The sequence below is a fragment of the Sediminispirochaeta bajacaliforniensis DSM 16054 genome (assembly GCF_000378205.1).
Taxonomy (GTDB): Bacteria; Spirochaetota; Spirochaetia; order DSM-16054; family Sediminispirochaetaceae; genus Sediminispirochaeta; species Sediminispirochaeta bajacaliforniensis.
Window position 1 is genome coordinate 47983 of the sequence record NZ_KB899416.1, and the last position, 57671, is coordinate 105653.

Sequence of the window (57671 nt, forward strand, 5' to 3'; positions counted from 1 at the left end):
CGTCGCACCCCTCGCGGGTGCGTGGATTGAAACATGCGGGCCGGGAAGAACAAGGCCATGAGGGAGAGTCGCACCCCTCGCGGGTGCGTGGATTGAAACCTTGATATACTCGCCTCTGAGCTCTTCCCATTGGTCGCACCCCTCGCGGGTGCGTGGATTGAAACACTTTTGAAGGAGAAAAACAGCCCGCCGTATTCCAGTCGCACCCCTCGCGGGTGCGTGGATTGAAACTGTCCGAAGGGTCGGAGAGGCCTCCGAGGTATCGTCGCACCCCTCGCGGGTGCGTGGATTGAAACTCAAGATGAGGTAAATAGCTTTCAGAAAGAAGCGGGTCGCACCCCTCGCGGGTGCGTGGATTGAAACCCCATTATTGTAATAATAATTGCTGTATGAGCTTGTCGCACCCCTCGCGGGTGCGTGGATTGAAACTATGCTTAATCCTAATACCTTACGAGAGGGATTAGGTCGCACCCCTCGCGGGTGCGTGGATTGAAACGTGAAGTCCCCAGCCACAGCGAGGAAGGAATCCTTGGTCGCACCCCTCGCGGGTGCGTGGATTGAAACACTCAGTGTGAGCTCAAAAGGTCCAGTGACACGTTGTCGCACCCCTCGCGGGTGCGTGGATTGAAACCCCGTCTGGGGTTGTCCATTGGCGGTATGATCTATGTCGCACCCCTCGCGGGTGCGTGGATTGAAACAAGGAAACGATCGAACGACTATCGAGAGCCAGGAGTCGCACCCCTCGCGGGTGCGTGGATTGAAACCGTGTAATCCGCTCTGACCTCCACCATCCAACGGGTCGCACCCCTCGCGGGTGCGTGGATTGAAACCCATAGCCTTGAGTAGGTCGTTAAAGCCGTCGTGGTCGCACCCCTCGCGGGTGCGTGGATTGAAACTACTATATGGCAAACGAATAATAATCCTATCTTTAAGTCGCACCCCTCGCGGGTGCGTGGATTGAAACCCATCTCGGCAGCATCTGGAAGGCATCAGTCGGGAGTCGCACCCCTCGCGGGTGCGTGGATTGAAACATCTGCCACGGCAATAAGTCCCTTGTCTACGGCCGTCGCACCCCTCGCGGGTGCGTGGATTGAAACATCTGCTTGTATGCCGACAGCTCGTGTCATGTTCGTCGCACCCCTCGCGGGTGCGTGGATTGAAACCGCACCTAAAAGGACTTGGCTCGCTATGACGCCAAGTCGCACCCCTCGCGGGTGCGTGGATTGAAACAATGCATCCTCTGGCCATGAAGTCGACATAGTAGCTGTCGCACCCCTCGCGGGTGCGTGGATTGAAACCCAATATTGTCGGGGAATCCATCAACCTCGGTGATGTCGCACCCCTCGCGGGTGCGTGGATTGAAACGACTCCCTGCTTCGTGGAGATAAGAAAAGCAGGGGTCGCACCCCTCGCGGGTGCGTGGATTGAAACACTCGGGGTAATCTCTGAAGGGGCCCAGTCATACGTCGCACCCCTCGCGGGTGCGTGGATTGAAACGTGACTGAAGAGAACAGAGCGTTTGCAAGTTCGGGTCGCACCCCTCGCGGGTGCGTGGATTGAAACTTAACCGTATCACGGAGTATGTTGGCCCTGGTGGTCGCACCCCTCGCGGGTGCGTGGATTGAAACTTGGGATCGAATGTCGTCATCCGCTTTTTCTTCAGTCGCACCCCTCGCGGGTGCGTGGATTGAAACAACCTCCACACACAAACAAACATAGCATCTGCGAGTCGCACCCCTCGCGGGTGCGTGGATTGAAACTGGTAGTGCTATTGTTACTAATCCGTTTACTGGTGTCGCACCCCTCGCGGGTGCGTGGATTGAAACCTATAGGCGGCCTCTGCCGTTTCTATGATCTCGATGTCGCACCCCTCGCGGGTGCGTGGGGTGAAATAAAACTGGAACTGAAAGAGGATGTACGCCTTACATCACTTCCTCGAGTTGAGGAAGATGATAAGAGAATTGGGAAGGAGAATTAAACGGCATCGGGACAGTGAGAGCTCACTTAGAAGATTACAGCAATTAATATTTCCCCATCATCGTTGCATGATGATTGTCTGAGAACTGTACTGGATGCGTTGTATGACTCGGTATAACTGAGCTCTGTTATCATGGAAATACTTAGGCGATCTTTGAATTGATTACTCTTTGTCTACCTTGAGTTCCACCACTATCGGTTTCAGGAGCCTCCACTATGAAGTGAGGGAAGAAGATGGTCTTGATAGCGTTACCATCACCAGGAAGGCGGGTACGGGGAAGTTGATAGAAGCGAGAAAAGTGCTTGACGGAGTTGATATTGAATCTATAACTCCTTGTCTAAACTGGAATTATTGCTACATTTGCCGGGAGAGCGAATATGGCAATGTCAAACAGTACACGTACGAGAAAGAGTTCTGGTTCCTGAAAGCCCCGATGTTCTATGCCGAAAGCCTCTATTTCAATTCTCCGAGGCGCATTATGGCTTTGATAATGGTGATGGTGGGCTCTTCTTGTGTTCTTTCTTATAGAGAAAAAGACTTTTCAATAGAAAACAAAGTCAAAAAAAGTCAAAAGCAGATCGACCACCCAATGATATGTTGTAAAAACCGTATTTTTAGCTTAAGGGGAGCGGAGAATAGGATGTATATCCCCCTGCCATTTCCCCAAATTTTGTATAACAATCTGTGCCTGCGGCAGCGTTAGGTGATATAATAAAAAGATAAGAGGCTTTCTGCGTTGTGGATTCTGGCCGATGCATATCGACCACCACAATAAAGAAGGTCTTTTTTGTATCAATACGCTCGACAACTCCAAAAGGTGTGGTTGAAGCGTGCACAATCACCTTACATCATTCTCATATCTGTTTAACCTTCCCTTCATGAAATCTCCGTATGCTCAGGAAAATTATGTCTGATACTATAGGAGTTTCTATGAAAAAAGCATGTTCTCTTGGACTGGCCGCGGTCCTTTTGATGTCGCTTGCGGCGTGCACGAGTGTTGATGTTTCAAAGGTTCCGGCGGCGGGAAGCAGGCTGCCGTATACGGTTTTGACGATTCTGCCTAATGGTACCGAGGTTCGTAACGGCGGATATGGATCGGCCATGACAGGACATCCGACAAAAGCGGGTCGGTTCTATGCCATTACCGACCGAGGCCCGAACTCCAGTTATACCGGAAACGCCGGCACGGGCAAGAAATTTCCGGTACCCGATTACACCCCTCGCATCGGAGAGTTCAAGCTGAACGCCGATGGTTCTGTTTCGATGATCAGAAAGATCCTTTTGAAAGATCCCCAGGGAAATCCGATCTCCGGACGGCCGAACCCCGAGGGGCTTGGGGCCACCGGCGAGGTTGCATATGATAACGATGGTAATGCCTTGGCGGCCGATCCCTACGGTTTGGATAGTGAAGGGCTGGTCGCCTTATCCGACGGGACCTTCTGGATCAGTGATGAGTATGGTCCCCATATTGTTCATTACTCCGCCGATGGCGTGGAGCTGGAGCGGATCAGTCCCATGGGGATTGATACCAACGGCAGGAAGCTTCCCAGGGTGTTTGCCCGGCGCAGGGCAAATCGCGGTATGGAGGGGCTGGCCGTTACTCCCGACGAAAGGACCCTGGTCGGTATCATGCAATCGACTCTGTATAACCCCTCCAAAAAGGCTGCAACTAATACGACGCTTGCACGAATTGTCACCTTCAATCTTGAAACGGGCGAAACCCATCAGTATCTCTACCGCCAGGAAAAAAACAACAACTCCGATTCCGAACTTGCCGCATTAACGGCCACCACGTTTTTGGTGGATGAGCGGGACGGGGCATTCTCGGGTGAAGGCGATGCCCAGAAAACTCTCTACAAAATCGATCTTTCCGGTGCCACCGATGTCTCCGGCGATATGGATGAGACCGGCGGTATGCGTATCGATGGCCGTACCCTGGAAGAGATGAGCTGGGATGAGATCGATGCCGCCGGTATCAAGCCGGTGAAGAAGGAACTTGTGGCGGATGTCGTGGCTATGCTGCCCAACCGCTATCCCCACGACAAACTTGAGGGCTTGTGGGTTATTGATGCCAGCACCGTCGGCATATTGAACGACGATGATTTTGCCGTAACTCCCCAGGGGGATGATGTGGTACAGAAGATTCTTCCCGGAACGACTAACGAGGTCGACGGAGACATCCTTTATATTCTCCATCTTGCAAAGCCGCTTTTTTAGATCAAAATAATTCGGCACTTGTGGCTCGTCTCGGAGATTATTCCGGACGGGCCCTTTTTTATCCCATTGGATTGGCTGGTTCTTCTTTTGCCTGCTCCGGCGGGGAGTAGGGGCCCCGTACAAGTTGTATGCCTGTGTACATTTTGCCGGCGGCTGTTTATGATGTCTGGCAGTATGAACACCTATCTGGATCTGTTTTTTACCTTCGCCCGAATCGGCGGGCTCACCTTTGGTGGTGGTTACGCCATGCTTCCCATCCTTCAGCGGGAGGTGGTGGAAAAGCGGCGCTGGGTTACCGATGAAGAGCTGATGGACTACTATGCAGTGGGCCAGTGCACTCCGGGAATCATTGCCATCAACACCGCGACCTTTATCGGCAACCGGCAGAAAGGCGCTCCTGGCGGGATCGTCGCCACCTTGGGAATGATCTTCCCTTCCCTGATTATTATCACCCTGATTGCGGCTTTTATCAGCAATTTTGCCGATTTGCCGCTGGTTAAGAATGCCTTTGCAGGGATCAGAGTCTGTGTCTTTGTGCTCATTCTCCAGGCCGTTTGGAAATTACAAAAACAGGCCCTGATAGATCGGGTTACGGGGATCATCTTTGCCTTAGTCTTTCTAATGTCGGTGTTCACCGGCCTTTCACCGATTCTCTTTGTTCTTCTGTCGGGCCTTGCAGGAGTCATCATTCAGGGCAAAAAGGTAGGGGGCGAACGGTGATCTTTCTTCAGCTTTTCTTCGAATACTTTAAAGTTGGCCTTTTTGCCGTCGGTGGAGGTCTTGCAACCCTTCCTTTTCTGTATGCCATGTCCGATAGCACCGGCTGGTTCACCCACACCCAGCTGGCGGATATGCTTGCCGTTTCGGAATCGACCCCGGGGCCCATCGGCGTTAACATGGCAACCTACGTGGGTTTTACTACTGCCGGGATTCCGGGGAGCATAGCGGCAACTTTGGGGCTGGTGACTCCTTCGGTTATCATTATTATTGTGGTGGCCCGTTTTTTGAAGGCCTTTAGCGGAAATAGTCTGGTGCAGGGTGCTTTCTACGGGCTTCGTCCGGCATCGGTGGGGCTTATTGCCGCTGCAGGTTGGGTTGTGCTCAAAATCTCTCTACTGGATATTCCCCTTTTCCGTGAAAGTGGTGAGCTGTTTCGCCTCTTCCGCTGGAAGGGGCTTGTCCTCGCGTTGGTGGTCTTTGCCATTCTCAAATTATGGAAGATCCATCCGGTCTTTGTTATCGCCCTTTCCGCCGTGGTCGGCGCCGTGTTTCGTTTCGCAGGAGCATAGCCATTTGGGAGAGTGCTATATTTGTTTTCATGATTCTTGGGAAGCAATAAACCGGGCTGATGCTGTGTTTTTCACTGTTCTAATGCAAGAATTCGTCGAAAAGCGTCTGCTCGAAAACCATTGATGCAGCTCCTGAAATAACAGGGTATGAGCCTGTTGGGGGTGTTACAGAGATCGGACCAAGATCTGAGGGAAGTGTTTCAAAGAGTTCGGATAAGCGATCATAGAGTGTCGGGTGCAATTTTTGCGGAATGATGCCGGATAAAATGAATTTTTTTACATCTAAGATTGCGACCAGATTAAAAATCACCGTGCTTATAAAAGGTACCAGATACCTAACGATGTCGCCGACTGTTTTTTCCGGGATCGTACAATTTTCTTCTATTGCAATATTGAAGCGTTTATTTATGGCACCGATGTTGATTTGATCTTCCAAATTATGGATGCCGGGAAGATGTTTTGCATCACTTTCAATTGGGTGAACAAGGAGATTTCCTATTTCTCCTGCACGAAGGCTTTCTCCTCGCCAGAGATTACCTTCTATGATGATACCTGAACCTAAACCTGTCCCGAGCGAGATATAGACAATACTACTGTCGGCATTGTCACCGGTGATAAGATTCTCGCCGGCACATGCCAAATTGACGTCATTGTCGATGAAGAAGGGGAGCTTGAGTTTTGCCTCTATCAACGGGATCAAAGAGTAAAAGCTGATAGGCTCTGTTATATGCAGGGGGTCATAACTGATGATTTCATTTGTCTGGGGATTTATATTTGCAGGAAAACCAATCCCCACTCCTAGCACAGGAACCGATGTCTTTGTCATCATGTCCCCAATGATGTCAACGATATGGTGAAAATAGCTTAAGTCATGGAGGTTTTTTATCACGACCGTTTTACATTCTTGAACCTCCCCTTCCAAATTGACTTTCCCAATCGTTGCTATTTGTCCCTCTATTTCAACTCCAAAGGCGTTGTAGGCGTTCGGGTTGAATTGTAACAATTTACTTCTTCTACCAGGGCCTTCGATGATATCAAGTTCCCCAACATCATGAACCACTTCCTTTGAAATGAGAAAATCAACTACTTTCATTGCTGTGGGGAAGCTCATGTTTGTCAGTTTTGTAATTTGTGATCGCGAGAGCTTTTCGTATTTCTTAAATAAGTCAAAAACCAGTTTTCGATTTTTTGATTTTAAATAGATTGGTTGATATGATCCCACGGTCCCTAAAACCTCATTTCTTTTATTAAAGTTTAGTATATATTAAGGCGTTGCCTTCGTATAGGTCAAGGTTGAAGACAATGGTGTTGGGGATCGGGTTGGCTATTGTAATGTAACATAGGGACGATTCGCTATTCTCCGATATCGTAGTTTATTGTGTAAGGTGAACATTATCCCTTTGTTATATATGAATGACCATAATGCCGCTTAATTCCCTCGTATTTGTGGAGCGGCTGCTTAACTGGCCATCGGCATCATGCTGTTTGGTTTTATATTGACGGGTGGGAGAAACTATGGTACAGTATTTATTAAATAAACTTTAATAAATAAATAGTGGTAATGCACTATTTATTGGAGGTCATTAGTATGAAGAAAACCTTGCTGATGCTTTTCTTACCGCTGTTGGTATGTTCGATGGCTTTTGCTAACGGCAATGCTGAGAAAGAGACGAACGGAAAAACAACGATAGTCTTTTCAACAGGTATGCCAGATCAGGCATGGAAAAACACTTTGGAGCATATGATAGCTGAAGCTAATAAAACATTGGACACTGTTGAAATTGTGCCTGAGTACTATCCGTCTGAAGAAGAGATGTGGAAGATGTTACCTGCACAAATTGTGTCCGGTGCGGCTCCTGATCTCATCGGACTGAATAATGAAGGTGTTCTTGAGTTAATTGTTAACGGGACACTAACACCTCTTGATGATTTAATCGAAAAATCGGGTTTTCCAATATCTGAACTTGATGCAAGCAATGTCAACGGCTGGAGATATAAAGGCGATCTATTCTCAATACCATATACCACGACCGTTAGCGGTCTTGCCGTCAATATGACATTACTTAAGAAAGCAGGTATCGAAAATCCGCCTTCAACCATGGATGAACTGGTAAAGGCTGCTGTTGCCGTTACTGATAAGGAGAAGGGCGTATACGGTGTATGCGTTAATCTGCATGAGTATCATATTACCCAGTATGTTCATGCACAGGGCGGTAGTTGGAATTACGGTAACCACATGCTCAATGGGAATAATGAAGCCGGTTTGAACTTCATTGTTGATCTTTTCGACAAATACCAAGTAGCCGCAACCCCTGCCCAGCTGGGATATAAAGGGGATACCGATGCCTTCGCGTCCGGGAAGTTCGCAATGACGACTGCAGGACCATGGTATATCCCCGCGTTGCGGGAGATGAACCTTGATTTCGAATGGGTTGTTGTCCCGATACCTGCCGGAACCGTACAGCGATCTACTGTCTATGGCTGGGGCCTCTGTATCCTTGATTCCTGTAAACATAAAGAGGCGGCAATGCAGGCGGTTAGTGCCATGCTAAGTGATGAATCATATAAGTATTTAGCCGAGGTACGTGGTGATATACCGGCAATGACGAAATTTGTTCCTCGATATGAGGAGTTATACCCGGAAATGAAAGTTGTGATGCAAACCGCCAAAGACGGCATTGGCTTTGAATATCCGGCGGCTGCAAATAGGTTCAAATCCGATCTTGTCACCGGAATGGAAGCAATCATTTTCCATCGTGGTAATCAGACCGTCGAAAATTTATTACAGAAAATGGAAGACGACGGTTATAAGAAATAGGCAGTAGCTGTCTGCAAAAAGATCTACAGCTCTTGTGACATAAAACGAAAAGGGCTGTAGATCAGAAAGGGGTTTATTTGATGCTTCTGAAACGGAAACGGCTGACGTTGGAACAACAAGACTATATTGCTGGTTATGTATTCGTTCTTCCAATTTTGATAATGATGTCAATCTGGTTTTATTTTCCTGCAGTAAAATCTTTGATATTCAGTTTTCAAGAGGTGAATTTTTTTTCTTTGAATCATCCGACTTTCATCGGTTTGAATAATTTTAAAGAACTCTTTCGTGACCCGAATTTCATTCAGGCCACAGGAAACACCATTTTCATAACCGTTATCAGCGTGCCTGTTTTATTAATATCCGGTTTCCTTATTGCCTACAATATAGAAAACATAGTTTCCGGTAGAGCATTATACAGAACATTGTTCTTTATACCTGCAGTAACCTCTGCTGTCGCCTTGACGATGGCCTTGATGTATCTGTTTGTATCAGGGGCTTTTATCCCTGTATTACTTAATAGATTATTCGGAATTCCGGATGTTACATGGCCGGCTGATCCGAGAACTGCGCTGGCGTTTGTCGCAATATTAGTGATATGGAAAAATCTCGGTATTTTTGTGGTGTTGTATATCAATGCACTGAATACCATTCCCAAAGAGATTTTTGAAGCAGCTGAATTGGATGGTGCAAAGGGGTTGAAGAAACTACGGTTTATCACCATCCCTCTCGTCAAACCGACTACTGTTTTGTCATTGCTGTTATGCGTTACATGGTGTATGCAGACCTTCGATGAGCCATTTACCTTGGCGAGGTCAGGGAATGTTGTCGGATCTCCTGCAGGAACAACAAGTACATTAATTACATTCTTTTACTCTCAGAATTTTAGATTTTTCAGACCCGGATATGCTAGTTCTGCTGCTTTTTTTCTGTTCTTAATCCTTTTACTTTTTTCACTTGGTCAGAACGCTATCGAAAAGAGACAAGAGAGAAGGGATACCTAAGGTGAAATCTGATACGAGGAAAATACGCTTGCTGCGTTACGCTATTTTGTCACTGCTGTCGCTATTGTACCTGATACCATTTCTTTACGCGATCTATACTTCGTTTCTCGGAAAAGCCGATATCGGGAAAATTGTTTTACCGACGAGATGGGTGCTTGAGAATTACAAGGATGTTTTTAATGCCGGTCTGGTGACGTGGTATAAAAATAGTTTGATTATGACTTCCGGTATTATTCTCGGCAATATTTTTTTTAATACCCTTGCCGGTTATGCACTGGCACGAATCAGGTTCCCGGGGAGAAATGTAATATTCTTTATTATTATTGGAACAATGATGATCTCTGGGCAAATAACAATTGTACCAATTTATATTATGTGTGTGAACCTTGGATGGATTAATACCTACAAGGCCCTCATTATTCCCTTTTTAACGAATGGAATGTTGACATTCTTTATGCGTCAATATTTTCTTTCTATTCCTGTTGAGCTGGAAGAATCTGCACGTATCGATGGCCTGGGGCGTTTCGGAACTTTTGCCAGAATAGTACTTCCAATTTCGACCATGTCATTGGCAACTCAAATTATATTTCTTTTTCGGGATTGGTGGAACCAGCTATTATGGCCGGTAACCCTTACGAATCGGTTAAATATGTTTGTTGTTACCGCAGGATTGAATTCACTGAAGGGCCAGTATTACGAATGGACAAATCTTTCCATGGCGGGAGTCGTGTGCGCAATACTCCCCATTATCATTATTTTTATCTTCATGCAGAAGCAATTTGCTGAAAGTATTGCAGTTGTCGGGATAAAGGGATAATAGAAATTTTACGCAACAAAATTTTTCACTTCAGGAGGAAACATGTATCAGAACGAGTATGCTCTTTTAGAAAAACAGTTAGGCGCTATAAAAGCCGCCTTCTCGGAGAAGCGGATAACAAGCATTTATTTTGTCGCATGTGGTGGTTCCTTGGCGACAATAGCGCCTGGAAAATACCTTGTTGACCGATTAGCCTGCAACGTGAAGACCGGCTTATATACTGCAGGAGAATTTTATGCAGATCCACCCGTTGATATTTCTGGTGAGACGTTAATAATTCTGAATTCTCAGAGTGGTAATACACAGGAAACCTGTGATGCCGCCGGTATTGCGAAGGAAAAAGGTGCTCTGCTTTTGGCGTTTACGACAAATTCTGATTCCAGGATCACTGCATTGGCCGACTATACCGTGCTGTATTATGATACTATATTATACCCTTATCCCTTGGCCCTTTCTATATTTCCGTGCGTCTGGCGAACCATCTTCACCATCATAGATGTCTTGGAGCAGAAAACGTATAGCAAAGATGTTTTTCATGCTATGGAGCATTTGGAAGAAATTTGTGATGCTGCTTACACCGAGCATAAGCAAGAAGCAAAAAAGTTTGCCTCAATGATGCGGAATGAGAAAAATATCTACACCATCGGTGCCGGTATCGATCACTACATATCCTATGTCCTTTCGAATTGTCTTTTTATGGAGTCGCTTTGGCTTAATTCTTCGGCTGTTCATGCTGGTGAATTCTTTCATGGGGCCTTTGAGGCCTTTGACAACCGGACAGCGGTATTTGTTTTCTTGGGCTTGGGCAATACAAGATCCCTGGAACAGCGTGCGGTGATTTTTCTGCAAAGAAAGACAGAAAAACTTACGGTGCTCGATGCGAAGAGGCTTTCGCTTGACCCGGTAGCTTTTTGGTTGCGGCCATATGTAGCTCCGCTTGTTCTTAACTTTCTGGCAGCAAAATATTGTGACGAGTTGTCGTATGCAAAGGGGCATCCGATTTCATCAAGACGATACATGGGAATAGAGAAATACTGAGCTTATGAACATCATTGGAGTAGGCGACAGCGTATTAGATGAATATGTCGATTTTGATATTATGTATCCCGGTGGGAACTCGGTCAATGTTCCGGTCTTGGCGAAGCGATGCGGAGCTGTTCAATCTGCATATATCGGAATACTAGGAAATGATTATCCCGGAACCTGTTTTCGTGAAAGCCTGACAAACGAGGGGATTGATATCTCAAGACTTAGGGTTGTGTACGGTCAAACGGCAAGAAATAAAGTCCATATCGACGGTAATGGCGACAGAAAATTTATCGGGAACAATGGGTGCGACGTTGCCCAAAAGATGCTTACGCTAACGTTAAATGATAACGATATAACGTGTATACGTGCCTATGATATTTTGCATACAAGTTTTCATAGCGAGATCGATGAAATCTTGCATAAAGTTGTTGGAAAGGTAAGAGTTTCACTCGATTTCTCAGATGCATATGATGAGCAGGCTTTATCTGCATATTGTGGCATGGTCGACTTTGCCTTTTTATCGGCCGGGAAGTATAGTGAACGGGAAGCGGAGCACTATGCTGGTTATGCGTTAGAATGCGGAGCGAAAACAGTTGTCTTGACAAAAGGAATACGGGGATCGTTAATCCTGACAAGAAATCAAAAACATTCCGAACATGCCGTTCCTGTCGAGCCGAAGGATACGCTTGGGGCCGGCGATGCATATATTGCTTCGTTTCTTCGTCATTTTTTTGATAGTAGCGGAAATATTGAGTTAGCGGCTCAGCAAGCCAGTAAATTTGCTTCTTTATCGTGTTTGTCGTCCGGAGCCTTTGGGTATCCAATCAACCTGACGAAAACTATGGGATAATCAAATGGTCTATTGCAATGCGTTTTCACCTTTGAAAGAACATTTTTACGGGGGTCCGGGGCGAAGCCCCGGAGAAGGGGGTGCGGCGAGATCACCGGGGACGAAGGACCCGGAAGCTCGCCGCAGGGGGAAGGCTTTCCCCCACCAGAAAAGAAAGGGGAAAAATTCTTTCTGAGTGTGTTACCGCCACCGGGAACGGGTGGTTTTTAGCTATGGTATCTACATCATCCCATATGTGGAAAGGAGAAAACCATGCTAAAACGAATTGCGACACTTCTACTTATCCTGGGAATTGGCGTCATGCCGGTGGCCGCCTACGAGGGGCTATCGGTATCAACTGCGTTTCCGTCGATTCATATTTCCGATACCGGAATGATCACCTTCGATCTGAAGGTCCACAACTATGGACTTTCACCGCAGCGGGTCAATTTGTCGGTAACACGTATGCCAAAGGGGTGGGATCACCTTTTTGTCGGTGGCGGCGGTATTGTGGATGCGGTGTTTACGGAACCGGATCAGAGTACCCAGGTTCAGTTATGGGTGACCCCTCCTGCGGATGTTGCAGCGGGAAACTACGATATCGTTGTCCGGGCCCAGGGGCGTGATGGAAGTTTTTCTCTGCCCCTGACGATCCGCACCGGCGGCGTTCTTCCCGAGCGTCTCTCCCTTGACGCCGATCTTCCTTCGGTCAAGGGCACTCCCAAGGCGGAGTTTTCGTATGAAGTGGAATTGAAAAATAATAGTGCGGGCCAGGTCCTGGTGAATCTCGATGCTGCTGCTCCAAAGGGGTTTCAGGTTGTGTTTACCGAAAACTACGGCGACAAGGAGCTTTCGACGATTCCGATAGAGGGGGGCAAGAGTAAGAAGATAAAAGTGAAGGTGAAGCCGCCTCAGGGGGTTGCCGAGGGCAGCTACGAGATTAACGTGGTTGCCAAGTCCCAGAGTGCCGAGGCTGAGACAACGCTTTCGATGGAGATCAAGGGGCAGCCCGAACTGAATATTGCTGGTCCGGAAGGAAGGCTTTCGGGGTCGGCGGTTGCTGGCCGGGATACGGTCTTTGATCTGACATTGAAAAATAGCGGAAGTGCTGCGGCAAAGAATATCAAGCTTTCGGGCTCCGGCCCAAGGAGTTGGAATGTCAAGTTCTCTCCGGAGACGGTGGATGAAGTGGCGGCTGGAGAGAGTGTGAATGTAAAGGCAACGGTCCGTCCCTCTTCGGAGGCGATTAGCGGGGATTACAATGTGAGCTTGCGTGGATCCAGCGATGTGGGCAGTTTTTCCGAGACGTTCCGCATTACCGTTCGGACCTCGACCTTGTGGGGGATTGTCGCCATTCTTATTATTGCCGCGGCGGCGGTGGTGCTGGTAACTGCAGTCCGGAAATTCGGGCGTCGTTAGGGGGCGTGCCGATGGACGATAGTAGTGTATTAACGATACGGCAGGCGCGGAAACAGTACGGCAACGGTTGTGTGGCGGTCGATGACCTTTCCCTCTCCCTCGGCAGGGGAGAGGTGTTTGGCTTACTCGGGCCAAATGGTTCGGGAAAGACGACCACGATTTTGATGCTCCTCGGCCTGACCGAACCGACGAGCGGCAGCGTCGATATGTTGGGGTTTGATCCCCTGCGTTCTCCTCTGGAGATTAAGCGGCGGGTGGCCTATATGCCCGATACCATCGGATTCTACGATGAGCTTAGCGCTTTTGAGAACCTCGATTATACGGCCCGATTCCTTGGCCTTGATGCCGACGCGCGTCGCGGCAGGATCGAGGAGAGTATCAAGAAGATGCATCTTGAAGAGCGCATGTACGACAAGGTGAGTACCTTTTCCCACGGCATGCGTCGTCGCCTGGGGCTTGCGGAGGTGCTTGTCAAAAAGCCGGAGATTGCGGTGCTTGATGAACCAACTCAGGGCCTGGATCCCGAGAGCGCCGCGGAATTTCTTGATTTGATTCTGGAACTAAAGCAACGTGAGGGTATTACCATCCTTCTCTCTTCCCACCTGCTCAACCAGGTCCAGGCGGTCTGCGACCGCGTCGGACTCTTTTCCGCAGGGAGGCTCCTGGTCTGTGGTGCGGTAGATGAGCTTGCGGCAGGGATTTTCGGAGGGAGCGTAAGCACCTTCCTGAAGGCCGGTCCGGATGACCTGAGCGAGACCCTCCGCAGGGTTGAGGGGGTGAGCAGTGTGGAGCGCCATGCCGACGGTTCCTACCGCATCGAGAGCAGCGGCGAGGTTCGCCCCGCATTGGCCGAGGCCGTTGTGGCGGGGGGAGGAAAGATCTATGAGCTCTCCAGCAGCGAGCATGACCTCGACTCGATTTACCGGGCATATTATAAGGAGGTCTCCCATGCGGCGGCGTGAAGGTTCTGCTTTGACAGGGCTCAGGGTGGTCTTTACCAAGGAGCTGGAAGATTATACCGGGAGCATTCGTATGATCATCCTCATTGCGCTGATTCTGCTTACCGCAACGGCAAGCCTCTACAGCGCAACCCGGACCATCAGATCGCTGGTGGGAGAGGATCCTTTTCTGCTTCTCCGTCTATTCACCATCTCCTCGAATCCGATTCCCTCTTTTGCGGCCTTTCTTGGCTTCTTGGTGCCTCTCGTTGGTATTGCCCTTGGCTTCGATGCCGTCAACAGTGAATTTCAGAAGAAGACCCTGGGACGAATTTTGTCCCAGCCTATATACCGGGATGCCTTGCTTTTCGGAAAGGCTTTGGGGGCTTTGACTGCCTTGGCCATTGTGCTGCTTGCATTGTGGCTTTTGGTGATCGGCAGTGCGATGCTCTTTCTTGGAATTCCTCCCTCTGCCGAGCAGGTGGCCCGGGCGTTATCGTTTTATGTGCTGACGCTTTTATATGCGGCGGTGTGGTTTGTTCTGGCCATGCTCTTTTCCGTTCTCTTTCGCCAACCCGCGACATCGGCACTGGTTTCCATCGCCTTCTGGCTGCTTTTTACCGTTTTCTGGCCGCTGATTACGAGTATCGTTACTCAAGCCATGGCCGGTGGACTCGATCAGCTGCATCTTGCCAGGCTTCAGCAGGGAATTTCACGTGTATCCCCAAACACGCTTTACGGGGAGGCAACCCTTGCCTTGCTCAATCCGTCGACGCGGGCTCTGGGGCCGGTGATGTTCTCCCAGCTGGAGGGGGCGGTGATGGGATCGCCGCTTCCTTTCGGACAGAGTCTTTTGTTGCTCTGGCCCCAGGTGTCGGCATTGATCGCCGCCAGCCTTCTGGTGTTTACCGGCGCTTATGTCGGTTTTCAGAGACGGGAGATTCGGACCTGATGGTGTAAGAACAAGTTGCAATGCCTCCTCTCCCGTTTGTTATGTATGGGAGAGGAGGCCCTCCTGCCCCAAAATAAACCTGGACATAAATCTGCTTTTTTCCTATAACTATCCTGTTGTCCGTTACGCTTGCCATTCGAAAATGTTCTTGAATGCGGATCGCCTTTATTTCTTTCACACATGTACTGAGGAGAAAAATCATGATTGGATTAGTTGCTGTCGCGGTTATTGCCGCGCTCTCTTTTGCCCTGGTGAATTTCTATGCAGTAAAGAAAAAGGATCCGGGCACCGAAGCAATGAAGGAAATTGCCGGTGCCATCCAGGAGGGGGCCGATGCCTTCCTGAAACATGAATATAAAGTGATTTTTCTAATTGTCTTATTAATTGCCGCCACGCTTCTTTTGGTGGTTTCCTGGCAGTCCGGGCTTGCCTTCTTGTTAGGAGCAACTATGAGCGGTACCGCCGGTTGGGTCGGTATGCGTATCGCCACGATCGCCAATGTCAGGGTTTCCAACAAGGCGCGGGAGACCCGCAATCTCGGTGCTACCCTGAAGATCGCCTTTCAGGGCGGAAGTGTCATGGGCCTCTGCGTCGGCGGTTTTGCTCTTCTGGGCCTTCTGATCGTCTATATCGTTTTCGGAAAGGTGATGGGGCAGGCACATGCCGATTCTCTGGTAATTCATAAAAACTGGCTTGGAATCAGCGACATTCCCTTTACCATGACCGTTTCCTGTTATGCCCTCGGCTGTTCGATCATTGCGATGTTCAACAGGGTAGGGGGAGGCATCTACACCAAGGCGGCCGATATGGGAGCCGATCTGGTCGGAAAGACAGAAGCCGGTATTCCCGAGGACGATCCCCGTAACCCGGCGACCATCGCCGATAATGTGGGGGACAATGTCGGCGATGTTGCAGGTTTGGGATCGGACCTGTTGGAGAGTTTTATCGGAGCGCTTATCTCCAGCATCGTACTGGCCGCATACATGTATTACACGGGGTTGAAGACCGGCGACGTCATCGATTTCCACCTGGTTTCCAGGATGATGGAGTATCCGATTCTTGTCGCTGCGGTGGGACTGCTTTCCTGTGTTATCGGGATTTTGATGCTTGTGGTGAAAAAGCCCTCCGACAATCCGCACCGGGAATTGAATGCAACTACCTGGATCTCTGCCGTTCTTACCATCCTCTCCAGCGGCTTCGTGACCTGGTTGCTGTTCCGGGGAGAAGATGTTGCTCAGGTCGGTTTTCGTGCCGGGTTCATGTCGCCCTGGATTGCCGCGATTTTTGGAATCATCAGCGGCATCATCATCGGACAGATGGCCGAGTACTATACCAGTTACGATTATAAGCCCACCCAGGGCATCGCTGCGGCATCCCGTGAGGGAACGGCTCTGACCATCACCGAGGGGATGGCCGTGGGAATGGGCTCTGTTTTCTTTCCTGTGCTGATTCTTGCCGTTGCGACGATTGCCGCAAATACCGTGGCCGGACTCTACGGAGTGGCCATGGCTGCTATCGGTATGCTCTCCTTTGTGGCCGCTACGGTATCGGTGGATACCTACGGTCCCATTGCGGACAACGCCGGAGGGATCAGTGAGATGGCGAAGCTTGATCCTGAAGTTCGTGAGATTACAGACAAACTTGACTCGGTAGGCAATACCACGGCTGCCATCGGCAAGGGGTTTGCCATCGGCAGCGCCGCCTTTGCCGCCTTGAGCCTCTTTGCCTCTTTTCTCTACGCCCAAGGGGGAGAAAATATTACAAAGGATTTTTCCCTTGTCCTCAACATGATCAATACCCTGACCCTTGCCGGGGCCATCGTAGGCGCGGCCCTGCCCTGGCTTTTTTCCGGTATCCTCATCGAGGCTGTTGCAAAGGCTGCAAGTGCCATGGTTACGGAGGTCCGCAGACAGTTCCACGAGATCCCCGGTATTCTCAGCGGTGAGGCAAAACCCGATTATCGTCAGTGTATTTCGATCTCTTCGGCCGGAGCTCTTCGGGAAATGAAGAAACCGGCTCTGATCGCCGTAACCATGCCCTTAATCTGCGGCTTTATCTTCGGCCCTGAATTCGTCGGCGGGCTGCTTATCGGCACGACCCTTTCGTCGATCATGCTGGCTCTTTACACCGCTAATGCCGGTGGTGCCTGGGACAATGGGAAAAAGTACATTGAGAACGGACATCACGGTGGAAAGGGCTCGGAGGCACACAAGGCCGCGGTCGTCGGCGATACCGTGGGAGATCCTCTGAAGGATACCGTCGGCCCCTCTCTCGATATCCTTATCAAGATCATGTCGGTGGTTTCTTTGATTTTTGTATCGATCTTCGGAAAATACAATCTTTTTGGTCTTTTTTAGACCGTTTTGTTGCTATCAGGCGTACGGAAAAGGGTCGGCCGTTTTGGGGCCGGCCCTTTTTTGCCATATCTATGATGAAATTTCAATTTCCTCATGAAGATATCGCGTATATAATGATGATAGAAAGTATTTCTTTCGCATCCCCGAGTAGAGGAGGAGCGTATGGCTAATTACTATTATCTGACAGTGTATCCTATGGAAGCTCTTATTGTCTCTGAGCTTGATCCCGAGCAGTTTGCCTCATACATGGCAAACGGTACGAGAAAGGGTTCGGCAGAGGATCTGATGTTCATCGAGGTTCGGGAGAACTTCAGTGATGTATTCGACTGGGAGTATGCGCGGCAGCGTTGCGTACCCCATAGCGACGGTAGAGCGAAGAATTCGGTATATCTCGGGGTATACAGAATTCTCGAACATGCCTCTCTGGATGTGCTGGGTGATTTGTACCTGGTAACCCGTGACGGCAGATCCTTGCGGATAGCTAAAGAGGCCTACACAGAGCCCAAACTCTGGAAGGGATTTGCCCTCTACAAGGAGCTGTGCCCTGTATCGCCCCTTGTTGTCAGCGCCCTCAATCCAAAGCACTTCGGTCAATATATGACAAGTCCGAAAAATAAGGTCATGATTCCCACTTTGGTATATGCCTCCCTGAAGGTGATCGATCTGGAAGATCGTGAAAATACCGGGAATGTCGGCGGGCTTTACGATCACAACATCGAACATCTGAAGTCTTGTATCAACGACCTTACATCCGGGAAAGGAAAGATGACCAAGGTGGTGGACCGTTCCTATTCCGCCGTCTTCAGCTATCAGGTCATTAGAGAAGGGATCTATGTCGCTTCGAATGAAGAGGTGGTTTTTTATCCCATGCCGGACCGTGAAACCCTCAAACAGCAGCACTATGACTGGGCACGTTCGGCTTTGATATTCTAGTCGGTTTCCATCGCTCTAAGGCTGGTGAACAAAATCCCTGCTGTTGCCCAACAGCAGGGATTCTATTTCATGAACCTTTCCTGTCTTGGTGAAATCGACTTTCCATATCTCGCCATTATTCGGAAATGTGGCCGGATAGTGGGGCAGTGTATGTTTCAGGACGGCATGAATGAGCCTGAGGGCAACGGCGTGGGTCACGATAAGGACCTTCTGATTCGCCGGGAGCTCTTCCACGGAGTGGAGAAAATCTTTTACCCTGGCGGCTATCATGGCATAGGATTCTCCCCCTTCGGGACACCAATCCCATCGATTAAGCGGATCGCTTTCGTATGATTCGATGGTCTTTACCTCGTCATACCCTTTTCCCGAAAAAATCCCAAGGTCGTATTCCGATAATCGATCGTCGGTTTCGATAGGGAGTGAGAAGGCTTTGCCGAAGGATTCTGCCGTTTCGACCGCCCGTACAAGCGGCGACGAGATGATCCTGTCCAGAGAGGTCTCCCGTTTCAATTCCGATGCTATCAAATCTGCATCGTGTTTTCCCTCGGCGGTGAGGTGATACGGAAGCCTGCTCGCCAGGATGCGTTTCTTATTTGCAACACTCTCCGCATGGCGGATAAAATAGAGTATCATTGGTATTCCTCCGTTGTTTTTTCTACATGTCGGCGATGGTAAGCTCGACGCCTGCCGATGCAAGCTGCAAACGAAATTCCGGGGCTAAACCCGGATCGGTAAAAAGTTTGTTTACATCGGAAATCGGCGCTATGACGGCCGGGGCTACCCTGCCTACCTTGCTGTGATCGGTGACGACCCAAACGCTTTTTGCCTGGGTTACATAAAGCGATGCTGTATGGGCTTCCTGCATAGTATACGTCGAAATTCCTCGATTGATGTCTATGCCGTCTACGCCGATGATCGCAATATCGAGATTCAGCTCCGACAGCGTCCGGTCCGCCACGTGTCCGACTAATTCATAGGATCTTGATCGCAGGGATCCTCCCGTCACGATTACCTGGGCCTTTTGCGAAGGGGCGAGTTCCATGGCAATATTGATGGCGTTCGTTATAATGGTGACCTCTTTCCCTTTTAAGTGTTTCACTACGGACATAAGGGTGGTCCCGCCGGTACAACCGATGACGCTTCCTTCCGGGATTGCTTCGGCTGTGGCAATTCCAATGGCCCGTTTTTCCCGGGCATAGGCTAATAGTTTTGAATGAAAGGGCAGCTCTTCGTCGGAATCCACCAGACGTGCTCCTCCATGGGTCCGCTGCAAGGAGCCTCTCTCCTCCAGCACATCCAGGTCGCGTCGTATCGTTGCTCTCGAAACCCCGAGCAGTACCGCTAATTCATCTCCATCGACGATTTCCCGTTTCCCTAATTCACTTAGAATAAGTTCGAATCGTTTTTCCCGAATCATGTTTCCTCTCTCTTCAAAAGCATAACCGAAATCTTGATTTGATACAATATGTGCTCATTGATAAGTTAAAACGATCAAAAACGATTAAAAATTGTGTAATTTTTATTGACAAATGATCGTTTGCTCCGTAGTATATCAAATAACAACGAAAAAAGAGGAGCATATGGCAATTCCTATTAATACGCTGACAAAGCATCTCGATGAGTATCATCGCGAACTATACGGGTGTGTTCATACCGCAACAGAAATTACGGCTCAGCCTGCGCTATGGCGGCAGACCGGAGCCTTAATAGAGAAGCTCCTTCCCAAGCTTGTTTCTTTTTGGGGTACGAGCTCGAACCTCCTTTTCTCCGGGGCCGGAAGTTCTCACTATGTCGGAATGTCGATCACCCCGGCATTGAAAAGAGTTTTTTCAACGGTAGAAGCTATTTCATCGACCGAAATTGTGATGGATCCCGAATCCTCCTTTCCCCGAGAAGAATTTGTCCTTATCTCTTTTGCACGTTCGGGAGAAAGCCCTGAAACCAATGCCGTCATAGCGTTGGCCGAGAAGCTGCGTCCCGGCTCTGTTAAGCACGTGGCTATCACCTGTAATCCCGATGGCACATTGGCACACATTGTCGATGGCTTGGGAGAAAGAGGATTTGTCATAGCCCTGCCGGAAGGAACAAATGATAAGGGGCTGGCGATGACCTCTTCCTTTACCTCAATGGCTGTGGCTGGTTTCATGCTGCCTGCCGTGGTGCATGGTGATGTCGGCAGGTACCGGGAAAAGGTCGATGCTTTGGCGAACATAGGGGAACGGTTTCTGAATGATTTTCCTGAACTGGCATCGCGTATGGTGCGGGAAGGTTTCCAGAGAATCTTTTTTGTGGCGTCCAGGCCTTGTTTCGGGGGAGCCTTGGAGGCCCACCTAAAAGTTCAGGAGCTCTCCGGGGGGGAGGTCATGGCAAAAGCCGAGGATACGTTAGGATTTCGTCACGGTTTTATGGCAGCCGTCGATTCGGAAAGCTTACTTGTTCTTCTCTTTTCATCCGACCCCTATCGGCGATTGTATGAAATTGATTTGGCAAAAGAACTACACAGAAAAAAGATGGGAAAAAAGATAGTGGCAATCTGTAATAAGAGGGAGGATGTAGAGGGCCTTGCCGATTATATCTTTCAGACCGATTCAGCCATTGATTCCGATGATGATAACCGTGCCATGGTGATAACCCTGGCAGGCCAGATCATCGGATTTTTTGTTGCATTATCATTGGGCCTCAACCCCGATGCCCCTTCGCCGGAAGGGGTGATACATCGAGTGGTGAGCGGCGTTACGATCTATCCCTATTCAGATGTCTGTGAGAATAAAGCGTAATGCGTGACATTTTTGAAGAACTCATAGCGGCCCGAGAAACCGATGATCCTTTTAGCCTCTATTCGGTATGCTCGGCAAATCAACTTGTTCTTGAAACTGCGGTACGTCGTTCCGTACGTAGCGGACTGCCGCTCCTTATCGAGGCTACGGCCAACCAGGTAAACCAGGAAGGCGGTTATACGGGTATGCAACCTTCCGATTTTGTCGCAAGGCTCCAGGGGCTATGCGACCGTTACGGAGCAGACCGGGAAAGCATCGTTTTCGGCGGCGACCACCTGGGACCTTATCCCTGGAGGAAACTGGCAGCGGAAAAAGCCATGCAATCGGCTGAGACACTTGTGCGGGCCTTTGTTGCTGCGGGGGCCCGTAAAATACACCTCGACGCAAGTATGCATTTGGGAGGGGATACCACCGCAGTTCCTGATCCGAGAATCGCTGCGTCGCGGGCGGCACAGCTTTGCAGGGCCGCGGAAGATGAATATGAAAAGGCAACCACAAAGGGCAAGCCTTTTCTTCCTCCCGTCTATGTTATAGGAACGGAGGTGCCCGTTCCCGGGGGGACCCTGGATGACGACTCGGAACCCGGGGCGGGGCCTGCCCCTACAAGCTATGCATCGCTGCTTTCCACCCTTGAGCTTCATGAAGAGGCCTTTTACTCGTTTGGGCTTCATGATGCCTGGAAGCGGGTCATCGGGGTTGTTGTGCAGCCCGGATTGGAGTTCGGCTCGGAGATCGTCCATCCGTACGAAAGAAAGCATGCCGAAGAGCTCAAGCAAATTTTCTCGATAAAAGCACATCTCTTTTTCGAGGCACACTCTACCGATTACCAGAGCAGTGAGGCGCTGCGCTCTCTGACCCGTGATGGGTTTGCTTTTTTAAAGGTTGGTCCGGCCCTGACCTTTGCGTATCGTGAAGCTCTTGTCGGTCTTGCCTATATCGAACAACGACTTCATGGAAGAAGCAAAAATCGAATTCTCGAATCCTTGTCCCATATCATGCGCCGTGACGACAGATACTGGCGTGACTACTACGCCAAAGGGGATGATACCGAACTCATCTTTTCCTTATCGGACCGGGTCCGATACTACTGGGACGATCCTTCGTTGGTGCAGGAGGTCGAACAGCTTTTTCAATCCATTGATGCTCACGAAAGAGTTACACCGGGGCTATTTTCGCAATATCTACCCCGTTTTTCCGGTCCTCACACTACATCAATGTTTCTTTCTTCGGGCCTTCATGATCCCCGTGAATTCGTTATGTACGCCATTGATGCCGAATTATCACGCTATGAACAGGCGTGCTTTTCGAACAGAGGATGTGTTCATGCCAAATAAGCTCGTTTCTTCCGACTTTTTCGAAAGGGAATCAGTCCTTGCCGCCATCCTTTTAACTCCCGCTTTGCTGATTGTTTTGGGGGTACTTATATTTCCAATGGTTACTTCTCTGGGCCTAAGCTTTACCGATTTGAAGCTCACGAAACCGGGAAGCGGACTTTTTATCGGCTTTAAAAATTATGTTGCGGCCCTCAAAGCTCCTCTGTTTTGGGCTTCGATGTTGCGTACGACTATCTTTGGTGTTTCGACTGTTCTAACGGAAACCTGCTTGGGAGTGGCAATCGCCATGCTGCTTAATCAGAAATTTCTGGGGCGGGGATTCGTACGGGGGCTTGTCATTCTTCCCTGGGCATTGCCCTATGTGGTAAACGGCATCATGTGGAAGTGGATTTTTGATGCGAATTACGGAGCTTTCAATGCAGCATTGACCCAGCTTGGTCTTATCGATACATACAAAATCTGGTTGGGCAATCCCAAGGCCGCGATGGTCATCGTCATTTGCGCAAATATATGGAAGGAGACCCCTGTTGCCGTTATTCTCATACTTGCCGCTTTGCAGTCTATACCGGCAGAACTCTATGAAGCCGCAGCTATTGACGGGGCAAGAAGCATAAGACGTTTTTTTCGAATAACATTTCCTTTGCTCAAACCGATCATTATTACCTTGATCATTATAAAAACAGTATGGGCACTTAAAGAATTTGATCTTATCTATATCATCACAAAGGGCGGACCGGCAAATGGTACCAACATGTTTTCGTACTACATATATCAGAATACCTTTCAGTTCCTTAATTTCGGTTATGGCTCTGCCCTTGCGTATTTACTCACAATCCTGACGATAGGACTCTCCATGCTTTACATGAAAAGTTTGAAAGGAGGCTTGGATGTCGAAGGGTAAGCACAAACCCTGCCCCGGCACGGAACAGAACGGGGAGGTAAATGATGGTTGGCGAACATAAAAAGGGCGGCCGGGTGTTGCTCTATGCTGCGGTGTTGTTTGTCTGTTTAAGCATATTGATTCCATATCTCTGGCTTGTCATCAGTAGTGTCTCCCATCGGGTGGAGTTAACCTCCATACCGCTAAAATGGATACCCGATTCGTTAAATCTGGAGAATTACCGCCAGATTGCGGCCGGTAGCAGCGGGATCAATGCTTCGCTGAAATATGGATTACTCAACAGCCTGATCATCGCGGGGGTTGCTACCTTGTTTTGCCTTTTTGCGGGCTCCCTGGCAGCTTATGCCTTTTCACGGTTGCGCTTTCGGGGAAAGAATGTCGTCTTTTCTTTTATCCTTGTAACACAGGTCATGCCGATGATCGTGCTGATCATTCCGATCTATATCATCATGAGCAAGATCGGATTGCTGAATACCATACCGGCCCTTATTATAGCGGACTGTGCGTTTATTCTCCCCCTTGTGATTTGGCTGATGCGCAGCTTTTTTGAGTCTATTCCCAGAAGTCTGGAAGAGATGGCGTGCATCGATGGTTGCTCACGTTTCGGAACAATTTTTAGGATTGTTATGCCCCTCTCTACGCCGGGGCTGGCGGCAAGCGGAATATTTGCCTTTATCATTGCCTGGAATGAGTTTTTCTCCGCTCTTATTCTTAGTTCCACAATCAAGTCGAAAACCATCAGCGTGATTATTTCCGAATACTCAAGCAAAGTCGGCGTAGATTATGTTGCGATGGCCGCGGCAGGTGTTGTCGCCAGCATTCCTCCCGTCATTTTGGCCTTATTGTTTCAAAAGTATATTGTTCAAGGTTTAACTGCAGGATCTGTAAAGGGATAGTCTTTTCGACTTTCTAAAAACAATACCCGTGAAGGGAAAGGAGTGTTTAGTATGAAAAGGAAGGTAATTGCTTTTCTTCTGGCCTTTATGCTGGTTGGCGGAGCGCTTTTCGCATCTGGGGATGCCGAGAGTGCGGAAAAGATCACGGTGATCATGCCCCGACATGAGATGGACTTGGTGGGCATTTGGGAGCGACAGACAAGAGAGTTCGAGGAGTCCACGGGAATTCAGGTGGAGTTTATTCAGATGTCATGGGATGAGGTCCAGACCAAGGTTATGACCGATCTTGCGGCAGGCGGCAATTCCTATGACGTGATTGAATTCGACAATGGCTGGATTGAGAAATTCGCGGCTGCCGGTTGGGTGGAACCGCTGAACGATTACGGTGACAGCAATTATTTTAGCACCCTTTTGCCCGGCTTACTGAATACCTTTACGGTAGACGGGAAAATTCTCGGTGTCAGCTGGAATAACGATACCCGATTTTTCTTCTACAACAAAGCAATGTTGGAAAAGGCAGGAATTGCTGCTCCTCCCAGAACATGGGCGGATGTTGTGGTACAGTCCGAGAAGGTGAAACGCGCAGGACTTACCGATTACCCGATAGCCGAATACTGGAACCAGGAATGGGCCCTTGCAAACTCTTTGGCTTTTTATCTTTACAGCTTTGGGGCGAACTACTTTGATAAGGATGGAAACATCACGATTAATAAGCCGGAGGCTGTGGAGGCCCTTCAGTTTATGTACGACATGCTGTATAAACAGAAGATTGTCAATCCTTCCAGCATTACCCTCTCTCAGGAGGCCGCAGCCGACCTCTTCTACCGCGGTTCGTCGGCATTCTTCTTTCAGGGACCTCCCAGTACATTCAGCTATGCCAATGACCCCACGAAGTCACAAGTCGTCGGAGATGTAGAGGTGTCCGAATGGCTTCCTGCAAAGGCCGTTGGTCTGCAGGCTACCCTGACCCTTCCCGAGGCCTTTGCCATTCCAAAGGCGAGCAATAATAAAGAGGCTGCATGGAAGTATATTCGCTATATGATCTCTCCAGAGCGCGATAAAGAGCGGGCCATGGAGATCGGAAGTCTGCCGCTGTTTAAGAGTTCCTACAATGATCCTGATCTGCTTGAAAAGTACCCGTACTGGGTTCAGTTTGGAAAGCAGTCCGCCGTTGCTCAAGCTCTTCCGCTCGTGGACTGGTATGATGAACTTGTACAAAAAACAATTGTTGCGGTGCAGCAGATGTTCCAGGGAACAAAGAGTGCACAGGCTGTTGGGGACGAAATCGCCGAATTTCTAAAAGGCAGAGAATACAACGGCATGACCCTGCATGAGTAGCGTATAATTTCGGTCGTGGGGGGAGCCTTAGGGATAAGGCTCCTCTGAATATTTCCGTAGAAAGAAATTACGTTCCTTCAATCACCAGGATTCGGAACAGTAGGTAAGGAGATCCCTGTGCCAGAAAAAGTGCTTTTCGCCGGTGATGCAAACATTGATTTCATTTTTTCCGATCTCGATACCCCGCCTCAGGAGGATAGGGAGGTCTTCTGCAAAGGATATACAGCCGCGCTCGGCGGTTCCGGTACCATAACCGCTGCCGCATATGCCCGTCTGGGAGGATCGTGTGATTTCTGCGGCCTGTTGGGAGATGACGCGAACGGCCGTCAGGTCATGGAGTATCTCCGGACTGCGGGTGTCGGGCTTACGCTCCTGCGCCGCATAGAAAGCGTAGAGACAGGTATCACGGTAAGCATGATACATGGCTCGACTCGCACCCAGGTGACCTATCGTGGAAACCTTGATGTAGTGGATGAAACAGAGACCCTCAAGCAGGAAATGCACTGCTACGGCCATCTCCACCTCTCCGGGATATACGGGACAACGCAATTTCTTCCGAATGTCACCCAGGTTCTGCAAGCCGCACATGATGGGGGATTGACGACTTCTCTTGATACACAGTGGGATCCTTCCCAAACATGGCCGTTTGCCGACCAATGGCTGCCGTATATCACGTGGTTATTTGTCAACGAATCGGAAGCGATATCCCTTGCAGTCAGGCACTGCGGGATATCGGATAGAAAGCCTGATTGGAAAATGGCATGGGAGGCACTTGTTAAGCAGACTCCTTGTCCAATCATTAAACTGGGACCAAAGGGAAGCTATATGGGGGGGGAACTCTACCCTCCCGTGGATATCGATCACGTATACGATCCTACAGGTGCCGGAGACAGCTTTGCCGCGGCGTTTCTGTATGCAACGATCGAAGCGGGACAGGATGCCTGTCGGGCAATTCACCTTGCTCAGGCAGCAGGGGCCCTGGCCTGTACCTTTCCCGGCGGTAATTCCGAAAGCTTTACCCGTGAGAAACTCTATTCGATGGTGGCCCCCCCCCTCCTTTAAACTTTCCGCATACAATTTTCTCTATGCCTATGGTATCATAGAGAGGCGAGGGATCATCATAGATGAGATCGACAAGGTCTCCCTCTTCCTCTCATTATGATTGGAGTGCTGTATGACGGAAAATCTTCAACTCCTTGAACTGGTTGAAAAGGACCAGCTGGACGAAGTGCTGCGCGGTTTTACCCAGATCACGGGGGTTTCGAGTTTCATCATCAGTCCCGAAGGCGAACCAATCAGTGAACAGTACAATTGGACGCATCTGTGTAGTGACTATTGTCGGTCCACGGAGAAGGGAAAGCAGCTCTGTTATAAAAGCGATCGCTACGGGGCAGAGATGTCGGCGAAGCTGAAAAAGCGTGTCAGTTATACCTGCCTGAATGCAGGATTGATCGATTGTACCTCGCCTATCATTGTTGGAAACTATCATATCGCCAGTTTTATGTGCGGCCAAATCCTCTATAAGCCCATCGATGAGGATTGTGCCCGGCGGCATGCCTGTGCGATAGGAATCAAAGATCTTGATGGCTATCTTCAGGCCGTCGGCAGTATTCCGATTATCAGCCCCGAACGGATGGATGCCATTGTCGATTTCCTGCAGGTGATAACCCGGACGATAAGTGAGCTTGCTTGGAATACGTATGTGCATTCCAAACAGACGCGGCGTTACCTGGATCGGATCATCAATATGGTTAGTGATGGAATTGTCTCGATTGATACGCACGGACGAATTTCCATGGCAAATGATGCCGTCGGTTACATGACGGGCTTTAACAAGCATGAGATCATTGGTCAGGACTTTTCCGAATTTCTCGGTGATGATGATTCCCTGTCGACCTATGAAAAGATGCTTTCCACCGTCAGGGAAAAAGGACATGGCAGGGCGGCAATACAACTTGCCACTGCCTCAGATAAAAAAATCCCCGTCCAGGTCTCCTTTGATAAGGATAAAGAGCAGCAGGCCCACCTTGCCTGTGTGGCGGTATTACGGGATGTTTCTCAGGAGTTTGCCATTGAGCAGTTGAAGGAAGATCTCATCGGTATGATGACGCATGACCTGAAAAACCCTGTTTTTTCCATCCAGAAGGCGATGCAGCTTTTATCCTCCGGTGTTCTCGGGACCCTGAATCCCGAACAGGATGAGGTGGTAAGGCTTTCTCTTGGTACGACACAACAGCTTTCGCGAATGGTCATGGATTATCTTGATATCTATCAGCATGAAAACGGCGAACTGCGGCTTCGTAAGGAGATCTTGGATATGCGAACGATACTCAGGCAGAGTATCGATCAGATCGAATTAATTGCGCAGGAGAAGGAAGTCGCTATTGTGTACAATCCGCCGACGGGGGCGTTAAATTTTATGGGCGACCGTTTGCGTCTTATTCGCATATGTCTGAACCTATTGGAAAATGCCATAAAATTCAGTCCTTTCGGCGGAACGATTCACATAGAGACTCGCTATGTTTCTCTCCGTGATTGTCCCTATCTTTCGGAATGCCTGCTTGATCGGAAAAAGGATGAACAACACTACGTCTTGACGGAAATTAGCGACCAGGGGCCCGGTATTAAAAAGGGTGCCGAATACGCCATTTTTGATAAATTTTCTACTTCCAGATGCCGGGATTCCTGCATCCCGGGAGGGGGGGGGCTTGGGCTTGCCTTCTGCAAACTGGCGGTAACGGCACATCATGGTGTGATCGGGGTTGCTTCGCCTGTCTGTTCGGATCGGAAAGGAGAGCTCTACGGAAGCCGTTTCTACTTTCTTCTCCCTGCCGATACGAAGATCAAATTTCAAACGGCGGGTATCGAACTATAGCAGGACAATAAGAGGCGTATCAGAAAGGGGAAGGGTATGGAAGGAGAAAATCAATCAACAATTTTTATCTGCGATGACCATCCTCTCTTTCGTTGCGGTCTGCGTTTAAGTCTGAAGCAGCTGTCGAATTTTGAGGTCGTCGGTGAGGCGGAGAACGGCTTTGACGCGGTGGAACGTATCATTGCTTGTAAGCCGGATATGGCATTGGTCGATGTCGATATGCCGGGGCTCTCCGGAATCAGTGCCATCAAGGTTCTTCGCAAGGCCCTGCCGAAGTTGAGAATTCTTGTATTGTCGGCACTCGAGGATGATCACTATGTCCGTGATGCCATGGCTGCCGGTGCCGACGGCTACCTCCTTAAGTGTGTTGATATCGATGCCTTGGTTCAGATTATCGGCAGCCTCTGTAAAGGGATTCCCGCGGTTTCTCCCTACTTACTGAATCTGACCATTGATGATCTTTCTGGTGCAAAGGATTCCGCTTCTTCTCTGACCACAAGAGAGAAGGATGTTTTACGATGTATACTGGAAGGAAAAGAGAATAAAGAGATAGCGGATGAGCTTTTCATCAGCTGCGAGACGGTGAAGAGTCATATAAAACACATTTTCAGCAAGTTGGAGGTGACCAACCGGGTCCAGGCCGTTCAGGTTGCCGCAGAAAAAAAGATTCTTAACTCTTAGTATAGTCAATTAATTACTGCAGAGACCATATCCTCTTAAAATCCCCCTTTTGGGGGATAATCTTCCCCCCTTTTGCGCGATTTACCGCTGTTAGTACCCCATCTATAGTGTAGACAGATATGTAGGGAAACAAGGGAGGTGCGGAAATTATGGTTAAGGTCGACGAAGAGGGCGGCGCCAGAAGGATAACGCTTCACATAAACGATGATGAGCACCATTTGGTCGTCGAACCCCAAGAGACCCTGCGTGAGGTTTTGCACGACAGGATCGGCTTAACAGGAACGAAGGAGATGTGCGATAGAGGTGCCTGCGGCTCCTGTACCGTAATCATGGACGGCAGACCGGTGCTTTCCTGCATGACGCTGGCGATTGAATGCGAGGGACACCGGATTGAAACCATCGAACAGATCAACAAAATGGGGCACCCGTTGGTACAGGCGTATGCCGACAACCATGCAATGCAGTGCGGCTATTGTACGCCGGGTTTTGTGGTAACGGCGAAGGCCTTGTTGGACCGAAATGCAAATCCGTCGAAGGAAGAGATTATTTCGGCTCTGGAGGGCAACATCTGCAGATGCGGAACATATCCGGCACATGTAAGAGCGGTGCAGGACGCAGCCAAAAGATTACAGGAGAAGGAGGCAGTCTGAAATGTCCGACGAACCGAAAATCATGGAATATGAGCCCCAGGTTCATGACAGATACATCCCGGAATCCTTTGAGTTTCTTGGAAAACGGGGCATAGCGCGAATGGACGGCAGGGAAAAAGCGGGCGGTACGGCTCAATACACCCGTGATGTGAGCCTGCCCGGCATGCTCTATTGCAAGATCATGATGTCGCCTTATGCGAATGCCGTTATCAAGAGTCTCGATACATCAAAGGCTGAGGCCTTGCCCGGAGTACGTGCGATCTTACGTTTCGATGACCCGGAATTGCAGAACAAGGCGCTGCTCGGGACGAATACGAAGTTTAATGCGGGCCACCTCGCTTCTGACGGGCAGGCCTTTTACAAAGGCAAGGAAGAACTTGCCGTTACCCAGGAACAGTGGATGCAGGGGGGGGGCCGGGTCCTTGACGGCTTTGCATGGTGGGAAGGTGCCCATTCGGGTGTCGCCGTCGCCGCCGAAAGCCTTCAAATAGCAGAAGAGGCTATCAATCTGGTGGAGGTTGAATGGGAAGAGCGGGATGTGGTTCTCAATCCCATAGAGGCCCTTAAACCCGGTGCTCCTCCCGCTGCTCCGGAGCTGAACGACAAAAACAACATCCTCAGAAAGGTACGCATCGAGCACGGGGATGTGGAGAAAGGCTTCCAGGAAGCGGATAAAGTTATCGAATTCAGCATCAAGCGGAACCCCTATTCGGTAGCCGACGCCGAACCCATGAGTGATGTCATCCTCTGGAGGGGAGACAACATGGAGATTTGGGCCCATCAGCAGCAAGCCTATGACGGGAAGTGCCTGCTGAGCGCGGTAACGGGCGTTCCTCTCAATAAGATAAAACTCCATGTCCCGTATCAGGGCTGCCACTTCGGCGGAGGCGGAAACCCCATGATGCACCATACCCACGGGGTGCATGTGGTCAGCGCCATCCTGTCGAAGCGCACAGGGCGGCCGGTCAAAACCCTCTACAATCGACGGGACAATTTTTATTCCCTTTCTCAGGATGCGGATTCCAATGCCCACTTCAAGGTCGGTTTTACGAATGACGGAACCATCACTGCGGTCAAGATCGATAATATTGTGGCGAAGATGGGACAGTACGGTATCGATCATTTTGAAGACAACACCCGTATTCCTAACCTGCTTCTTAACTACGTAGAGGCCCAAACAAATGTTGCACCGGCCTGGTGGTTCCGCTGCGAGCAGAACCACAACTGTTTCTGCTTTAGTGCGGTCTTCGCTCACGTTGCTGAAGCAACGGGCCTGGATCCGACGGTCGTTGCCCTGAAGAACGATGGTGTAGGCGGCAAGGACATGAAGTATCTTTCCAAATTCAAGAAAGAACACGGATTTCCGGATCGGGACAGCCTCGCCGAAATCATTAAGAAGGGTAAAGCGGCCATAGAGTGGGACAAGAAGTGGCATGAACCTGGAAACAAGATGCTGCCGAATGGAAAGCTGCACGGCATCGGTTTTACCTGGGACCATGAATGGGACGATAACAGAGGATCTGCAAGTGCCGGCCTCATCATGCATTGTGACGGTACGGTGGACATTCTGGCACAAAAGTCGGACGACGGCGTCAATCCCATGACTACCCACTGTGAGATCGTTGCAGAGGAGCTCGGGCTGAAACTGGAAGATGTGAACTGGCGCTTTTTTGAAGAGACCGGTTTCCAGATGATGACCCCGGACGGTTCCTGCAACTTGTGTACCGACGCATATGTGAGCTGCAACATGGCAAGGAAAGCCAAGAAGAAACTCCTCGAATATGCCACAACGCCCATCAAACTTATTGAAATTGAATATCCACCTGCGTTTCCCAACCGAAAACCGGAAGAACTTGACGTCAAGGACAGTATGGTTTTTGTAAAGGCTGATCCGAGTATCAGTGTACCTGTAGCGGAAGTGGTCAAACGGACCGTATTGAATCAGGCCGGTAGTCGGGCTCCGCTCTTTGAGTGGGCCTATCACCGCCAGGGCCGCTATGGTTGTGAAGAGGGACGGCACCGCCTATGTCGGCAGGGATATTTTTCAGAGGTTGAGGTCGATCCAGAAACGGGTGAAGTGGATATCAAGAAAATCGTCAATATCAACGACGTAGGCAAGGCCCTAAGTCCCGACACCTGCGAAGGCCAGCAATACGGTGGTGCATATATGGGAGCAGGTCGAGGCATGGCGGAAGAGGTTGTGTACGACCCGAAGACCGGTGTCAAACTGAATGGTAATTTGATCGACTACAAGGTTTGGACATTTCGCGATATCGAAGCCACGGAAAACATTCTTGTAGAGACCGGAATGGGCTACGGCCCCTATGGATTGGTCGGTATAGGAGAGGATTGTGCTACTGTCGTTCCTTTTGTAATCGGGAATGCGATCCATAACGCTATTGGGGAATGGGTCGATGAACATCCGATGACGCCGAATAAGGTCATCAAAGCAATCCAAAAAGCCAAAGAAAAGGGGGTCTTCTAACATGGTACGGTTCAAACATTTTGACGCTTCAACAGTAGAAGAAGCGGTTGAGCTCCTCTACAGGTTCGAAGGCAAGGCAAAAGTGATAGCAGGCGGTACGGATATCGTCGGCTTTTACAAAGACAATATCCTACCGACACCCTACGAGGCGTTGATCAATATCAAGACCATTCCGGGGCTCGAGGAGATAAAGGAAGAGGATGGGTTTTTACGAATCGGAACTCTGGTTAGGCTTGAAGATATCGCACACAATACAGCGATCCAGGAGAACTATACCGCGCTGGCTCTTGCCGCACGGCATGCGGCCTCTCCCCACATCCGAGAGATGGGGACTATCGGCGGAAATGTCTGCCAGAATTCGCGGTGCTGGTATTTCAGAACCCCGAATAACCGTTTTTCCTGTGCCAGAAAGGGTGGAGATGAGTGCTTTGCTTCAGAAGGAGATAATCGCTATCACTCGATTTTTGGCGATGTAAAGGATTGTCTGGCGGTGAATCCGAGCGATACGCTTCCTGCACTGATTGCCCTCGGGACAAAGATCGTAACCTCCAAGCGGACCCTTGATATCACAGAGATGTTCCCGGAAAAGGATCCGACGAGAATGCATATTCTCGATCCGGATGAGATTATTACCGAATTTCAGATTCCGGCCCCTGCTGCCGGAATGAAGAGTTCATGGAAAAAGTTTGCTATTCGTAAGTCCATCGATTTCCCGATTGTCAACTGTGCAGCCGCCGTTACCATAGCGGACGGCAAGGTTGAGGATGCGATGCTTTGCCTTAATGCTGTTTACTACAAACCCTACGTTCCTGCGAGGGCAGTTGCCTATCTTAAGGGAAAGGTCCTGGACGAAGAAGTCGCCGAAACAACGGGAGAGGCGGCCGTTTGGGGGGCAAAGCCTCTGGCCATGAACGAGTACAAAATTCAGATTGCAAAAGGTCTTATTAAACAGACCCTGTTGGCCTGCAGATAGCCGGTTCATGAGGTCCGGCCGGTGTCGGCCGGGCCGTTTCGATGTAATAACGCCCAAGGAGGAAGCCCTGTGTCGACATTGTGGAATACCCGGTATGAAGAATTAACTGAATTTATAAAAGAAAAGCCGCAGGTCGTTATAAAGGAGGACAGCGTCAGCATCGATGAGGCTGTACGGCAGGATTTTTATAAAAAGTTCAACAACACGCGGAGCTCCTTCCTCGCCGAATACTATTCAGATTGGTTGGATGAGGCCCAGTTTCTCAGCACAAAATATAGCAGGGTCGAAGGAGTGCTACGGCAACGACTTCAGCTGGAATCTATTCTCATGCCTGTTTCTTTACGACGATTTCTTTCCGACCCGATAAACGAGGTTACCAGGGAGCTGTTTGATCCTCTTTTTGAATTACTTCAGGAAAAAATCGAACCGGAGGAGTTCGAGATAGAGGCGCATGAAAATCTTCGTGACTCTTTTCGTAAGCTGTATCAGACAGGGTATATCAATTGGTTTGTTCTCTCGCTTATGGAAAAAATCGAGCCTGAAACCCTTTTTTTCGTGCCCCTTCCCGAGCCTTCATCCAAGCAGATTATTAAACATCGTGATGAGGTCAGAGAGCACGTGCCTACGCCTTCTCCTACACGGACATTGGGATTTGGGGTGGAGCGTCGGGAGATTGTTTCGGTTCCCGATTTCATTGTCCATAGTGCACGTCTCGGTAAGTATGTTGCATTTCGGACAAAACTTGGAAAGGCAATCTGGAAGGCATCATACTACAGCGAAAATCGAAACTGGTTTTCCATCGCCGACATGATTGACTCCTACGGAGTCTCAGAGTTACAGCCGGATCTTTTACTCTACACAGGTGACGATCTTGAGGACCTCTCTCTTGTAGCTGATGCCGAGAAATTTTGTCGCCCGGATATGGCGATTTTCTTTACCGATCAACTGACTGGAGAGAGGTATCGCATAAACAAAAAAATGGATGATGTAAGAATCGACCATAAAATTCTCAAACCAGCTAAAGGGAGTGTTGTCATTGCAAAAGATCATTTGCCTCCTGAGACAATAAAGGATCTGGACCGGCATACGGAAGTAATCCATTTCGGCTTTAATAATCTAAAGTGGGAGACAATGCTGCACCTGCTTGAAGTATGAGAAATCACGGAGGAAACCATGTCTCTTAACATCGTTGTATGTATAAAACAGGTCCCAAACCCCGACTATTTTTCAAAGATCACCCTGGATCCGGAAACCGGGGCGATTAGTCGGAAAAATATTCCCACGATACTGAACCCGGTAGATGAAAACGCCATAGAAGAAGCGCTCAGGCTTCGCGAGCAGTTTTCGGGTAAGGTGACGGCTCTCAGCATGGGGCCGCCCCAGGCAAAGGAGGTCCTCGATTGGGCGTTGACATTGGGAGCCGATGAATCGGTGCTCCTTTGTGATCGGGCCTTTGCCGCAGCCGATTCGCTTGCCACCGCCTATGTTCTGGCCGCAGGTATCAGAAAGATCGGTAATGTCGACATCGTCTTGTGCGGAAACGAATCGGTAGATGGTGCCACCGAGCAGGTGGGACCCCAGGTTGCCGAGTTACTGGATATTCCCCACATCTGTAATGCGACGGATATCTCTTTGCCGAATGGCAGGCAGGCTGTGGTCAGGCGGAATATCGAGTATGGCCATCTGACAATTGAAGGGCGATTGCCGCTCCTTATCACCGTGTCGAGGGAAATAAACCAACCGAGAACGGCCACGGCCGAAGGTATCCTTACCTTGATGGATAAAGTGTCGCGAACATGGGGGCTAAGGGTCATTGAGGTGGACAAAGAGGCCATCGGTCTCTCTGGTTCTCCGACGCGGGTAGGAAAGAGCTATGAGCAGAAACTCGAACGGGAGCGAATGATTCTTACTGGTTCCGTGGATGAGATGGTCGCAGCCGCCATCAAAAAGCTCAAGGCCGAGGCGCTTGTTTAGAAAAGGGAGCGAAAGCATGAATGCAATACACGAGGTGTGGATCTGGGCGGAACAACGAGATGGAAGGCTGATGGAAGTTTCTCTTGAGATTCTTGGAAAGGCCTCCGAGCTTGCAGAAGCGATAGGAGGGGGTACTGCCGCGATACTCATTGGTGACGAGCTTTCGCCCTTGGCCCGGGAGTTGCTCGCCTATGGTGCGGATAAAGTCTATCTTTTCAGCGATCCCCGACTTACCTATTATCAAAGCGATGCATACACAAGGCTCATTAGCGATCTCCTTGAGAAACAGCGGCCGGAAATCTTGCTTTTGGGTGGTACCACCATTGGGATGGATCTGGCTCCCAGCGTTGCGGCAAGGATAAAGACCGGTTTAACAGCCCATAGCTGCAAACTCGAGATTGATAAAAGCGGAGACAAACCGCTATTGATGGCGGCCGTCCCCGGTTGGGGCGGCGGGATGATTGTCAATATCGCCTGTCCGGAACATCGGCCTCAAATGGTTACGGTGCGGCAGGGCGTGATGGAGAAACCTCCGCGGGATGACCATCATTCCGGAGAACTCATCCCCATGGAGGTACAACTCAACGAACGTGATTTTCGGGTGAAGTGCATCGAAATGGTTGAAACCATTCCGAAGGGGCCGCAAATCGATACCTCGGATGTTGTGGTCGCCGTGGGATACGGCATGAAATGCCAGGGCTCCTTACTGCTCCTGGAGGAGCTGACTGATCTGCTCCACGGTGCCTTAGGCGGTACGCGTCCGGCCCTGGACGAGGGTTGGATCCCCGAATGCAGCATGATCGGGGTAAACGGGAAGGCTATAGGCCCAAAGTTGTTGATTACCGTCGGAACATCGGGTGCAAATCATTATACAGCCGGATTTGTCAAAGCAGGTACGGTAGTGGCCATAAACAGCGATCCGGATGCGCCGATATTCGATGTCTGCGATATCGGTATTGTCGGAGACGCTTTGGAGGTGATTCCTGCGATGGTAAAGGCCTTGAAGGCCCTGTAGCCAAGAAGGCGATTACCGCCTGGGAGGATAGGTTTTCAGATGAAACAAGATGCCATTTTGATTACAAGTCTGGATAATGTTGCCACCGCTTTGCGGGATATGGAAGCGGGGCAGGCCTGCCATTTCCTGAAAGGAGAACAGGCGGTGAGTGTGGTTGTACAAGATGCCATTGTCTATGGCCATAAATTTGCCGTTGTGGATATTCTCAAGGGAGCCGACATCATAAAGTACGGCGAGGTAATGGGGCGGGCCACCGCAGACATTCCCCGGGGAGCCCATGCTCATGTCCAGAATATCGAAAGCCTTCGCGGTCGCGGTGATCTGAAACATAAGGGAGGTACATGAGATGGATTTCCTCGGATATGCACGAAAGGATGGCGGCGTGGGAACTCGAAACGATGTAGGAATCCTTTCAACGGTGATTTGTGCGAATGAGGTGGCGGAAAGAATCGCTCGGCAGGTCTCCGGAACAACATCCTTTTTGCATCATCAGGGATGCTGCCAGACCCCCGTTGATATTAATAGAGTCACCGATGTCCTTATCGGATTGGGGAAGAACCCCAATCTGGCGGCAGTTTTGTTGGTCAGTCTTGGTTGCGAAAGTACAAACGTCGGCCGGGTTGCAAAGTCCATTGCGGCAACGGGCAAGCCTGTTGAAATCGTTACAATCCAGGAAGGGGGCGGGGCAGCCAAGGCTGTCGCAAAAGGAATTCTACTGGCCCAAGCTATGGTAACGGCGGCAAGCGAGCTAAAACGGGAACTCTTTCCCATCTGTAAACTGGTGCTTGGTCTCAAATGCGGCAGTTCCGATACCACATCGGGGCTCTCTTCAAACCCGGTTGTTGGAATCCTTTCCGATCTCATTGTAAAAGCAGGAGGCACATCCATTTTGGGCGAGGTAACCGAATTTATCGGTGCCGAACACCTTTTGGCGCGTCATGCAAAGGATCAAGAGACTGCCGATGCAATTTTCTCCCTGGTGAACCAGATGGAAAACCGTGCCATGCAGATGGGCTTTGATATCCGGGGAGGTCAGCCAACCGGTGGAAATATCAAGGGTGGGCTCACGACCATCGAAGAAAAGTCTTTGGGAGCCATCGCCAAGGCGGGATCTGCAAAAATTCAGGCGGTGTATGAATATGGTGTTCGTCCCGATGTCGAAGGTTTGGTCGTCATGAACTCTCCCGGACGGGAACCGGAACTTCTCACCGGTTTGGCGGCGGCGGGAGCTACCCTTATCACATTTACAACGGGACGGGGGGCACCTCAGGGGTTTCCCTTCGTCCCTGTGATCAAGGTGACCGGAAACGAAAAGACCTGGGATAACCTGAAAGACCACATGGATTTCAACGTCTCCTCGGTGATAGACGGCAGCGAGAGCCTTGCGGATGCAGGAAACCGCCTCCTTGATGAGGTGGTTCGGGTCGCTTCCGGCAAGAAGACAAAGGCGGAAATATCGGGTTACACTAGTTCCATGGACATTTATATGGTGGGGCCGGTTATATAGCCGAACCTCCTTTTATCCGACGAGACGCTTCGCCATGTTCACCCAGTCGGTTATGTTGGATGGATTCCCTCCGAGGGTATGGTTGTCTTTCATGATGATCTCGACAACGTTGTTGTCCCGCGATATTTCCAGCTTCCTTTTGAGTTCTTTTTCTGCCGATTCCATGTCCATCTCAGACTGGGCCAAAGGGGTGGGTGAGGGTTTCATGGAATAGATGTACTTTTTCTGTAAAAGCTCACTCATTTTTTCCGGATCGGCCCAGGGAGAAACCGAAACGCGTCTGAGATTTCTTGCGGCCTTAACAATATGGAATCGGGGGTCCATGCCTTCACAGCACCCGTAGCAGGTAAGCCCGAAGCGCTCCATGATCTCTTTCTGATACGGGAAGATAAACTCGGCGAACATATCCGGAGAGATCCCTACGGTGATCTGACTCTCTGCCAATCCCCACATCGTAGAGAGTTTCGCCGGTTCAATGGACGGCAGTTCATCGGTATATCCGAGTCCGCCGGAACCGATAAATGTATAATTATTATTGGGATAGAGGAGCCCCCCCTGCTCCAGGAATTCCAGTTTTTTGAGTGTCCCCTGCTGTAGTCGTTTCATTAAGGCGTGAATAGCGTCCGGCCGATCAAAGAAATCAAGCATCATCTTGTCCATTCCCCGCAGCTGAGCGAACTCGTCGGTCATGCCAAAGGACCAGAACCATACGGTTCTGTTTTGTATTTTCAGAAAGGCGCCCATGATCTTTTCGGCAAGCTCCAGTAGCCTTTCCGTGGTGCCGTAATCCACGACGATTTCCGGATCCAAGAGGTTATCGATTTCATCATAGGAATCCATGATGGATTCGATGTGGTAGGCTCCCCCGTCCAGTTGCGTGGTAAAGGCATGACTCTTTTCTTCCTTGCCGCGGATTCTCCAGGGTGTTTCCGTATACACGTGGGGAAGATCAAAGACCGGTTCGACAACATAATCGTCGTTCATCTCGTCTCCCCAGAAGATTTGCTTTCGTAACGTAAGCTCCCAATGCCGAGCAATATCGTTTCGGCAGACCAGGCTTTCCTCCGGAATGATCTCATGCCAGCCGTTTTCAGGATCGGCAAAAATCATGGGGCGTTCATTATCCAAGCGGTTATGTCGGCTCCAGAGCCTCTTCCTCTCTTCCATTTCCGGCCTTTCCGCAATCTCCCTGACCCGTACCGCAAGGTGAGCCAGACACTCCTTGTCCTGAGTGCTCATATGTAAATCACTGTAATCGCAGTCCGTATAATCGACACGCACATTTAAGATGACGATACATGATCTTCTCCTTATCGTGTTTGTATTATTTTACACTTATAAATAATTTTTATCGTGTACGTACACGATACGGTATCATAGTTTATGAAAAAGTCAAGAGATGTGCGGAAGATCTTTTATTGATATGTGACAACATCATGATATCATGGCAATGATGTTCCTATGAGAAGAGGATTCCATTGAAGAAGCTAACAGTTAAGGATATTGCCCGACTATGTGGTGTTTCTATCGGTAGTGTCGACCGGGCATTGCATAATCGAAGCGGTATAAACGCAGATACACGGGCACGTATCCTGCAGGTTTGTGAACAACAGGGATTTCGGATAAACCGTTTTGCCCAATCGCTTTCCCGGCAGCAGTATCGGCTGGCGGCTATCATCCCAGAGAAGGGGGATGAATTCTATCGGATCGTTGAACAGGGGCTTCGAACTGCGGCGGAAGAGCTGAAAGATCTTAATGTTCACCTTGAGATCACAAAGACGAAAAAACTGGGCTATGAGGAAGAGAATGCATGGATGGAAACCTATCTTGCAGAAGGGTTCCATGGTGTTGCCGTCTGTGCCGGGCACATAAGTCGCCTTAATGTGGTTATTGATAAATTAGTGAGTTCAGGCGTTCCTGTCGTCACCATGGCTACCGATGCTCCGGAAAGTAAGCGGACCGCGACGGTTGCTGTTCCTCCGCAGAAGACCGGAGCAATTGTAGCATCCTACATGGGGCGATTCATTCACACTCCCGGAACAGTATGTGTCCTGACCGGAAGCAATCAGATAATGGACCATGCGTACAAGGCCGAAGGCTTTAAAGCTGCAATTAACCGTTACTGGCCACAGCTCAGGCTGGGAGAAATCCTGGAGACCGATGAAGATCCCTGCAGATTGAAGGCTGCGGTGAAAACACTCTGGGAGCGATATCCTGATTTGAAGGGTTTGTATTTGGTGACCTACGGCGGCCACTTTTGCGGAGAGGCAATGGAAGAGCTTGGAATTCAGAAGAAGGTCACCTTTATCGCAACCGACATCTATCGTCGTCTATGGCCCTATCTGGAGCGGGGAACTATCGACATGCTGGTTCATCAGAATCCTTTTCGGCAGGGCTATGAAGCCGTACAGCTTCTTTTTGACGGTCTTACCGGTAAGGAACAAGATCGAAAAGCATATAGGGTTTTTCCCGAATTCGTTATCAAAGAAACCCTGGAATTCTATCAATAAGCTTTTTACATCGTATAAAATTTATCGACTCCGAGGATTGCCGCACCCTTGAGGGTAGGAACGGATTGTCCGTCGCTGAATAGCAAAGCTGTTTGACGTGTTAGGCGGGGAAGGGAGAGTTCCCATACTCGCTTATCGATTCCCTTTTCCATGTAGCGACATTTTGAGGCGTATTCGCCCTCGATCAAGATGATTTCGGGATCGAAGAACATAATAATATTGGAGATTGCAATCGCAAACCAATTAATAACCTCGTCCAAAACGATTCTGGCCAGAGAATCACCTTCGTCGGCAGCATCGAAAACGGAAAGCAGACCCAACCCTTTACCTTCTTTAGCCAATGTGGAGCCCGGGTAATGCTCCAGCAAAGTGCGTACCCTGGTGAGTACTCTTTTTTCCGATATTTGCTGCTCGAAACAGCCGGAACTTCCACAGGCACAAAGTTCTGTCTCCTGCGGATTAATCAGGCTGTGTCCTATCTCACCGGAGAGAAAATGCTTACCCGCATAAATTTTCCCTCCGATGAGGATTCCTGAAGTGACCCCATGCCAGCCTGCGTCGATCAGCACAACGGTATCGTAGTTTTTTGCAAGACCAATCTTGCTCTCCCCATACGCCTTATAGCGTATCCAGTTGTCAAGATAGATGGGACAGTCCAAACCAAGCACGGGGGTAAGCTGTTCTTTTAGATTATTGTAGGTTCCCCAGGATGGGAAATAGGTTGAATGGATGCAGATGCCGCTTTCCGAGTCCACATTACCGTGAATTGCCACCATGCAAGCCAGGACTGTGGATTGCCTCTCCTCTGGCCTGCTGTTCCTTTCAATCAATATCTTCATTTTTTTTGCGATTTCCGGGAAGACCTCGTTTTCCCGTATGGATATTTCGTCTTTTTTCAGGCTTTTATAGGTAAGATCAGAGAGACGAAAATGAATTCGATCATATTTTATATGAAGCGAAATGATGAGCTTATTCTGAGCGTTGAAACGGTACAGCGAAGGCTTCTTTCCCCCTTCGTCCGTTGAAGAGCCCTTACCCGCAGCAACGATAATCCCCTCTTGCAGAAGATCCTCGTTAATTTTCATGACGGTCGTACGGCTCAGGTGGATTTTTTGTGCAATTGATGAGACCGATAGCATCTCTTTGCTGCGATACAACTCAACAATCAGTTTTTTGTTCTTTGATCGAATATTCTTGGGCTTGTTTCCATGCTCAGTCGTCTTCATGTGTGGAAGAGTAGGATGTTTTCTTCCGAAAGTCAAGGTTAATAGATAATAAAGTATTGATACAAAGTATCGAAATAAAGTTGACAAACAAAAAAACTATGATACCCTATTCCCATGGGGATGAAAAAATTTACAAAAGCTATAAAGGAGAACATATGACTCACGCTAACAGGCTTGGCCTTAACAGAATTATACAACCGGGTCTCTCTGTTACGGAATTCATCAAATTTGCCGCCGATTGTGATTGTACCGGCATTGAGCTGAGAAACGACCTGAAAGACAGCCGGGTTCTCGGTGGTGAACGTGCTGCCGATATCATTGCCGCCTGTCACGGCTTGGGGGGCGATATACTTACCATCAATGCCTTACAGCGGTTTAATGATCCCGTTTTATTTGAACAGAAGAAGGAGGAACTGCTGCTTTTGATGGCAGAGGCGGAAAAGGTCGGATGTAAGAATATCGTTCTTTGTCCGGTAAATGATCCGAAGGATGCTCGGGGAACGGAACAGCAACGAGAGGATTTCGTGCAGGCACTAAAAACATATGGACCGCTTTTTGAAAAGAAAAATATGGTGGGTTTGATCGAGCCTTTGGGTTTCCCTATCTGCAGTGTTCGATATAAGCAAGAAGCCGTCGCAGCAATTCAAAATAGCGGCTTCGATGCCCTCTACCGCATTGTGCACGACACCTTTCATCATTTTCTTTCCGAAGAAAAACAGGTTTTTCCTGAATGGACGGGCATGGTCCATATTTCAGGTGTATATGCCGGTAAGGAAAAAGATGCAATCACCGATGATGATCGTGTCTTGGTGGATGAACAGGACATAATGGATAACAAGAACCAGATTGCGCGGCTGCTTGACGGCGGTTGTGATTCCCCGATTTCCTTTGAACCCTTCTCTTCTTCTGTTCAGAAGCTTGGATTATCAGAGCTGAAGCAGAAGCTTACAAAAAGTATTCATTACATCTTCAATACATAATATTTCGTTCGGGAAAATAGTTTGCCATAACCTTTGGCACAATTTTGATCGCATGATCTGACTAAGGAGAAAATGGAAAATGCGAAAATTGAATTTAGGAATTATTGGGGCGGGAAGAATTGCCTATGTGCATGCACGAAGCATTACCTACAATATTCCACATGCGGAAATTAAGATCATCGCCGATCCCTATATGACGGATGAGGCAAAAAAATGGATTGCGGAATTTAATATCCAAACCATATCGAAAGACTATAAGGATGTGATCAACGATCCGGAAGTAGATGCTGTCTTGGTTTGTTCTTCTACCAATACGCACGCCCAATGTACCAGGGAAGCTGCCATTGCCGGGAAACATGTTTTCTGTGAGAAGCCGATCGATCTTGATATCCGGGAAATAAAAAAAACAATTGATGTCGTTGAAAAATCGGGAGTGAAATTCCAGGTTGGGTTCAATAGAAGATTCGACCACAATTTTATGGCTCTCCGCGAGGCTGTTGCCAAAAAAAGGATTGGAGAACTGCACCTGGTAAAAATAACTTCACGGGATCCGTCTCCGCCGCCCCTCGACTATGTCAAAGTGTCGGGCGGCCTTTTTATGGATATGACAATTCATGATTTTGATATGGTGCGATATCTCACCGGAAGCGAAGTCGATGAAATTTTTGCATACGGAAATGTCCTGGTCGACAACGCGATTGGGTCCGCAGGTGATATTGATACTGCCATCATAAGTATGAAGATGAAGAACGGGGCCATGGCCGTTATTGATAATTCCAGAAAAGCAGCATACGGATACGATCAGCGGGGTGAGGTCTTCGGTTCTCTGGGAATGATGGTGACCGGAAATGACACTCCTCATACCGGGACCTTTTGGGGTGAAGAGGGCGTCGTCGCGCAAAAGCCGTTGTATTTCTTTCTTGAGCGCTATAGGGAGGCCTTTTCTCATGAGATGATCGAATTTGTTCATGCCGTTGCCGAGGGGCGACCTGTTCCGGTTGGAGGAATTGATGGGCTGAATTCTGTTATTTTGGCTGCTGCTGCGGCTGAATCCTTGAAGCAGGGAAAGAGTATTACAGTATCGTACTAAGTCCGAATTGATAATTCTACCATTCTAAATGGTAGCATATTTATTTAATACAGAAGGGGGATCTTATGGAAAAAAGATTCGGTATGGTTTTGGTTCTTCTCTCATTATTATTGACACCAATTTTTGCCAATGGGAGTCAGGAGAGCTCATCCTCTCAGGAAGGCGGTAAAAGCTATAGGATCGCTTTTACCATGGCACTGCGTGATCAGTTCCTGTCGACCATGGAAAATGCATGCCTTGCAGAAGCAAAAAAAGAAGGGGTAAAGGTTGCTTCACAAGATGCACAACAAAGCAGTAATGCACAGCTTTCGCAAGTTCAGCAGTTTGCAGCCCAGGATTATGATGCTTTGATTGTCAACCTCGTCACTACTGACAATTCACAGACCGTTCTTAATGCAGCGGGGGATATGCCGGTGGTATTTGTCAACAGGGCCCCGGATGTCGATCTGGTAAAAGGTAAACAGACATATGTTGGCTCGGATGAACATAAATCCGGTGCATTCCAGGCTCAGGCATTGGCAAAGTTTTTTACGGAACGAAATGTAAAGACAATCAACTACGTCCTGTTACAGGGTACACTTGGACTGCAGCATACCACCCTGAGGACTTCTTCTGTGAAAAAAGGGCTTGAAGATGCCGGTTTTACCCTGAATCAGGTGTATCAGGATACTGCAGAGTATGATCGTGCAAAGGCCCTGAATAAAATGCAGCAGTTCATTGCCAGCGGCAAGAAGTTTGATTGCGTAATCTGTAACAACGATGAAATGGCATTAGGCGCGATTGCGGCTATGAAACAGGCTGGTTTGGATCCGAAAGAGATTCCCGTGGTAGGTATCGATGCAACAGCGGCCGGACTTACTGCAATGGAAAACGGAGAACTTTATGCCACCGTTTTTCAGGATGCAAAAGGGCAAGGAGAAGGGGCTCTCAAAGCTGCAATGGCATTGGCTTCTGGTCAGGAAATAGATACCTATATCGATATTCCATTTCAGCTGGTTGATCAAAGCAACTATAAAAATTACATGAAGTAGCATCAAATTCTACTTCTTTATTTATGCTGAGCCCAATTGCCGGACGGCTTTTCGGGCTCAACATAATGCTCCTGCTCACATAGGAATAACTGGAGGAACGAACGGTGAATGGAAGCGAATATGTTCTTGAAATCCATGATGTGGTCAAAAGATTTCCAGGGGTTCTGGCGCTTGATCAAGTTAATTTTTCGTTACGCAAAGGGACTGTTCATGCACTAATGGGTGAAAATGGGGCAGGAAAATCTACATTGATGAAGTGCTTGTTAGGAGTGTATCATATGGATTCCGGCCAAGTCTCTTTGCATGGAGAACCTGTTACCATTTTAAACCCGGCAGATGCAATCAGACATGGCCTCTCGATGATTCACCAAGAACTGAATCCGATTCCAAAGCGAAGTGTCTGCGATAACATATGGCTCGGAAGGGAATTGCGAAAGGGAATACATCTTGATCAACGGGAAATGATGCGACAGGCCAGAGATATTCTCTCGCGCTTGCATATTAAAGTGAATCCTGCAAAGTTGATGGGCTCCTTATCGGTTGCGCAAATGCAAATGGTGGAAATCGCCAAAGCCGTTTCATATAATGCCGAAATAATCATCATGGACGAACCGACATCGGCGTTGACTGAGGCGGAAATTCGTTCTTTATTTACGGTTATTGAAGAACTGAAGGCAGCAAACAAGGCCGTAATTTATATTTCCCACAAAATTGATGAAATCTTTGAAATTTGTGATGACGTTACTGTTTTCCGTGACGGCAAAAATGCAGGATTTACTACGGTTGAAGATGCCACGCCTCAGGATCTGATCAGCATGATGGTTGGAAGGAAAGTGAACAATATCTATCCGAAGGTCGATTGCCCTATTAAGGAGCCGGTATTACAAGTCGAACATCTAAGTTCGGGAGAAACATTCCAGGATATCAGCTTTACCGTGCATGCGGGAGAGATCTTTGGCTTCTACGGATTAGTTGGAGCAGGTAGGACTGAAGTCTGTGAAACGCTTTTCGGAATGAGAGAAAAAAGCGCTGGAACTATTCAGTTGAATGGGAAGAACGTCAAGATAAAGTCACCCAAGGATGCTATCCGCCATGGCATAGGAATGGTAACGGAGGACCGTAGGGCCTCAGGTATTTTTCCCGTTCTTAGTGTGCTTGACAATATCAGCATCGCGAATCTAAGAACATACTGCAATCGTTTGTATAAAATAAATCATGTAGCATTAAAGAAAGAGGCCATAGCTTTCGGTGATGAATTACGCATAAAAATGCCGGGTTATGGAGCACGGATAATGAACCTCAGCGGTGGAAACCAACAGAAAACCATCGTTGCACGTTGGCTGATGACGCAACCGGATATCTTGATTGTCGATGAACCTACACGGGGAATAGATGTAGGGGCAAAAGCAGAAATTCACTCATTAATTACGAAACTGGCTGGAGAAGGAAAGGCAATAATCATGATCTCTTCTGAAATGCCGGAAGTTATGGGCATGAGCGACAGAATTTTAGTTATGCATGAGGGTAAGATGACCGGAATCATTAAGCGACCCGATTTCACACAAGAAAGAATAATGGAATTGGCAATTAAGTAACGAACGGAGGAACTCACAAATGGAATCCCTGAAGAAACAGAATGACAACCTACCCTCGGTTACCAGTAGAAAGGAGAGTCTGATAAGTCTGCTTTCCGAAAATAAGATGTTTGTAATCTTAGCCATGGCATATCTATTGCTCGGAATATTAACCAAAGGTGCCTATTTTGCTCCGGATAACTTTCTTTATATGGTACAGGCAGAATCGGGAGTAGGCATATTAACGTTCGGTGTAACGTTTTGTATCATTTCCGGAGGAATCGATTTATCTCTTGGATCTGTTGTTTCCTTGTCGTCGGTTGTGGCTGGGAGCTTTGCGCAAAAATTAGCATATTCTGCCAAGATCTTTCCCGGCATAGCCCCTTACCCTGCGGTCGTTGCACTGCTGATCGGCCTTGCCGTCGGTTTGGCCGTCGGATTTACAAACGGCATGTTTATTGCTTATACGAGAATCCATCCGTTTATCGCAACCTTAGGCAGTATGTGTATCGCAAGAGGCCTTGCTTTGGTCTATACAAAAGGACAACCTGTTTCACAATTGACCGACAGCTTTAACAAGTTCGGCAATATCCATATTTGGGGCGATGTAACCGGTATTATGGTTTTCTTCATTATATGCGGCGCCGTATCATGGTACCTGTTGAATCAAACACGGTTCGGCAGAAGTGTATATGCAATAGGGGGTAACTTGGCGGGAAACAGCGCTGCCGCACGTGTAGTCGGAATCAATGTCGAACATAACCTGGTCAAGGTATATGCCCTTTCAGGGCTTTTTGCAGGCCTTGGCGGAGTCCTGATCGCAGCAAGGACGGGCGCCGGAAATCCAACCCTGGGACTGAACATGGAACTGGATGCAATTGCTGCTGCGACCATAGGCGGAGTTTCTCAGAGAGGAGGAATAGGGCGTATCAGCGGTGTTTTTGCCGGTATATTAATTTTAGGTATCGTGAAAAGTGCCTTAATTTATCTTGGTATTTCTTCCTATTTCCAGGACATCGTCAAGGGTGTGATTATCATTTTTGCTGTTGTTCTTGATATGATGGGACAGAAAAACAGTTAAACCAGGATCTTTATCCATTTTTCGCGATCGTCATTATAGTGTACAATATTTAATATGTACTGACAATATGTACAAATATTGTACACTGGTCTATAGGATAGATAGAGAAGTACAATCAGAATTGTTCCTGCTCAGCAAAGAATTTCCAATTACAGCAATATTAGGTCCATGTCAGTCAGGGAAGACGAAACTTTCGCAAAAAGTGTTTTCAGGCTATGAATATGTCTCATCGGAAGACATAGACCACAGAGAATTTGCTCAAAATGCCCCCCGGGGATTTTTTTTGCGGTATGACGGAACGGTCATCTTGATGGAACAAATCAGTCAATCATTATCCGGGTGTTGGCTGGGAGAACGGGACAAGAGTTACATCTTGCACCAATAGGAGAGGAATGTGGAATATCTCATAACACAGTAAACGAATGGAGTGGAGATACTTCCTGGCTTCTTGACAAAATAACCAAAAGGTTAAAAACATAGTTTAGAATGTTTAGCATCTCCAGGAGTTATACATGAAGCCAGTTCCTTTTCCTCGACACATTCCGGCGGCTCCGACCAATCCGGCGGATAAAAGCGGCAAAAAAGCTCCTTTTCGTATCAGAGACCTCTTTGATGACCAGACCGAAGGTTCGGAGGACAAAAAGGCCTCAGGTCTTGATGAGAAATTGCGGCAGGCCTATTTCTGGATTACCAATACGGCGATCATCAGTCCGTTTTATGATATCGAATACCATGAGCAGCCTCCACAATCCTTTTTCTTCGGAGATTCCAAGGTACAAGTAGATTTGCCCACAGGGCAAAGTTATTCCAGTTTCGTTCTAATTCCCTTACTGACCCTGGCCGTTCGTAAACGCTGCCTTATTGTGGGCGGACCGGGACGCGGAAAAACGGCGACCTCCATCCTCATGGGGCTTTTGGCAGGTTATGATCTGAAGGATATGAAAAGGGCCATTCAGCATGGTCAGCCCCAGATGACGGTGGCAGATCTGCTGGGGCACCCTTTTCCCGGTGATCTCATGAAATCGGAAGATCCCAGCCAGATTCGTATCTCATGGCGAAAGTGGCTCGGCATGCGGGTCAAGATCATCGATGAATATAACAGGATACCCACCAGAACCCAGTCGGCGCTCTTAACGGTCCTTGCCGACAATTACGCGGAAATCATGGACCAGATCTACGAATGTCCCGAGGCGGCCTGGTATCTGACCGCCAATGACGATGCAGGGGGAGGCACATACCAGGTGATCGAGGCCTTGAAAGACCGGATTGATGTGGTTGTCAGGGCCCTCCATTTCAACACCCGGTTTCTGGAGGATTTGCAGCATCGTATAGAAACGGGATTCCAACCGGAAAAGAACATCCCCGGTGAGATTGTATTTACCGAGGAAGAGCTGGATACCCTGTATCAGGAGATTCTGGCAATTCGGATTCCTGTGCTTATACGGAAGAAAATAGAGTTCTTCGCCCGGCAGTTTGAGTTTTTCGAGCCGGCCTCCACCAAGCTGGAGTACATGACAAAGGATACGGCAAAGCTTTCCGGGCTTGATTTCCAGGAATTGATGAGTCAGGAGAGTGGTAAAGATCAGATACGGGACCTCGGCAGCCAGGCAAAGAACGGCCTGTCCGTACGAAAACTGATGACCATACTTCTGTTCACCAAGGCTCTGGCCTACTTTCGGGGCCACGGAGAGGTCGAGGATGAGGATGTCAGGCAGATTATTCCCTTCGTACTTCATGACTCACTTTCCCCCTATCTGGAATCACCCTACTTTGACAGCGAGGAAAATGGTCCCTACCGGGTGGACAGAATCACCTGGATTCGCAAGACCTATGATCTCTCCTGCCAGGAATTTGAGCGTCTGAAGCTTCAGAAACACGATCCGGTGGAAGAGACGGAAAAGCTGTTTCGCATGGGGCTTGAAGATCTAAGCATAAAAGAGGTGGAAAAGCGGATGTTTCAGATCGAGCAGATTCTGAAGGAGATGAGCAAGACGCAAAAACTCTACGGCCATATGGCCGATGATATTCTTAAATTGAAGTATTTCCATCAGAGATACACCAATTATCGACGATGGCTGCAATGGAAATAGGCACAAAGCTGGCTTGTTTCCTTCAAAAAGAGGAACCGGTCCTCCAAGCTTCTTTGGACACGCTACTTGAATCACACCCCCTTGTGCGGGAGCTTGATTTGGAAGGGCTGCTGAGTCACCTGTTTTCCGCTCTGTTTGAGACATTCTCATCCTCCCCTGACCAGGAGTGCCTGCGCGTGCTTTTCCTGCACGGCATGAGGCACTATCTGCCTGCCCTGCTTAAAGAGGGAGAAACGACGATCCCTGCCGAGATGCTTCTTGAAAGCTGGCTTCTGCTAAGGCCCCTGATCTCTGGCCAGCGCCTGCTTTCGGCGGATAGGCTGCCGGGGGTTCTCGAGCGGTGGGAGCTTGCCTTGAGGCGGCTCCCCGATAATTCCATGCGCCGGAGCTGGCTGGATCATATGGCCCGGTACCTCGATCAATGTACCCGACTTGAGCAGGTCTTTGCCCTGGGTCGTCTGGCCGCCTGGATTCTGGGGCTGGCCGAACAGCGGCAAGCGGCCCTGGAGAGTGCTGATCTTCTACCTGAAAAGCTTATCGGTGAGCTTCTTCACATAGAGAAGAGTGGGCTGAAAGAGGCCCGGGATAACCCCTGGTTTTTCAAAGGCTCCTTCACCGAGGGTCGTATCGGCGGTTTCGCCGGTTACGGAGGGCCCTTCCTCCAGCCGCCTACATGCCGAAGGCTGGAAGGGGGGGCTTTGCCTGCCTCCAGCGGCCTTGTGGCCCATGACCGGAAAAATGGTTTTCATCTCTTTGCCGATTCCTTCGGCTGCCGTCTGGTTTACGATCCCGCCCTCCTGACCCTGTCCCAAAATCTTCCCGAGGCGCATGAGACCGAGCGGCTCCTTGTCGACTATCGGAGGGACAGCCACTACCTATGGGTCCGGAGGAAGGGGGCATGAACGGGAAAGAGCTGTGCGAAGCCTGGGATGAACGGTGGGAAGAGGCCTTGGGGCTTTGGAGCCGTCTGGTCATGATGCGTTCTCCCCACTGGTGTTTTTTTACGGAGGAGGCAAAGGCCCAGGGACTGGAGGGCAGTTTCGCCATGATCCGTCTGAAGGATCACCGAGTCGTTCTCGATGCTTCCCTCATCTCGTATTATCGCTTGGAAGACTTTCCTCTGGAAATACTCGCCCACGAAATCGGCCATCATGTCTATGTCCCGGCAAATCTTCAGGACAACGGGCGTTTGCTAAGCCTCGTGCGCAGGGCCCTGACGGAAAAAGAAAGCTATGCACCCCAGTTCATGAATCTCTACGCCGATCATCTGATTAACTACCACCTTCAGAAACAGAAGGGACTGGCCATGGCGGAGATTTACCAGCGTATTCTGGCCAAGCAGAAGGATACCTCTTCTGCGGTGTGGAATCTTTACCTGGCCGTCTACGAGCGGCTTTTTTCTCTAAAACCCGGCACCCTGGCACGAGTTCCAGGCAAGAAAGCGGAGTCCCAGAGGCTGGAACAGGATAGTGAAATAGGGGCCCAGATCATTCGTTCCTATTGTGAAGATTGGCTCTCCGGGGCTTACTCCTATGCTTCCCTCTACTACCCCTATCTCTGGGAAGCAGACCAGAAAAGTGCTTCGATTACGCTCCTCCTTGATACCCTGCATGCCTCGGACGGAGCCTCCGGGGAGGGGGGCGACCTACAGAAGGTTTCTGCCGATGGGGTGGGTATGCTGTCCGATCACTCCATCTCCGGCGATGGAAGAACAGAGATCGCTTCACCTCAATCTGAGGGAGAAGGGCCGGCTCAGCGCTATACATCGCCCCGTGAGTATTTGGATTACATGAGTCAGCTGGAACCGGGGAGCTTTGATTCCCACAAGGCGCTGGCCCGCTATTATACGCAGATTGCGTCCCCGTATGTGATCCCATTTCCCATGGAAGTCATGCCGGAAAAAGAGGCCATCATCCCCGAAGGGCTGGAGTCTTGGGATATCGGTGATAATCCCGGTGAGATCGACTGGCTCGGGACCCTCATCCGAAGCCCGGAAGTGGTTCCGGGAATGACAACGGTCAAAAAAGTCTATGGATGGGATGATGATCAGAACGGCAACGAAAGGGTTCCTGACTTGTATATCGGTATCGATTGTTCCGGTTCCATGAGAAATCCTGCTCTGAGATTTAGCTGGCCTGTTCTTGCAGGGACCATCATCGCACAATCGGCCTTGCGGGCCGGGGCCAGGGTAAAGGTCGTTCTTTCCGGTGAACCTGGTTCTTTCATGGAGACCCGTGATTTTGTAAAGAGTCGGCAGGAGGTCATGAATGTGCTGATTTCCTATCTTGGAACGGGTTTTGCTTTCGGAATTCCCCGTCTTGCCGATGATTTTTCCCGTCCCAGGAAGGATCGGACCCACATTCTTCTTTTAACCGATGACGATATCTTTGCCATGCTGAACGACGGCCCCCATTATGATCAAAAGCACTCTACCTGGGAGGTCGCAGACAAGGCCATTAAAAACGGCAGAGGCGGCGGCTCCTTGGTCCTCTATTCGAAGCCTGAGTACCATGCGAAAGAGGCTGCCCGTTTGAAAAAAGAGGGCTGGGACCTCTTCTACGTATCCAATGACGAGGAGTTGTCCCGTTTTGCCAAAGCCTTTGCCCGCAAAAAGTTTGGAGCCAAGCGATGAGAGCCCCGCAAAACAATGAGCAAACAGGGCCCCAACTTGAGGATCTGCTCCACCATCTTTCCGAATGCCCCGGTGTGTTTCTGGAAGAACCTCTGTTCGGCAACTCTGCTTCCGGGCACGGTGTCCATAGCTTAGCTCTGATTTTTGATCTGTTTCTGCTCCAGAACGTGAAGCTCCCGACAGGCGTAAAAAGGAAGCTGGAAACATCCTGGGAAAGCCCCCGCTTATCGGAACGCTGCTGGCAGGGCTGGCAGCTTCTGGCCTACCTCTTTTCCCACAGCTGGTTTTATGAGAAAAAGGTTTTGGCAAAGGGCTTTGCCCGTGGCCTTGATCATATGCACAAGCTTACCGATGTTGTGGAGGCTTCCGCTTTTATCGCCAATCCGGCACGGAGGGAGGAACTCTGTCGGCTTGCACTATTTTGGTGCAACCTGAGGCCGCAGGGAGAGAGCCCCGAGCAGGCCGAGGATAGGCTGAAGGCTTTGGACACCCTTTTCAGGAAAGACATCGAAGCGAAAAGCAGCCGGAACAGGAGCAGGGCAGAGGAGATACGACGAAAAATCCAGGAAGCCAGGGCCAGGGAGGCGGCCAATACCTATGCAAGGGAATAAGACGATCCGTCCTGTTCTGGACGATTCAGAGCGATTCCCTGGACTTGAGGATTTGAGATGGGTCTACTACCTTAGGCAGCATCCAAAGGCGCCTCTGTACAATTTCAAATCGGGAGACCGTCTCGATTCAGATGGGGTGGGGCGGCTGCACGGCTATAAGGGGTCGTTGCGGAAGCTTAGCGGTTCTTCACCCCTCTCCTTTATACGGGCGTTCTACAAAGAGGCCCGTTCGGATGTTCCCGCATACCGGAACTATCCGGCGGATTTTAACGATACTCCTTCCATGAATCGTGACGACCTGCGCAAGGCCCCCTGGGACTATGTGAAAGATAGTGCTTCGTTGGAAAATATCCTCTGTTATGCCACCTCGGGAACCACCGGAGCGCCCCTCGAGGTTATCTTTGATGCCACATGTGCCTCTTCCTGGTTGCCTCAGGTGGAATTGATGCTGGAGAAGGAAGGCTTCAGCCTGGAAAGGGGAGCAGGAACGACAGCCGTCGCCCTGATCTGCCACCAACTGGAGACCCTGACCTATGCCTCCGCTTCATCCTATCTGGAAGGCTCCGGCTTCATCAAGGTGAACCTCCATCCCAAACAGTGGAGAGCCCCCTCGGATGCAAGCGACTACCTTCAGGGCTTAAATCCGGGACTTTTGACGGGAGACCCTCTGGCCTTTTCCGCCCTCATGGAGCTTGAGATTCCCTTACGCCCCCGTGCCGTGATCTCCAGTGCCATGTCCTTGAGCGAGGGATTAGCCGCCAAACTGGAAGAATACTTTCATTGTCCCGTCTATGATGTCTACTCTATGACCGAATGCCGAAACATAGCCTTCAAGAGACAGGGAATCATGGAGAAGATGAGACCTGACCTCTATCTGGAAATTCTGGACCCCGAAGCGGAGCGTGTTTTGGGAGAAGGAGCGTGGGGAGAGCTGGCGGTCAGCGGCGGCAACAATCCCTATCTTCCCCTGGTCCGCTATCGGACGGGAGATTTCTGCCGTTTGAGAAACCAGGGGGGGCGGCAGTTTCTGGAAGATTTTCAGGGACGACTTCCCGTTCGCTTTTCCCTGCCCCACGGCGGCTGGATAAACACGATAGATTTTTCCCGGGCCCTGGCTCCCTTGGCCCTGGCCTCCTTTCAAATTGCCCAGCAAAGGGATTTTTCTCTGGTCGTTCGTCATCAGGGGAGGGGAGAACTCTCCAGAAAAATCGAAGAGGCCGTCAGGGGCGTTTTGGAACAATACGGTGCAGAGAATCTTCCCATTTTCTTTGGAGATCCCTTGCCGGAAGATACAGGACAGAAAACCTGTTCCTTTGTGACGGAGTTTGAGCGTTGAAAAAAGTCGGCTTGTGTTTGGGCAAATACGCTCCCTTCCATCGGGGCCACGGCCTTGTCATAGAGACAGCTCTGAGCGAAATGGATCTGGTTCTTGTGTTGATTTACAACAGTCATGTGACATCCATCCCCCTGAAAAAGCGGGCGGACTGGATTCGCCGCATCTATCCCGAGCGGGTGAAGGTGATCGAGGCCTACGACGGTCCGGAAGCGACCGGTTACAGCCCCGAGATCAAAAGAAAGCAGGAAGACTATGTTTTGAAGAAGCTGGCAGGGTGGCAGATTCACAGCTTCTATTCCTCGGAACCCTACGGGGAACATATGAGCCGGGCCTTGGACTGTCGAAATCGTCAGGTTGATTGCCAGAGGCTACAGTTCCCCATATCGGCCACACTCCTGCGAGAGGATCCCTACACATACCGCTGCTTCCTCCGTCCCGAGGTCTACTTTGACCACGTGATCAAGGTCGTATTTCACGGAGCACCCAGTACGGGAAAGACCACCATTTCGGAGGCTCTGGCCCGGAAATTCCACACGGCCTGGATGCCTGAGTACGGTCGGGAATACTGGGAAAAACATGAAGTGGACCGAAGGCTAAGCCCCCGTCAGCTTCTGGAGATAGCCTGCGAACACAGAAAACGGGAACTGAGGGCTGTGTATGGGGCAAGGGATTTCTATTTTATCGATACCTGCGCACTTTCCACCTACCACTTTGCCCTGGATTATCACGGCACGGCCCTTCCCGAGTTATGCAGCCTGGCCGATGAGGCTGGAAGCCGCTACGATCTGCATATTCTTTGCGGCGATGATATCCCCTACGATGATACGCCCGACCGTTCGGGTGAGGTGTATAGATCAAGATTTCAAAAGAGATTTGAAAAAGATCTTCAAAAACGGCAGATCCCCTACATTCTGCTTACCGGTTCCCTGGAAGAGCGGATAGATAAGGTCTCCATACTTTTGAAGCATACCAAGGAGTTCCATTCATGCTGAACTTTTTTTCCATCAACCATGTAGCCTTCACCGTCCTTCAGTATCCCATGAGCTATGTGGAGTTTCTGGGGACCATCTTTTATATATGGTCGGTCTGGCTGATTGCTCAAAAAAAGATGCTCACCTGGCCGGTCGGTATTATATCGGTCATCCTGTATGCATTTCTTTTCTATCAGATTCGTCTCTATTCTGATTTTCTGGAACAGCTCTACTACTTGGGGGCCAGTGTCTATGGATGGTGGTTTTGGGATAAAAAGAAAAAAGAGGATCAGGAGATCGCTGTTGTCCGCGGCACTCTAAAGAATAATATATTCTGGCTGGCCGGTATTCTCATCGTTTCGGGATTCACCGGCCTTTTGATGGGAAGAATCCATCTGATTTTTCCGAATGTCTTTCCCCAGCCGGCTGATTTTCCTTTCTGGGATGCCTTTACCACCATAAGTAGTTTTGCCGCCATGTTTCTTTTGGCCCGAAAACGATTTGAAAGCTGGTTTCTCTGGATTGTGGTTGATGTGATAGGAATCGTGCTCTATTACGTCAAGGGGGTGAAATTCCTTTCGCTGCTGTACGTCTTTCTGTTGCTTATCGCCCTTAAGGGCTTCTTAAGCTGGTGGTCCTCTTTGCGTAGTGTTCCGAATCCTGGTGATGGTCGGAACCCCACCCATCTTGGGAGAGACCGTGATGGTATGTGACCGGCTGCTGCAAGAAAAAGGTCGGGGTAGAAAGGTCCCGTAATCTTTGGGGCCCGGGGCGAAGAGCCCCGGAGAAGGGGGTGCGCCGAGATCGCCGGGGGCTTCCCCCGGAAGCTCGGCGCAGGGGGAAGGCGTTCCCCCCACCAAAAAAGAGAAAGTCTGAAGGTCGAAATTTATATGACAGGCAGGTATTCCTCTGCATTACCATTCGGCTGTTTCACGAGGATAGTGTTCCGAATCCTGGTGGTGATATGCTGTTTTTGCCGAAGAAAATCTTGATTTTTCCTTCTTGTCCCGATTTTTATACGTGTGTCTTTGTAAGGACTGAATAACAAAGGAATTATACTCTTTACACCACCAATATTCCTGACACTATTTTGTATTGACAAAAAAAAGAAATATGCGTTAGTATGCTTTAACCATATTAGTTAAGGCTAATTAAATTTTAGAAACCTAATATGATGTTTGAAAGGAGTAAAGCATGGATACCACCGGTGAAACCGGCTTGATCATATATTCAAGTAAAACAGGCAATACACGTACGCTGGCCCGGGGTGTGGTTCAGGGGCTTGATATGCGGGTCAAACTGGCAGCAGTGGAAGAGAATGTAGACGCTTCATCCTACTCGTGGGTGATTGTCGGTTTTTGGGTGGATAGGGGAAATCTTGATGCCAAGGCTCGTTCATATGTAGAGGGGCTTTCTGGGTGTAAGGTAGGCCTTATCGGGACCCTCGGGGCCTATCCAGATTCGCCTCATGCCAAGGATGTCGAGAATCATGTAAGGGATGTCATATCTGCGAGAAACAAATATCTGGGATGCTTTTTATGCCAGGGACGGATTGATCCGGCCCTGACAAGGAAGTTTGAACAGCTGCCGCCTGATCATCCTCACGCTATGAATGAAGAACGTCGAAAGCGGCACACAGAGGCCGCACTCCATCCCAATGATGCAGATATTGCGGCTGCTACTGCAGCATGTGCGGAAATGATAAAGGCCGCAAGATAATCATGAAACATATAGCCTCCAGCAGGATGCGCTTACTCCTGTGGGTACTCGTGATTGTCTTGGTGATACTGCTTCTTGTGGGCGTTGCCTCCGGGAGTGTCCGAATTCCTCTGCGGACCGTCATCTCCGTGCTTACCGGTCATGCCGAAGCCGATGCCAATGCCACGATTATTTTAGGAATACGTCTGCCCCGCTTACTTATGGCAATTTTGGTGGGGATGATGCTCTCTATGGCGGGAACGGTGGCACAGGCGGTGTTCCGGAATCCTCTGGCGGATCCCTATATTATCGGTATTAGCGCGGGTGCCGTAGCAGGTGCAATTCTTGCGTTCTTTTTGGGATTGCCCGATGTCTACTACGGGATTTTTGCTTTCTTTACTGCACTGGCTACGGCGTTTCTCATTTTCCGTCTGGCGGGACGAAAAGGAAAAGCCGACACGGCAATGCTTCTCATTGTAGGGATAGCCGTGTCGTCGTTCTTGAGTGCCTTAACCTCCTTTGTCATGTATTCGGCTGGCGAGGATTCATACCGAGTGATGGTGTGGACCATGGGTTACTTGGGGGCGGCTACATGGGGCCGGGTAGGGCTACTGGTCGTGCCGCTTATCGCGTCGTCAGCCTACTTCCTCTATCTTCGACAGGATATTGATGCCTTGCTGATGGGGGACGAAGAGGCGTATTCGCTTGGCATCGATGTTGGCCAGCTTAAGCGACGGTTATTACTGGTTACCAGCTTGATAGTCTCTTTTTCGGTGGCATTTACCGGTATGATTGGTTTTGTGGGACTCATTGTGCCCCATGCCATACGGCTCATTATCGGAAATAGTCACGCTCGTC

General features: G+C 49.4%; 50 protein-coding genes and 1 CRISPR repeat array (1 of these 51 running past the window's edge). Of the genes, 45 read left to right on the forward strand and 5 right to left on the reverse strand.

Annotated features, from left to right (window positions below):
• Position 1: 1 nt before the first annotated feature.
• Positions 2–1893: a CRISPR direct-repeat array (repeat unit 32 nt; unit sequence GTCGCACCCCTCGCGGGTGCGTGGATTGAAAC).
• Positions 1894–2198: 305 nt separating this feature from the next.
• From F459_RS0111500 to F459_RS0111515, 4 genes are all read left to right on the forward strand, one after another.
• Positions 2199–2681 carry a hypothetical protein gene (locus tag F459_RS0111500; protein WP_020612868.1) on the forward strand — a complete coding sequence of 161 codons (483 nt, stop codon included), beginning with the start codon at positions 2199–2201 and terminating at the stop codon, positions 2679–2681.
• Positions 2682–2908: 227 nt separating this feature from the next.
• Positions 2909–4195 carry an esterase-like activity of phytase family protein gene (locus F459_RS0111505; protein WP_020612869.1) on the forward strand — a complete coding sequence of 429 codons (1287 nt, stop codon included), beginning with the start codon at positions 2909–2911 and terminating at the stop codon, positions 4193–4195.
• A 174-nt stretch (positions 4196–4369) separates the two neighbouring features.
• The gene (locus F459_RS0111510) at positions 4370–4915 is read left to right on the forward strand and encodes a chromate transporter (protein ID WP_026295002.1); all 546 of its coding nucleotides are present in this window, start codon (positions 4370–4372) and stop codon (positions 4913–4915) included.
• On the forward strand, positions 4912–5484 hold the full coding sequence (locus F459_RS0111515; protein WP_020612871.1) for a chromate transporter: 573 nt from the start codon (positions 4912–4914) through the stop codon (positions 5482–5484). Before F459_RS0111510 ends, F459_RS0111515 begins: the two co-directional genes overlap by 4 nt.
• Before the next feature lie 79 nt (positions 5485–5563).
• On the opposite strand, the gene F459_RS0111520 is transcribed toward F459_RS0111515, so the two are convergent.
• Positions 5564–6706 carry an ROK family protein gene (locus F459_RS0111520; RefSeq protein WP_020612872.1) on the reverse strand — a complete coding sequence of 381 codons (1143 nt, stop codon included), beginning with the start codon at positions 6704–6706 and terminating at the stop codon, positions 5564–5566.
• Between the two features lie 366 nt (positions 6707–7072).
• Between F459_RS0111520 and F459_RS0111525 the strand changes: the two genes are divergently transcribed.
• From F459_RS0111525 to F459_RS0111570, 10 genes are all read left to right on the forward strand, one after another.
• Positions 7073–8302: an ABC transporter substrate-binding protein gene (locus F459_RS0111525; protein WP_020612873.1), complete on the forward strand. Its 1230-nt coding sequence runs from the start codon at positions 7073–7075 to the stop codon at positions 8300–8302.
• A gap of 80 nt (positions 8303–8382) precedes the next feature.
• Entirely contained in the window at positions 8383–9303 is a 921-nt protein-coding gene (locus F459_RS0111530) for a carbohydrate ABC transporter permease (RefSeq protein ID WP_020612874.1), read from the forward strand.
• A 151-nt stretch (positions 9304–9454) separates the two neighbouring features.
• A complete protein-coding gene (locus F459_RS0111535) occupies positions 9455–10120 on the forward strand; it encodes a carbohydrate ABC transporter permease (protein WP_154651676.1) in 666 nt (221 codons plus the stop codon).
• A 42-nt stretch (positions 10121–10162) separates the two neighbouring features.
• Positions 10163–11158 (forward strand): SIS domain-containing protein, encoded by a 996-nt coding sequence (locus tag F459_RS0111540; protein WP_020612876.1) that lies wholly within the window; start codon positions 10163–10165, stop codon positions 11156–11158.
• Positions 11159–11162: 4 nt separating this feature from the next.
• Entirely contained in the window at positions 11163–11999 is an 837-nt protein-coding gene (locus F459_RS0111545) for a PfkB family carbohydrate kinase (RefSeq protein WP_020612877.1), read from the forward strand.
• 252 nt (positions 12000–12251) lie between these two features.
• A complete protein-coding gene (locus tag F459_RS0111550) occupies positions 12252–13397 on the forward strand; it encodes a COG1470 family protein (protein ID WP_020612879.1) in 1146 nt (381 codons plus the stop codon).
• Between the two features lie 11 nt (positions 13398–13408).
• Positions 13409–14359 (forward strand): ABC transporter ATP-binding protein, encoded by a 951-nt coding sequence (locus F459_RS0111555; protein WP_020612880.1) that lies wholly within the window; start codon positions 13409–13411, stop codon positions 14357–14359.
• Entirely contained in the window at positions 14346–15287 is a 942-nt protein-coding gene (locus tag F459_RS0111560) for an ABC transporter permease (protein WP_020612881.1), read from the forward strand. The genes F459_RS0111555 and F459_RS0111560 overlap by 14 nt, the downstream gene beginning before the upstream one ends.
• Positions 15288–15487: 200 nt before the next feature.
• Complete coding sequence (locus F459_RS0111565; protein ID WP_020612882.1) at positions 15488–17644, forward strand: sodium-translocating pyrophosphatase; 2157 nt, start codon at positions 15488–15490, stop codon at positions 17642–17644.
• A gap of 162 nt (positions 17645–17806) precedes the next feature.
• On the forward strand, positions 17807–18577 hold the full coding sequence (locus F459_RS0111570) for a hypothetical protein (RefSeq protein ID WP_020612883.1): 771 nt from the start codon (positions 17807–17809) through the stop codon (positions 18575–18577).
• Positions 18578–18592: 15 nt separating this feature from the next.
• Here the strand turns inward: F459_RS0111570 and F459_RS0111575 are convergent, their stop codons facing one another.
• Both F459_RS0111575 and F459_RS0111580 read right to left on the reverse strand, forming a co-directional pair.
• Entirely contained in the window at positions 18593–19210 is a 618-nt protein-coding gene (locus tag F459_RS0111575) for a histidine phosphatase family protein (protein WP_020612884.1), read from the reverse strand.
• 22 nt (positions 19211–19232) lie between these two features.
• Positions 19233–19994 carry a DeoR/GlpR family DNA-binding transcription regulator gene (locus F459_RS0111580; RefSeq protein ID WP_020612885.1) on the reverse strand — a complete coding sequence of 254 codons (762 nt, stop codon included), beginning with the start codon at positions 19992–19994 and terminating at the stop codon, positions 19233–19235.
• A 163-nt stretch (positions 19995–20157) separates the two neighbouring features.
• Here F459_RS0111580 and F459_RS0111585 point away from each other — a divergent pair, with 163 nt between their 5' ends.
• From F459_RS0111585 to F459_RS0111660, 16 genes are all read left to right on the forward strand, one after another.
• On the forward strand, positions 20158–21354 hold the full coding sequence (locus F459_RS0111585; protein WP_020612886.1) for an SIS domain-containing protein: 1197 nt from the start codon (positions 20158–20160) through the stop codon (positions 21352–21354).
• Positions 21354–22688 carry a class II D-tagatose-bisphosphate aldolase, non-catalytic subunit gene (locus tag F459_RS22250; protein WP_020612887.1) on the forward strand — a complete coding sequence of 445 codons (1335 nt, stop codon included), beginning with the start codon at positions 21354–21356 and terminating at the stop codon, positions 22686–22688. Before F459_RS0111585 ends, F459_RS22250 begins: the two co-directional genes overlap by 1 nt.
• The gene (locus F459_RS0111595) at positions 22678–23589 is read left to right on the forward strand and encodes a carbohydrate ABC transporter permease (protein ID WP_020612888.1); all 912 of its coding nucleotides are present in this window, start codon (positions 22678–22680) and stop codon (positions 23587–23589) included. Before F459_RS22250 ends, F459_RS0111595 begins: the two co-directional genes overlap by 11 nt.
• A 44-nt stretch (positions 23590–23633) precedes the next feature.
• A complete protein-coding gene (locus F459_RS0111600; protein WP_026295005.1) occupies positions 23634–24485 on the forward strand; it encodes a carbohydrate ABC transporter permease in 852 nt (283 codons plus the stop codon).
• 51 nt (positions 24486–24536) lie between these two features.
• Complete coding sequence (locus tag F459_RS0111605) at positions 24537–25823, forward strand: ABC transporter substrate-binding protein (RefSeq protein WP_020612890.1); 1287 nt, start codon at positions 24537–24539, stop codon at positions 25821–25823.
• A gap of 117 nt (positions 25824–25940) precedes the next feature.
• The gene (locus F459_RS0111610; protein WP_020612891.1) at positions 25941–26885 is read left to right on the forward strand and encodes a carbohydrate kinase family protein; all 945 of its coding nucleotides are present in this window, start codon (positions 25941–25943) and stop codon (positions 26883–26885) included.
• A gap of 112 nt (positions 26886–26997) precedes the next feature.
• Positions 26998–28698: a PocR ligand-binding domain-containing protein gene (locus tag F459_RS0111615; RefSeq protein WP_020612892.1), complete on the forward strand. Its 1701-nt coding sequence runs from the start codon at positions 26998–27000 to the stop codon at positions 28696–28698.
• Between the two features lie 36 nt (positions 28699–28734).
• The gene (locus F459_RS0111620; protein WP_020612893.1) at positions 28735–29379 is read left to right on the forward strand and encodes a response regulator; all 645 of its coding nucleotides are present in this window, start codon (positions 28735–28737) and stop codon (positions 29377–29379) included.
• A 149-nt stretch (positions 29380–29528) separates the two neighbouring features.
• Positions 29529–30029 carry a (2Fe-2S)-binding protein gene (locus F459_RS0111625; RefSeq protein WP_013253698.1) on the forward strand — a complete coding sequence of 167 codons (501 nt, stop codon included), beginning with the start codon at positions 29529–29531 and terminating at the stop codon, positions 30027–30029.
• Between the two features lies 1 nt (position 30030).
• Positions 30031–32514, forward strand: a complete 2484-nt coding sequence (locus F459_RS0111630) for a xanthine dehydrogenase family protein molybdopterin-binding subunit (protein ID WP_020612894.1) — start codon at positions 30031–30033, stop codon at positions 32512–32514.
• Between the two features lies 1 nt (position 32515).
• A complete protein-coding gene (locus tag F459_RS0111635; protein WP_020612895.1) occupies positions 32516–33487 on the forward strand; it encodes an FAD binding domain-containing protein in 972 nt (323 codons plus the stop codon).
• 69 nt (positions 33488–33556) lie between these two features.
• A complete protein-coding gene (locus tag F459_RS0111640; protein WP_020612896.1) occupies positions 33557–34642 on the forward strand; it encodes a hypothetical protein in 1086 nt (361 codons plus the stop codon).
• Positions 34643–34660: 18 nt separating this feature from the next.
• A complete protein-coding gene (locus F459_RS0111645; RefSeq protein WP_020612897.1) occupies positions 34661–35461 on the forward strand; it encodes an electron transfer flavoprotein subunit beta/FixA family protein in 801 nt (266 codons plus the stop codon).
• Between the two features lie 16 nt (positions 35462–35477).
• Positions 35478–36476, forward strand: a complete 999-nt coding sequence (locus F459_RS0111650) for an electron transfer flavoprotein subunit alpha/FixB family protein (protein WP_020612898.1) — start codon at positions 35478–35480, stop codon at positions 36474–36476.
• 39 nt (positions 36477–36515) lie between these two features.
• Positions 36516–36821, forward strand: a complete 306-nt coding sequence (locus F459_RS0111655; RefSeq protein ID WP_020612899.1) for a UxaA family hydrolase — start codon at positions 36516–36518, stop codon at positions 36819–36821.
• A 1-nt stretch (position 36822) separates the two neighbouring features.
• Positions 36823–37983, forward strand: a complete 1161-nt coding sequence (locus tag F459_RS0111660; protein ID WP_020612900.1) for a UxaA family hydrolase — start codon at positions 36823–36825, stop codon at positions 37981–37983.
• Positions 37984–37995: 12 nt separating this feature from the next.
• Here the strand turns inward: F459_RS0111660 and F459_RS0111665 are convergent, their stop codons facing one another.
• Positions 37996–39222: a uroporphyrinogen decarboxylase/cobalamine-independent methonine synthase family protein gene (locus tag F459_RS0111665; RefSeq protein WP_051086172.1), complete on the reverse strand. Its 1227-nt coding sequence runs from the start codon at positions 39220–39222 to the stop codon at positions 37996–37998.
• 239 nt (positions 39223–39461) lie between these two features.
• On the opposite strand from F459_RS0111665, the gene F459_RS0111670 reads away from it, so the two are divergent.
• The gene (locus tag F459_RS0111670) at positions 39462–40493 is read left to right on the forward strand and encodes a LacI family DNA-binding transcriptional regulator (protein WP_020612902.1); all 1032 of its coding nucleotides are present in this window, start codon (positions 39462–39464) and stop codon (positions 40491–40493) included.
• Between the two features lie 5 nt (positions 40494–40498).
• On the opposite strand, the gene F459_RS0111675 is transcribed toward F459_RS0111670, so the two are convergent.
• A complete protein-coding gene (locus F459_RS0111675) occupies positions 40499–41719 on the reverse strand; it encodes an ROK family protein (RefSeq protein ID WP_020612903.1) in 1221 nt (406 codons plus the stop codon).
• Positions 41720–41874: 155 nt separating this feature from the next.
• On the opposite strand from F459_RS0111675, the gene F459_RS0111680 reads away from it, so the two are divergent.
• From F459_RS0111680 to F459_RS0111750, 14 genes are all read left to right on the forward strand, one after another.
• On the forward strand, positions 41875–42699 hold the full coding sequence (locus F459_RS0111680; RefSeq protein ID WP_020612904.1) for a TIM barrel protein: 825 nt from the start codon (positions 41875–41877) through the stop codon (positions 42697–42699).
• A gap of 79 nt (positions 42700–42778) precedes the next feature.
• A complete protein-coding gene (iolG, locus tag F459_RS0111685; protein WP_020612905.1) occupies positions 42779–43789 on the forward strand; it encodes an inositol 2-dehydrogenase in 1011 nt (336 codons plus the stop codon).
• A gap of 65 nt (positions 43790–43854) precedes the next feature.
• A complete protein-coding gene (locus tag F459_RS0111690) occupies positions 43855–44820 on the forward strand; it encodes a substrate-binding domain-containing protein (RefSeq protein WP_020612906.1) in 966 nt (321 codons plus the stop codon).
• A 104-nt stretch (positions 44821–44924) separates the two neighbouring features.
• Positions 44925–46415 (forward strand): sugar ABC transporter ATP-binding protein, encoded by a 1491-nt coding sequence (locus tag F459_RS0111695; RefSeq protein ID WP_026295007.1) that lies wholly within the window; start codon positions 44925–44927, stop codon positions 46413–46415.
• A gap of 19 nt (positions 46416–46434) precedes the next feature.
• Positions 46435–47475: an ABC transporter permease gene (locus tag F459_RS0111700; RefSeq protein WP_020612909.1), complete on the forward strand. Its 1041-nt coding sequence runs from the start codon at positions 46435–46437 to the stop codon at positions 47473–47475.
• Positions 47476–47987: 512 nt separating this feature from the next.
• A complete protein-coding gene (locus tag F459_RS0111705; protein WP_020612910.1) occupies positions 47988–49565 on the forward strand; it encodes an AAA family ATPase in 1578 nt (525 codons plus the stop codon).
• Complete coding sequence (locus F459_RS0111710; RefSeq protein ID WP_033301629.1) at positions 49547–50467, forward strand: hypothetical protein; 921 nt, start codon at positions 49547–49549, stop codon at positions 50465–50467. The genes F459_RS0111705 and F459_RS0111710 overlap by 19 nt, the downstream gene beginning before the upstream one ends.
• The gene (locus tag F459_RS0111715; protein WP_020612912.1) at positions 50464–52197 is read left to right on the forward strand and encodes a hypothetical protein; all 1734 of its coding nucleotides are present in this window, start codon (positions 50464–50466) and stop codon (positions 52195–52197) included. The genes F459_RS0111710 and F459_RS0111715 overlap by 4 nt, the downstream gene beginning before the upstream one ends.
• On the forward strand, positions 52194–52808 hold the full coding sequence (locus tag F459_RS0111720; protein ID WP_020612913.1) for a hypothetical protein: 615 nt from the start codon (positions 52194–52196) through the stop codon (positions 52806–52808). Before F459_RS0111715 ends, F459_RS0111720 begins: the two co-directional genes overlap by 4 nt.
• Entirely contained in the window at positions 52795–54144 is a 1350-nt protein-coding gene (locus F459_RS0111725) for an AMP-binding protein (RefSeq protein WP_020612914.1), read from the forward strand. The genes F459_RS0111720 and F459_RS0111725 overlap by 14 nt, the downstream gene beginning before the upstream one ends.
• Complete coding sequence (locus F459_RS0111730) at positions 54141–55136, forward strand: AAA family ATPase (RefSeq protein WP_020612915.1); 996 nt, start codon at positions 54141–54143, stop codon at positions 55134–55136. Before F459_RS0111725 ends, F459_RS0111730 begins: the two co-directional genes overlap by 4 nt.
• The gene (pnuC, locus tag F459_RS0111735; RefSeq protein ID WP_020612916.1) at positions 55130–55828 is read left to right on the forward strand and encodes a nicotinamide riboside transporter PnuC; all 699 of its coding nucleotides are present in this window, start codon (positions 55130–55132) and stop codon (positions 55826–55828) included. Before F459_RS0111730 ends, pnuC begins: the two co-directional genes overlap by 7 nt.
• 481 nt (positions 55829–56309) lie before the next feature.
• Positions 56310–56834 (forward strand): flavodoxin family protein, encoded by a 525-nt coding sequence (locus F459_RS0111745; protein WP_020612918.1) that lies wholly within the window; start codon positions 56310–56312, stop codon positions 56832–56834.
• 2 nt (positions 56835–56836) lie between these two features.
• Positions 56837–57671: the 5' portion of a FecCD family ABC transporter permease gene (locus F459_RS0111750; protein WP_020612919.1), read on the forward strand. Its footprint extends 170 nt past the window's final position; 835 of the gene's 1005 nt are visible here — the first part of the coding sequence; the start codon lies at positions 56837–56839; its stop codon lies beyond the right edge, outside the window.

What these genes read in the sequence shown, in the direction of transcription:
- F459_RS0111505 (WP_020612869.1), top strand. Translation starts at nt 2,909, where the DNA reads ATGAAAAAAGCATGTTCTCTTGGACTGGCCGCGGTCCTTTTGATGTCG.
- F459_RS0111510 (WP_026295002.1), top strand. Translation starts at nt 4,370, where the DNA reads ATGAACACCTATCTGGATCTGTTTTTTACCTTCGCCCGAATCGGCGGG.
- F459_RS0111525 (WP_020612873.1), top strand. Translation starts at nt 7,073, where the DNA reads ATGAAGAAAACCTTGCTGATGCTTTTCTTACCGCTGTTGGTATGTTCG.
- F459_RS0111530 (WP_020612874.1), top strand. Translation starts at nt 8,383, where the DNA reads ATGCTTCTGAAACGGAAACGGCTGACGTTGGAACAACAAGACTATATT.
- F459_RS0111540 (WP_020612876.1), top strand. Translation starts at nt 10,163, where the DNA reads ATGTATCAGAACGAGTATGCTCTTTTAGAAAAACAGTTAGGCGCTATA.
- F459_RS0111545 (WP_020612877.1), top strand. Translation starts at nt 11,163, where the DNA reads ATGAACATCATTGGAGTAGGCGACAGCGTATTAGATGAATATGTCGAT.
- F459_RS0111550 (WP_020612879.1), top strand. Translation starts at nt 12,252, where the DNA reads ATGCTAAAACGAATTGCGACACTTCTACTTATCCTGGGAATTGGCGTC.
- F459_RS0111555 (WP_020612880.1), top strand. Translation starts at nt 13,409, where the DNA reads ATGGACGATAGTAGTGTATTAACGATACGGCAGGCGCGGAAACAGTAC.
- F459_RS0111560 (WP_020612881.1), top strand. Translation starts at nt 14,346, where the DNA reads ATGCGGCGGCGTGAAGGTTCTGCTTTGACAGGGCTCAGGGTGGTCTTT.
- F459_RS0111565 (WP_020612882.1), top strand. Translation starts at nt 15,488, where the DNA reads ATGATTGGATTAGTTGCTGTCGCGGTTATTGCCGCGCTCTCTTTTGCC.
- F459_RS0111570 (WP_020612883.1), top strand. Translation starts at nt 17,807, where the DNA reads ATGGCTAATTACTATTATCTGACAGTGTATCCTATGGAAGCTCTTATT.
- F459_RS0111575 (WP_020612884.1), bottom strand. Translation starts at nt 19,210, where the DNA reads ATGATACTCTATTTTATCCGCCATGCGGAGAGTGTTGCAAATAAGAAA.
- F459_RS0111580 (WP_020612885.1), bottom strand. Translation starts at nt 19,994, where the DNA reads ATGATTCGGGAAAAACGATTCGAACTTATTCTAAGTGAATTAGGGAAA.
- F459_RS0111585 (WP_020612886.1), top strand. Translation starts at nt 20,158, where the DNA reads ATGGCAATTCCTATTAATACGCTGACAAAGCATCTCGATGAGTATCAT.
- F459_RS22250 (WP_020612887.1), top strand. Translation starts at nt 21,354, where the DNA reads ATGCGTGACATTTTTGAAGAACTCATAGCGGCCCGAGAAACCGATGAT.
- F459_RS0111595 (WP_020612888.1), top strand. Translation starts at nt 22,678, where the DNA reads ATGCCAAATAAGCTCGTTTCTTCCGACTTTTTCGAAAGGGAATCAGTC.
- F459_RS0111600 (WP_026295005.1), top strand. Translation starts at nt 23,634, where the DNA reads ATGGTTGGCGAACATAAAAAGGGCGGCCGGGTGTTGCTCTATGCTGCG.
- F459_RS0111605 (WP_020612890.1), top strand. Translation starts at nt 24,537, where the DNA reads ATGAAAAGGAAGGTAATTGCTTTTCTTCTGGCCTTTATGCTGGTTGGC.
- F459_RS0111615 (WP_020612892.1), top strand. Translation starts at nt 26,998, where the DNA reads ATGACGGAAAATCTTCAACTCCTTGAACTGGTTGAAAAGGACCAGCTG.
- F459_RS0111620 (WP_020612893.1), top strand. Translation starts at nt 28,735, where the DNA reads ATGGAAGGAGAAAATCAATCAACAATTTTTATCTGCGATGACCATCCT.
- F459_RS0111625 (WP_013253698.1), top strand. Translation starts at nt 29,529, where the DNA reads ATGGTTAAGGTCGACGAAGAGGGCGGCGCCAGAAGGATAACGCTTCAC.
- F459_RS0111630 (WP_020612894.1), top strand. Translation starts at nt 30,031, where the DNA reads ATGTCCGACGAACCGAAAATCATGGAATATGAGCCCCAGGTTCATGAC.
- F459_RS0111635 (WP_020612895.1), top strand. Translation starts at nt 32,516, where the DNA reads ATGGTACGGTTCAAACATTTTGACGCTTCAACAGTAGAAGAAGCGGTT.
- F459_RS0111645 (WP_020612897.1), top strand. Translation starts at nt 34,661, where the DNA reads ATGTCTCTTAACATCGTTGTATGTATAAAACAGGTCCCAAACCCCGAC.
- F459_RS0111650 (WP_020612898.1), top strand. Translation starts at nt 35,478, where the DNA reads ATGAATGCAATACACGAGGTGTGGATCTGGGCGGAACAACGAGATGGA.
- F459_RS0111655 (WP_020612899.1), top strand. Translation starts at nt 36,516, where the DNA reads ATGAAACAAGATGCCATTTTGATTACAAGTCTGGATAATGTTGCCACC.
- F459_RS0111660 (WP_020612900.1), top strand. Translation starts at nt 36,823, where the DNA reads ATGGATTTCCTCGGATATGCACGAAAGGATGGCGGCGTGGGAACTCGA.
- F459_RS0111665 (WP_051086172.1), bottom strand. Translation starts at nt 39,222, where the DNA reads ATGAGCACTCAGGACAAGGAGTGTCTGGCTCACCTTGCGGTACGGGTC.
- F459_RS0111675 (WP_020612903.1), bottom strand. Translation starts at nt 41,719, where the DNA reads ATGAAGACGACTGAGCATGGAAACAAGCCCAAGAATATTCGATCAAAG.
- F459_RS0111680 (WP_020612904.1), top strand. Translation starts at nt 41,875, where the DNA reads ATGACTCACGCTAACAGGCTTGGCCTTAACAGAATTATACAACCGGGT.
- iolG (WP_020612905.1), top strand. Translation starts at nt 42,779, where the DNA reads ATGCGAAAATTGAATTTAGGAATTATTGGGGCGGGAAGAATTGCCTAT.
- F459_RS0111690 (WP_020612906.1), top strand. Translation starts at nt 43,855, where the DNA reads ATGGAAAAAAGATTCGGTATGGTTTTGGTTCTTCTCTCATTATTATTG.
- F459_RS0111700 (WP_020612909.1), top strand. Translation starts at nt 46,435, where the DNA reads ATGGAATCCCTGAAGAAACAGAATGACAACCTACCCTCGGTTACCAGT.
- F459_RS0111705 (WP_020612910.1), top strand. Translation starts at nt 47,988, where the DNA reads ATGAAGCCAGTTCCTTTTCCTCGACACATTCCGGCGGCTCCGACCAAT.
- F459_RS0111710 (WP_033301629.1), top strand. Translation starts at nt 49,547, where the DNA reads ATGGCTGCAATGGAAATAGGCACAAAGCTGGCTTGTTTCCTTCAAAAA.
- F459_RS0111715 (WP_020612912.1), top strand. Translation starts at nt 50,464, where the DNA reads ATGAACGGGAAAGAGCTGTGCGAAGCCTGGGATGAACGGTGGGAAGAG.
- F459_RS0111720 (WP_020612913.1), top strand. Translation starts at nt 52,194, where the DNA reads ATGAGAGCCCCGCAAAACAATGAGCAAACAGGGCCCCAACTTGAGGAT.
- F459_RS0111725 (WP_020612914.1), top strand. Translation starts at nt 52,795, where the DNA reads ATGCAAGGGAATAAGACGATCCGTCCTGTTCTGGACGATTCAGAGCGA.
- pnuC (WP_020612916.1), top strand. Translation starts at nt 55,130, where the DNA reads ATGCTGAACTTTTTTTCCATCAACCATGTAGCCTTCACCGTCCTTCAG.
- F459_RS0111745 (WP_020612918.1), top strand. Translation starts at nt 56,310, where the DNA reads ATGGATACCACCGGTGAAACCGGCTTGATCATATATTCAAGTAAAACA.